Genomic DNA, 56,255 nt, shown 5'->3' on the forward strand with positions numbered 1-56,255 from the left:
CCTTGAGGCTCACCGAGTATCCGGTAGACCTGCATGCGTGAGCAGGACAATTTGTCGGCGATTTGGCTGACCGGCACTTTCGCTGCTGCGAGTTCTAGAACTCTAGCCCTGCTGACTCGCCGCTTCCCGCCTTGATAGATGCCCTTTGATTTTGCGCGCTCGATGCCTTCGCGCTGCCGTTCCTTGATGAACCGGCGTTCCATCTGAGCGACCATGCCCAGGACGGTCAGAACCAGATGCCCCATCTCGCCTCGCGTCGAAACGTGTGGGTCGAGTACGGTAAAGAATGCGCCTCGCTGTTCGCACTCATGGATAACGTTTAACACGTCGCGCGTATCGCGGCCGAGCCGATCTAAACGGGTCACCACCAGCTCATCGTTCGGCCGAAGAAAGTCAATGATCGTGGCGAGCTCTGCGCGCCCTTCACGCTTTGATCCGGAAGCCTTCTCGGAGCGGATGATCGAGCATCCCTCGGCAGTGAGCTTCGTCACCTGAAGTTCGAGATCCTGATCGAGCGTGCTTACCCGTGCGTAGCCTATGCGTGCCATGTGTCACCTCAAGCTTTACGCCTGAGGCTACCAAGTCACAAATAGTCGTCGTCAACCCGGATGTTACGGCCCGAGTGTTGCGTGGTGTACATCACATCCGGGTATACCGTAATGTGTTGACGCTTCAAATATCCACCCATTCAAGACATTAGAAGAGGACCTCGTGTTTACCGAAAGCGGCCGTCCAGCCGTGTCTGTTAGGGGCGTCATGCTGCAGTTCCCCCCAAAGCAATTTGCTAGGCGCAATTTTTGAAGCTTCGCACCTCGGGAGGAAGCGTTCCTCGTGGGAGGTGATGAGCCATCGGTCATCAAATAATGCAACAGGCAGAACTACCTCCTGTGGATCGGAGCCAACTGCTCGAAAAATAGGGGCCGGAGAGCAGGGCCCGAGCGCTTCCAAAGAGTGCGAAATCGAGAGCATTCGCTAAAACTGCGACTTCGATGGATGCCAACTGTCTATGTTGGCTGCTAGAGCTATCTGCGTGCGACATTGCCTCGTGCCTTCTCGATTGGGGCGCAGATCTTGGACAATCCGCGGGTGCGGTATCGCCCGTATTTGCCACCGACGAGTTCGCCATCAACGATCATGCACTTGCCGCCGAGGATAACGGTCGTCGGCCAGCCCGTGACTTCCATGCCCTCATAGGGGCTGTAGTCGGCTCCGTCGTGCAGCTCCTTGTGGCGGATGGTACGCGTTTCGTTTGGGTTCCAGATGGCAATGTCGGCGTCCTTGCCCACTGCGATCGAACCCTTGTTTTCCAGTCCATAGATTTGTGCATGGTTGGTTGCAGTGAGCGCAACGAAGCGGGGCAGGTCGATCCGGCCCTTTATGACACCTTCCGAAAAAAAGATCGGTAGCCGCGTCTCGACACCCGGTATGCCGTTTGGGATGTGGCGGAAGCTGGACCGCCCCTTCATATTCAGCTTTCCCTGCGAGTCGTCGTAGCGGAACGGGCAGTGGTCGGACGAAAACAGGTCAAAGAGCCCGGTTTCGATGCCACGCCAGCAATTGGCCTGCTCTGCCGCGTCGCGGGGCGGCGGCGAACACACGAACTTTGCGCCCTCCCAATCCATGCCGTCCAAATCGTCCGCGGTGAGGGTCAGATATTGGGGGCAGGTCTCGCCGATCACCTTGCGGCCGCGGGCGCGTGCCGCGTGGATCTCTTCAATGGCGGCACCATTGGACACGTGGACGATGACGACGGGCACGTCGACCACCTCGGCCAGCGACAGGGCTCGGTGGGTCGCCTCCCGCTCCACGACGACGGGGCGCGTAGTCGCATGGGCCTTCGGCGCGACGTTTCCGGTCGCTTCGTGCAGGCCGATCAGATAGCGGATCGCGTCCTCGTTCTCGCAATGGACCATGACGAGCGCCCCGGTTCGGCGCGCGACATCCATGGTTTCGAGGATCTGCGCATCGTTCAGCCGAAGGCCCTCATAGGTCATGAAGACCTTGAAGGAGGAGTAGCCGTCAGCCACAAGGGCGGGTAGTTCCTGTCCGAGCACGGCCGGCGATGGGTCGGAGATGATCAGGTGGAACGAGACGTCAGTGTAGCAATTGCCTTCGGCCAAAGCGTGGTAGTGCGTCAGCGCATCGCGCAGGGACCGACCCTTCTCCTGCAGGCAGAAAGGCATGACCGTCGTGTTGCCGCCGAAGAGCGCGGACAGCGTTCCGCTCTCGAAGCCGTCCGCCATGACGATACCGTCGCCGGAAGGTTGTGCCAGATGGACATGGCTGTCGATGCCGCCCGGCAGGACCAGGCGGTCCGTGGCATCGATAATTTCTGCGGCCTCCGTAAGTCCTTCGCCCACCTGGACGATGCGGCCGTCGCGGATGGCCACGTCCGCCTTGAATACGTCGGATGCGGTGGCGACCGTTCCGTTGACAATGACCAGATCGAACATGGAAATTTCCGCCGAGACTATAGGAGCACGTCGCCGCCATTGGGCGACAGAGACTGACCGATGAAGAAGGACCCGGCCTCCGACGCGAGCAGCAGCGCGGTCGGTGCTATCTCGTCCACGCGACCGAAACGCCCGATGGGAAGTTGCGCCTTCTTCATCGCTCGCCATTCGTCGCTCAGCCCCATAAGGATGTGGGTTTCGACAGGGCCAGGGGCGATGGCGTTGACCGTGACGCCCTTGGGCGCCGCCTCATAAGCGAGCGAGCGTGTCAGGCCGACAATCCCGGCCTTTGCCGCGCAATAATGGGTCAAGCCCGGCGCACCCTTGTAGGCGAGCTGCGAGGCGAAATTGATGATCCGGCCCCAGCCGCGCGCCGCCATTGCCGGATAGTATTTCTGCGTGACCATGAAGGTGCCGCGAAGGTTGACGCCCATCACCCTATCGTAGTCGTCGAGGGTAATGTCCTCGAAGGCGACGTCGCCGCCGATGCCTGCACAGTTGACGAGGATGTCGACATGGCCGAGGGCCTCGCCGCTCCATGCGGCAAGGGCCTCGACGTCGGACGGGCTGGATACGTCGCACGTCGTGTGATGGACGGGCGTCCCCTGTTTGACCAGGCGCGCCGCAAGCGCCGTCGCATTCGCGTCGTCGCCATATTGGCAATAGCCAACCTTCGCGCCCTGCGCTGCGAAGAGTTCGACGATCGCGCCACCGATGCCGCGGCTTCCGCCGGTCACGAGGGCCGTGCGGCCGGTCAGATCGAATTGCTGCATGCTGTTCTCCGTTGTCATGGTGTCAGCTACGCCCGAGCCAGTCCGCATAGGCGCTAATTCCGGCCTCCAGCGTCCGCGACGGAACGAAATCGAGGTCCTCGGCAATGGTGGTGATGTCGAAGCGATGCTGATAGTCGTCGAGCGGGTCGGGGCCGTCGGCCACCGTGATCCGGGCATGCTCAAGCATGCTTGAGACAAGAGCGGCGATCGCGTCGATCGTCAGGAAGCTGCCGCCGGTCGCGTTATAGACGCTGCGCGGGCAGGACGGTGCATCATGGGCTGCAAGCAGCGCGTCCACGGCATCGTCCACATGGATGAACTGCCTGGGAAAGCCGCCGCCATAGGGCAGGCGCGTCGAACGGCCTGCCTGTGCATCCTCGATCATCGTGCGGATGACGCAGTCGGTCGTGCGGCCGGGGCCATAGACCCAGGACAGCCGGACCGCCACGCCATCAAGCCCGTGCTGTCGGCGGTACCCTGCCAGCAGTTGCTCGCCGGCCACCTTCGTAGCGCCGTAGACGCTGGACGGTCGCAGCGGCGCATCCTCCGAAACGGTCGGAGAGCCCGGCTCCGGATCGGGCGTCGGGCCGTAGGCGCTGGTCGAGGAGCAGAAGACGAAGCGCCGCATGCCCCTGATGCGGGCCAGTTCCAGCATGTTCGCAGTTCCGACGACGTTTGCCTGTACGATGCCGTATGGGTTGTCGATCAGCACCATGGGGCCTGAAACAGCACCGCAGTGGACGATGGATGTCGCGTTGGCCTTCGCGGCGATGGCATGCAGGCGGTGTATGTCCGCGACATCGGCGATATCGACCGGCCGTTGCCCCGGCTTTCGCGACAGGTCTATGCCGACCGCCGCGCGCCCATCGTTCAGCAGCCGCGAAAGTAGGCGCTGGCCGATCAGGCCCGACGCGCCGGTGACGAGTATGGTTCCTTCGCTCACGATAGGGCTGCCTCGCCTGGTACTGCCACGCCATGAGCTGCAGCCTCCTGCTCGACGGCGAGCTCCGCCGAGAGCAGCTTTCGGGTATAGGGATCCTGCGGCCGGCGGAACACGTCGTCGATCGAGCCCGTCTCCACGATGCGTCCCCGGTTCATGACCGCGACATCGTGCGCGAGGGAGCGAACCGAATTGAGGTCGTGGGTGATGAAAAGCGCCGACAGGCCGATGCGCGACTGCAGGTCCCGGACGAGATCGATGATCTGCGCGCGGACGCGGATGTCGAGCGCCGTGGTGGGCTCGTCGAATATGACGAAGTCCGGCTCCGTTACTAAAGCGCGCGCCATACCGACGCGCTTCTGCTCGCCGGCGGTCAACTCGTGCGGGAACAGGTCCGCGTAGCGACTCGGCAGGTTCACCAGTTCCAGCACGCGGTGCACCCGTTTCACTCTTTCGGCAGAAGGGACGCGCTCCAGCATGCGGAGTGGCTCGTCGACGAGGTGCCGCACGCGCCAGCGCGGGTTCAGGGCCACGTAGGGCTCCTGAAACACCATCTGCACCCGCCTGCGCAGCTTGCGGAAGGAGGCCTCCGGCAGTTGCGTGACATCCTCGCCATCGAAGACGATCTGCCCTGACGTACTTTCCAGAAGCCGCACGAGGCACTGGCCGATCGTCGTCTTACCCGATCCGCTTTCCCCCACGAGGGCAAGTGTCTGGCCCCGGCCGATGTCGAAGGAGACATCGTCCACCGCCCGAACCGTTTCGCCGGGCCGGCTGCCTGGAAAGAGCTTCACCAGCTTGCGGACGGCGAGCAGGGGCGCCTGTTCGCTCCCGGTCCGCCGCATGGCCGGTACCGGACGTGCCTTGGCGGCCTCCATCAGCTCGCGGCTGTAGGTCGTTCTCGGACCTGCCAAGAAGCCGGTCGTATCGCCCATCTCCTCGATCCGGCCACGGCGCATGATCGCCACGCGGTCGCAATAATGCGCGATGATGCCGAGGTCGTGGGTGATGAGCACTACTGAAACGCCGAGCGTGCGGGCACGGTCGACCAGCATGTCCAGCACTTGGACCGAAACCGTTGCGTCGAGACCGAGCGTCGCATCGTCGGCAAGGATAATCTTGGGTTCGGTGATCAGCGCCATGGCGATGACGACCCGCTGCGCCATGCCGCCGGACAGCTCGTGCGGATAGGCCCGTGCCCGCTGCTCCGGATCAACGATCCCGACGCTCGCCAGCAATTCGACCGCGCGCCGCCAGGCTTCACGTACCGGCATGCGCCGATGGCTGCGCAGGACACGCACGACCTGCTTCCCGACCATTTCGACGGGGTCCAGCAAGGCTTTCGCATTGGTGCCGATCAGAGCGATGTCGCCTCCGCGCATGGCGCGGCGCTCGCGGTCCCCGAACTGGCTGATCGGCTTGCCTCGCAGGAAGACCTCGCCGCTGGTACGGCGAACGCCCGGAGGCAGGAGATCGATCATGGCGCGCGCCAGGATCGACTTGCCGGCACCCGTTTCCCCGACGACGCCGAGGATTTCGTTGGGCCGCAGCTCGAAGTCCAGGTCTTGCAGGATCGGCGTCTCGCCCCGGTCCGACATACCGGCGACGCAGAGCCCCTCGATCTTCAGGAGCGCCGGTTCCGTCCGTGCGGTTGCCGGGTTCATTGGACGTCTCCTACAGGCCGGTCTAGGGGGTGCGGCGCGGCATCGCTTCCGTTGCGGGTGGCCTTGGTGGGATCGAGCAGGTCGCGCACGACATCGCCCAGGAGAGCAAAGCACAGGACGGCGATGACGATGGCGAGGCCCGGAAACAGGGATACCCACCACACGCCGAGGATCATCTGCTGCGCCCCGGAGGAGACCATCAGGCCCCATTCGGGAACGGGCATGCGCACGCCGGCGCCGATGAAGGACAGGCCGGCCGTCAACAGGATCGCCATGCCGATCGAAATCGAGACCTGCACCATCGCCGGCATCAGGGCATTGGGCAGGAGATGCCGGAACATGATGTCGAGATCGGTGGCGCCGCTGCACCGTGCCGCGGCAACGAAGGGCCTTTCGCGCAGCGACAGGACCTCGGCCCGGATCAGGCGGGCGAAGATGGGGATGAACAGGATGGCCAGTACGATCGCGACATTCCAGATCTCCTGTCCCATGACGGACACGAGCGCCATGCCGAGCACGAAGATCGGGAAGGCCTGCACGAAGTCGAACAGGCGCATGGCAAGGTTCGAGGGAAGGCCCCGGTAATAGCCGATCAGCAGGCCGAGCGGGACGCCGACGACAAAGGCCAGGAGAACGGAAGAGACGCTGATCAGGAGGTTGATCCGCGTCGCGTAGATAATCCGCGACAGGATGTCCATGCCGTTGATGTCGGTGCCGAACCAATGCTCGGCAGACGGCGGCAGCAGCGAGGCGAGGGGGTCCGCCTGGACTGGATCGTACGGGCTGAGAGCCGGAGCGAAGATGATCGCCACGATCTGCAGGAGCAGGAGCGACAGGCCGACGATTGCCGCCGGTCGCCGGAGCGGAACGGGAACGATGTTCATACCTTGATCCTCGGATCGGCGAGTTCGTAGAGGATGTCGACGACGAGATAGACGAGCAGGATGAAGGCCGCAGCGACGAGGATGAAGCCCTGCAGGGCAGGGTAGTCGCTGCTCATGACCGCCTGCACGGCGTACTGGCCGAGCCCGCCCCAGGAGAAGATGGTCTCCACCAGGACGGCAGCGCCCAGAAGGAAGCCGACGAGGAAGCCGACGATGGTGATGATGGGTGGCAGACTGTTGCGCAGGGCCGCCCGCACGATCACCCGTTCGGGTACGCCGCAGGCGCGCGCATGCCGGACGAAGTCGCTGCGCCATACGCCGGCGAAGATGCTCTGCGTCATCTTCATCAGGGCCCCGGCATTGACCATTGCGATGGTGACGACCGGCAGTATCAGCCGGCCGGCTGCCGAGCGGAGGGCCTCCATGTCGCCGGCCAGGACGGCGTCGATCGTGTAGAAGCCGGTTACGTAGGGCGGCGGGCTCAGAAGTGCGTCGATGCGCCCGAAGGGCGGAGCGGCCCAGCCCAGCATGGTGAAGAACACATAGACGAGGATAAGGCCGATCCAGAAGTCGGGAATGGCCCCTGCCGCAAGTCCATAGACGCGCGACGCGATGTCGACCGGGCCGCCGGCCCGCACGACGGATATGATGGCGACGGTCACGCCAATGATGACGGTCAGGATCATCGCGTAGAAGATCAATTCGAGCGTTGCGGGCGCCCGTTCCATAAGGTCCACCGTCACCGGATTCGACGTGAAGATGGAAATGCCGAGATCGCCGTTGAGGACATTGCCGCAATAGGTGACGAACTGCGTCCAGATGCTGTCGTTCAGCCCGAGCCTGTCGCGCAACTGCGCCACCGCCTCGGGCGTCGCCATGTTGCCGAGCAGCAGCACGGCCGGATCGCCGGGCAGGAGCCGGATCAGGAAGAAAGTGACGAACAGGACACCGAACATCTGGGGTATCACCAGCGCCAGCCGCGCCAGGATGATCTGGAGGCTGCGCGGCAAGGACTGCCACCCTTTGCGGGCTGCGATTAACATGAGGATCTCCGCGGTCTGAGCGTCTGCGGGTTGCGAAGGAACCCGGCCGGGAACGGGCGTCCCGGCCAGGTTCGGTACTGGATCGGGATGCGGTCTACTTGCTGAAGTCGTACCAGCTGTTGCTGTTGGGCGTGTACCAGGTGAAGCCCTTGACCTTGCTGCTGACGGCAAGCTGGTAGCCCGGATTGAACAGGAAGACCCACGGCGCCTCGTCGACGACGATGTCCTGAACCTTCCTCATGTCGGCTTCGCGGGAGGTTTCGTCGGTCGAGGTGAGCGCGTTGTTGATCAAGCTATCGACTTCCGCGTTCTTGTACTTGGAGAAGTTGACCATCGACTGGCTGTTGATGAACAGGTTGGCGACGTATGCTGCATCGGGAACGATCGCCATGTCGCGGATGAAGAACATGGGCATGGTTCCCTTGGAGTATCGCTCCACGAGGCTCGAGGCCGGCAGCTTCACCAGTTCCAGCTCGACGCCGGCCCGCGCGAAGGCGGTCTTCAGGACGACGGCGATCTGCTCTTCCAGCGGCTCGCCGGTGCGATAGCCCAGCTCGGTCTTGAAGCCTTCCGGATAGCCCGCCTTTGCCAGAAGTTCCTTGGCCTTTTCGACATTGTCGTCATAGGCGAAGGCAGCCTCGCTGTAGGCAGGGTAGATCTCGGATACGGGGCTCTTGGTGGGGCGCGCCGTATTCATGTACACGCTCTGCTCGATCTCAGGCCGCGGCACCAGGTAGTTCAGCGCCTGGCGCACCTCGACCTTGTCGAAGGGCGGCGTAGAATTGTTCATCTCCAGCCGATGCGTATAGTTTCCGAACACCTTCCAGACCTTCACCGTCGGCAACTTCTCGACCAGCGAGATTTCGCGTGGCGTCAGCCACTCGGCCACGTCGATCGATCCGGCCTGCAGGGCGGCGACACGGTTGGACGACGTCGGCATTTCGCGGAAGATGATCTTCTTCAGCTTCGCCTCGCCCCGGTAGTAGTTGGGGTTGGATTCGTAGATCACCTCCTGCCCGGGAGAGAATTTGGCGATGTGATAGGGGGCGAAGGATGCAGAGTCGGTTGCCAGGAACCGCGCGGCCCAGGGATCCTCGGGCGTGATGTGCTTCTTGGCCTCGACCGCGTCGATGATCCCGAGATCGTTGTTGATCCAGAGCCGCGCCAGGAGAAGCGAGGGGTTGGGGATCGTTACCTTGACCGTGTAGTCGTCAACCTTCTGAAAGGAGTCAAAGCTCTCGATCTTCAGGATCTGCGTCATGTACCAGTGGAACGTCGCCTTCATGTTCCAGCCGCGCTCGAACGTCCACATGACGTCGTCCGCGGTCATCTCGTTGCCGGCGGCACTCTTCACGCCGCGGCGCAGATGGAAGGTGATCGACTTGTTGTCCGGCGACAGATCGTATGATTCGGCCAGCGCCCCCTCGATCTTGGAAAAATCCTCGACCTCAGCGCCGCTTTCGTCGGTCTTCATGCCGTAGACCAGCAGCCGCTCGAATATGTTGCGGCGTGCCTCGTGGCCCGCTTCTGTCGGAGGATATTCCTGGTCGAGCGACTCGGGCGTCCGGGGACCGGCGACGATAAGCGTCTCGGTGGCGGTTTGCGCCACGGCGCCAGAGGTTGCCGCCATAAAGCACAGCGCCAGGGCGGATAAAGTGGATGACCATGTGTTCATGCGCATCGACAGTCACTCCTTGATGGGATTGATGGGGAAAGTCTGCGCCGGTCCAGACGTGGGATGCGGTCCGTGTGCGCGCTGGGCAGCCTCCAGCCGCACGGCGATCGGAGGGATCTGAAAGAATTCGCAATCTGCCTCGGACCCATCCTTGAAGATGTGCATGGCGAAACGGCCATCGGCACCGAGCGTGGTCAATGGTGCGTGCCAGACATCGGGGCGGTACTGGATCACCGATCCGGGCGGAACGACGAAGGCGACGAGGCCGTCGAGGTGCGGCTTTCCGTCCGGCGCCGTGGGCGCCGTGGCGACGAGATACGCGTTGGCATCGAGGGGAAAGAAGGCCTGCGTCGAATGACGGTGGCGCTCGAGCAACTGCATGACATGACCACCCGCATGGGCCGGTTGGCAGGCCACGAGCTTCTCCAGGACGCCGTGGGCCTCGGGCCGCCCGTTCCATGGTGCCAGCGCACCCGTATCGTCGATGAGGACGTCTCCGAAGGGCGCGAAGGCGCGTGCGCTGATCGGGGATGCGACGATCTCATGCATCGCCGGAATTCTCGCGTTCCAGCCACGCCTTCGCGATGTCCTCGCGCGTTGCGAACCAGACATCGTCGTATTGCTCGGCAAAATCGAAGAATCGCTTCAGCGAGCGAATGCGTCCCGGCCGGCCGATCATGCGCGGATGCAGGCCGATCGACATCATGCGCGGGCCGTTCGCGGCCTCCGCGTAGAGCACCTCGAAGGTCTCTTTCATGTATTGGAAAAAGTCGTCGGCCTGCGCAAGCCCCGGTGAACTCCAGAAGCGGATATCGTTGACGTCGCAGGTGTAGGGCACGACAAGGCGGCGTTGGCCGGCGGCCTCCACAAAGTAGGGAACATCGTCGTTGTAGGCGTCCGAATCGTAGAGGAAGCCGCCTTCCTCGGCGATCAGCCTGCGGGTGCGGATACTGGGTCCATAGCGGCAATACCAGCCCACAGGCCGCCGTCCGCACGTCTTCTCGAAGGATCGGACCGCTAGCGCGATGTGCTCGCGCTCTTCCTCTTCGGTCAGCCGGAAAACCTCTTCCCAGCGGTAGCCGTGGCTGCAGATCTCGTGGCCATCGGCAACCGCAACCCGTGCCACGTCCGGGTTCTGCTCGAAGGCGACCGCGCAGGCGAAGAAAGTGGCGGGCACGCTAGATACCCGAAGCGCGTCGAGGATGCGCCAGATGCCGACGCGCGAGCCGTACTCGTACATCGACTCCATCGCCAGGTTCCGGATTTCCTTCGGAAAGGGGTAGCTCCCCCATTCCGTCATCGATTCCTGGTCGGGATCCCCCATGGCGAAGGAACGCTCGGAGCCTTCCTCGTAGTTCACGACGACATTGATCGCGAGCCGCGACCCGTTTGGCCACAGTCCGCCCGGACGAGCAGATCCATAGCCGACGAGATCCCTGAAAGGGGCGGATATCTGCATTTCGAAAACCTACCTCAACATTGCCAGCATGATTGCGTGCAATGTTGAGTAAGCAAAAGGTGTGCCAACCGCAGCGGCGGATCAGCTAGATTGCGAAGAGGTCGACTCTAGTCTCTCAGGAACTCGTAGATATCGGCCTCGAGGCGCCGGGTTTCGCTCAAGTCGAGGCTCGCGAGGATATGTTCGAAATGGTGCACCATTTCCTGAACCGCTTGTTGCGGTCGGTTCTCAGCAATATGATTCACGATGTGTTCATGCTCATGAGTTAGGCAGAGCACGCCACCTTTTCGTTCATATACAGACTGGATCAGCACCCCACGACGTATGAGCACTCCAAGCATCTTGTTGAAAACGGGATTGCCGGCGATAGATGCGATCAGGTGATGGAAGTTGCTGGCGATGCGATTGACGCCGGCATCGTGCTTGTCGAACGCTTCGCGCTCAAAGCGAAGATGCGCGCGCAGGCGATTGATGTCAGCAGAAGTGGCGCGTTCGCATGCCAGCTTAACGGTAACGAGCTCTAGTTCCCGACGTGCTTCGTATACGTGGCGCGCTTCCTGCACCGTGGGGCGGCTGATGAATGCGCCGCGGTTTAGTTCGAAAATCACGACATCTTCGTCCCGCAGACGCTCCAGAACACGCCTAACACGCGAGCGGGGCACATCGTAGGCTTCCGCAAGTTTGACTTCGTTGACATGTTCGCCCGCGCGCAGGTGCTTGTCGATGATGGCATCGATGAGCCGCTCATAGATCAGGTCCTCGGTCGGATGCTTGCCCCTGAGTTTCGGCTCCGTCTGCTCGTCAGCCATTCTTCATCCAATGCACCGGTCGACAGGTAGGGGTAACATCTCAAGAGACATAGAGGAGTGTATCGCGGATCGCTAGATTGTGCGCCGCTTTCAGGCCTATCGTGTGACGTCACCAACACGCAAGGATCAATTGATCCTGCCTCGTTTGAGTGGACACCCATGCTAGCTTTTCGGAGCTGGAGAGGAGTGTCTGATGAGTGCTCAACGCCGGGTGTTTCCGGAATCATTCAAGCGGGAGGCGGTTGACCGGGTCGCCAACAGTGGCCTGAGCGTCGGGTCGGTGGCCCTGGAGCTCGGGTTGCACGAGACGGTGCTGCGCCGATGAATGACGCAGTTCGGGGTGCAGGCGACGGGGACGTCGCGGCGACCCACAACGCAGGCGTCGTCCCCGTCGCCGGCGGATCTGGCCGCAGAGGTGGCCCGGATACGACGGGAGAATGGGCAGCTTTCGGATGGAGAGAGATATCCTAAAAAGAGCCGCGCTCATCTTCGGAGCGGCCTCCCGATGAAGTTCGGGTTCGTCGAAGGCATCGTCAGGTCTGGCCGGTTCGCGTGATGTGCACGGTCCTGGGGCTGTCGACCAGCGGATACTACGCCTGGCGCGGTCGCCCCGAGAGCGCGAGGTCTGTCGCCAATCGCGAACTGACCGAGGACATCCGCCTGATCCATGCCGAGAGCAGCGGCTGCTACGGCTCGCCCCGCGTCCACGCCACCCTGCGGCGGCATGGGCGTCGGGTCAGTCGATCCCGCGTGGAGCGGCTGATGCGCCGCGCCGGCCTGGGGGCTTGGCGGCCCTGCCGCGTCGCGCCCGAACGACGAACAGCCGCCACGGCTATCCGATCGCACCCAACACGCTCGCCTGCAACTTCGAGGCGGCGGCTCCCAATCAGGTCTGGCTCGCCGACCTGACGCTCGAGTTCGCGGATACGGTGCTCCATCTCGCGGACCTGCCGGTTGCTGGTCACGTCATCGTCACCGGCAACCGCAACGCTCCCGCCTTCCAGCATCAGTCGGCGCCAGCGGTACAGAAGGTTGGGCGCAACCCCGTTGCGCCGGGCAACAACCGAAATGCTGTCACGGCCATCGAGCGTCTCCTCGACAATCCTGAGCTTTTCAGCGGCACCCCGGTGACGACGACGACCGCCGTCGGTGATGATCTCTGACACGGACATAAGCCTATGCTCAGGGGATACCCCCAAGCCTCCTTCTTAGGCTCAAATCCGTCCGGTCAAAATGGGGGCCAGTTCAGTCACAATCATCGATCCGCATTACGATGTCCCGGTTGGAGGGCTCGATAGGATCAGCTTGCCAGCCCTGATGTCGTCCCTACGACGGCGCTTTCGCGAGGCCGACGATGTGCTTGGCGGCGATCCTGCTTACGGCTTCATCGAGGTGGCGCTAGAAGTAGACGTTGACGGCTATGTCGTCTGGTCGCCGCACTTCCACATCGTCATCGCCTCTTACGCACCAGCGGCGCAGATCCGGGAGGCACTAGAACCGCGTCGGCCGGTTCCGATCGCGCTGATGCGGGGCCGGCTGAAGCGCAAGCCGATCGTGGTCAAGCCCGTGGACAATCTAGCGAACGCACTAGCCTATTCCAGCAAGCGCATTCCAGAAGCCAACGTGGCGACGATCGATAGGGCGGGGAAGGGTGTGCGTGCACGCCGTCGGCTCACCGAAGCGGAACAGCTTGAATATGACCGGTGGCTTTGCGGGCAGCGACCGGCCGATCGCATCTTCAAGCGCGGCATGAAAGAAGTGCACGGAAAGCTCGTGCCGTTACGCTAATCTCGGTGAACATATCAAACTGACCTCTGGCAGGACTTGGTGCCTTGGCAGGGGTCGTCGGCGTCGCTGAGCCGGGGTTAGGCGGGGTACAGGGCTACTTCGTGACATCGGGCTGTCGGGGTGTTGGTATACACATACAGGTAATGCGTACCAGCAGTTATCTCCGTTGCATTCGCGCCGGTTGGCCGTTTCTCTGTGGGGGGCGGATTTGCGACGCAAATCAATTCCCAACCGTCTACTTGGCAAGTGATGATCGAAGCGTCGGTCGTCAGGTGGTGTCGGGCTAGGGGGCTGATCGTCCGGAAGTGCCAGCCTGCGACTGCCTACAAGTGGTTCAGACCATCGGGTCATGGAACAGGCCGACTACCCGGCGAATGCCGCTCATCAGAATCCGTAGGCTATCCACCTGACTGCCAGATGCTGCAAGCGGTATTGGTCCGCCGTAGTTCGCTTACCACACTTTGCTGTCTCGGCAGACGACGCCGGTACCCGGAGAATCAGGTGATCATGTCGAGGGAGGCGTCCCGGACGCAGACGGCCAAGTGCATTCGCTGGCTCAATCCAATTGTCGGGTCGTTGAACTCGTTCAACCGTTTCGAAAGGGTCGTTAGCTTACCGTCCGTCGGCGTTCCCGTCATCTCGAACCTGATCGTCATCCTGCATCCTCGGTTTGTTTGTCGAAGCGGTTTGCGCGCGACTGGATTCGGTCGGCGGCGGCCCTCACCGCCAATGCGTCGCAATCTCCCGCAAGCCTCTATCTGGCGCTGATCCAGCGCGAGCTTCTGAAACAGGGAGGCGATCTCTCCCCCGGCGTCCACATCCGCATGACACTCCAAGCGGCCGCCCGCCTGAACGGGCGAAGCGCATCGCGGACCGGGCCGGGATGCGCCAGGGAGCATTCCGGAAAAGCGGCCTGCCATGATCGGATACGTGTTCTAAGCAAAAGCCCCGGCAGGACCTGCCGGGGAGTATGAAAAGCGGCCGTCACCGCGGTAGAGGCCGGTTCTGGCGCGCCCCCGGCGAAGCCGGGAGCGGCCGACGCGATCCTAGCGCAACTGCGCCTGGAAGGCCGAGATGCCCTGCCGCAGTATTGGGTCGCTATGATAGTAGATGAAGCGTGCGCCCTTCTGCAGCCAGTGATTCAGGCGATCCGCCTTGGTGAGAGTACCCCCCACCTTGCCCGCCGCGCTGATCTTCCCAAGCGCGCGTTCCACCATTTCGTCGACATCGGCCGGCGGCTCCAGCCCATAGGGCGTGAAGGAGGTATACCCCATCGATTGTGCCAGATCGTTCGGGCCCACGAAAAACACATCCACGCCATCGACCTTTAGCATGGCGTCGAGTTCGTTCTCGACCGTGTCTGCGCTCTCGATCATGCAGATGACGAGGCGGTCCTCATGATCCCGGGGATAGGCGTAGCGCACGGTGTCGACGATCTGCCGCGCTTCCTCGGCGTTGGCCACCATCGGCACCATCAGACCATCGCCCCCGACATTGAGATAGCGGATCAGGGTAGAGCGCTGATGGGAGTCCGGACGAACGATGATCGCGCCTCCGGCGCCGCGCACGATCTGGCCTGCTACGCGCACATCCTCGTAGCTCCAGGCCCCGTGCTCACAATCGATGAAGATCGTGTCCGCTCCCAACTCGACGAGACGGCCTGCCAGGGTCGGCGAGGTTTGATGTGGATTGATCATCCCGATGGCTTCACCGGCAAGAAGTCTTTTCCGAAGTTTGGCGCCCTGCATTGTCTGTCCTTTTGAAATTCGCCTTCGCAGAATCGAGGCTCTGATCAGTGATTGATTTTCCCGAGAAAATTTCGGGTTCTTTCGCTGTCCGGATCGGTAAAGAACTTCTCCGGCGGGTTTATTTCCACTATTTTTCCTCCATCCATGAATACAACCCGATCCGCGACTTCTCGCGCAAAGTCCATTTCATGAGTTACAACGACCATCGTCATGCGCTCGCGCGCCAGCTCGATCATGACGTCGAGAACCTCGCGCACCATTTCCGGGTCGAGGGCAGAGGTCGGCTCGTCGAACAGCATGACCCGTGGCGACATGCAGAGCGCGCGGGCAATGGCGACACGCTGCTGCTGGCCACCGGAGAGCTGCCCGGGATACTTGTGCGCCTGTTCGGGGATACGGACCCGCTCAAGAAACGCCATGGCGCGTTCCTCCGCCGTGCGCCTGCTCACGCCACGGACCGTCCGCGGCGCGACGGTGCAGTTGTCGAGCACGCTCAGATGCGGAAAGAGGTTGAAATGCTGGAACACCATCCCGACGTCGCTTCTGACGCGGTCGATGCGCTTCATTCCCGGCACGACTTCCGTACCACCGACGACGATCCTGCCGCTCTGGTGCGGTTCAAGCTGATTGATCGTGCGGATCATGGTCGACTTGCCGGAGCCGGACGGACCACAGACCGCGATCCGTTCCCCTTCCGCGACCGTCAGATCGATGTCGAAGAGAACCTGTACGGCGCCATACCATTTGTTCACGCCCTGCAGGACGACTGCCGGCTCATCGCTGCGGATCATTCACGTCATTCTCCGTTGACGGGGAGGTCCGGGCGCGACCCAGATGCGACTGTACGAAGCGACGGGCGCTCGGATGCTGCGGAGCGTCGAAGAACGCGCCGGGCCGCGCCTTCTCGATGATCTGCCCGGCCTCCATCAGCCAGATCCAGTCCGCAACCTCCCGGGCAAAGTTCATCTCATGCGTGACGCAGATCATCGTCATGCCGTCGGCGCTCAGATCCTTGATGACCTTGAGCACTTCGCCGACCATCTCCGGATCCAGAGCCGATGTTGGCTCGTCGAAAAGCATGACCTTCGGCTCCATCGACAGGGCCCGGGCAATGGCGACGCGCTGCTGCTCCCCGCCGGAGAGATCGGCAGGCATGTAAGTCGCCCTGTGCCCCAGGCCCACACGCTCCAGGAGAGCGCGGGACTTGCGATAGGCGTCACTCTTCGGCACGCTCATCAGCCGGCGCAGCCCGATCGCGACGTTGTCAAGCGCACTGAGATGCGGAAACAGGTTGAAGGACTGAAAAACGAAACCGATGCCCCGCCGCAAGGCGTTGATGTCGGTCCTTCGCGCATGGACATCGACAGCACCAACCGTGATGCGCCCTTCGCGGATGGGCTCCAACGCGCTGATCGTGCGGATCAGGGTGGATTTTCCGGAGCCGGACAGACCACACAGAACGATGACCTCGCTTGTGTGCACCGCGCCGGACACGTTCTTCAGAACCTCCAGAGAGCCGAAGTTCTTGGAGACATTTTCGATACGGATGATGGGATCGACCGCGCTCATGGGTTCACCCGTGCTCTTCTGCGGTTGATGCGCCGTTCCAGAAAGGCCGCAAGCTGGGCCAGGCTTGAACACAGCACGAAGTACGTTGCCGCAAGGATCGTGAACACTTCGATCGAACGGGTGATCAGAAGCCCGTTGATGGCGCCGGCAACGTAGGTAATCTCGTTTACGGCAAGCACATACCCGAGGGACGTTTCCTTGATGATCGCGGTCAACTGGTTGAGAATGCCGGGTACCGCATTGAACAAGGCTTGCGGAAGGATGATGCGCAGCATCATCGACCAGTAGCGCATACCCAGTGCGTTGGCCGCCTCGCCCTGCCCGCGCGGCAGAGCCTCGATCGCCGCGCGGATCACTTCCGCGAGATAGGCCGTCTGGAAGACGACGATCGATATGACGAGCGACCAGAAGCCGCTGAGCGGAAAACCGAGCAGGACCGGCAGGAAAAAATACACCCAGAACAGCAGCATCAGCAGCGGCATGCCACGGATCACGTAGACGAATCCCGCAGCCGGCCAGTTGATCCAGCGCAAAGGGCTGATCCGCGCGAGCGCCATGAGAACGGCCAGCGGAAAGGTCAGGGCAAGGCTTAGCAACGCAATGACGATCGTCATTGCCAGGCCGCCAAGAGGCCCTTTCGGATAGTCTCCGATCAGGAAATAAAGCCAGTAATTCTGAATGATCTCAAGCATCACTTCGTCCGCAACTTGAATTTTTTGGCGGACCACGCACCCAGCGCCATCAGGGCGAAGGAGCCGATCAGGTACAGTACGGTCACGACCGCGAAGCTTTCGAAGACACGAAACGTCTGCGTTTCGATCTGCCGCGCCTGATAGGTCAGTTCGGCGACACCGATAGCTGCCGCCAGCGACGTGCCCTTGAACAGCAGCAATGTCTGATTGATGAGCGGCGGCAGGGCGACGCGCCAGGTCTGCGGCAGGATGACCCAGCGCATCGACTGCATGAAGGTAAAGCCCATCGAACGGGCCGCTTCCATCTGTGTGCGCGGAATGGCCCGGATGCCGCTTCTCATGTCTTCCGACATGTAGGCCGCCGAGTACAGGAACAACGCGATGACCGCGAAGATGAACTCGGGGTTGTTCCTGTTGATGAGCATGTTGACGTCGCGGGGCAGGAAGCTCGCTGCGCCGATGTACCAGACGAGGATCTGGACGAGCAGCGGTACATTCCGGTGATAGGCGACATAGGTCGAAGTCACCCAGGCAAGCGGCTTGATCCCGCTTGCACGAAGTGTCGTGAGGACCGTTGCAAGAAGAACCGCAATGATCCAGGCCGTCGCGAAAAGGGCAAGGGTGTATTTGACGCCAGTAATCAGAAATCCCAGATACGGCGCAGTGAACAGCGGCGCGAAATTCAGCTCATAGCCCATAGGAAATACCGCTCACTCGGCAATGTCACTTCCCACCACGAAGGTGCGCTTCAGGTCGAACGGGGAGTCTGTCCCGAGCCAGCGGTCGAACAGCTTCTGCGCCGCGCCGGCCTCTTCATATTCCGCCAGGAAGGCATTCAGCTCGGCGAGAAAGGCGGGGTTTCCCTTGCGAATGGCAAAACCGCTGCGTTGAACGGTGATCGGGGGATCGAGCATGACGGTATTGTCGTTCTCGCCCAGCCGAAGCTGCAACGCGCGCGCCTGTGTGGTCCGCTGCACCGTTGCATCCACCCGGCCCTGCGCAACGGCCATGAACGTCGTGGTCGCGTCATCGAAGGAGACGACCGTCGCGGTGGGATAGGCTTTCTGGACCAACGGCTCCAGGAATGACCCCTTGATGACGGAAACCCGCCGGCCCGCGATATCGTCCAGGGTCTCCAGCCCCGAATCCTCGATGGCGATCGCCTGAAAACTGTCGGCGACATAGGTGCCACTGAAGTCGACCTGCTCGGCACGCTCCGGACTGTAGCTGATCAGGGCAACGAGAACATCGAGCCGCCCCTGCAGCAGTTCGGGCATCCGCGCCTGCGAGGAAACCACCTTGATATCGGCCTCGACACCCAGATGGGCGGCCATGTCCCGGCACAGATCGACCTCGTAGCCGATAACTTCGCGCGTGGCGGCGTCGAGATAGCCGAACGGCTCAAGATTGTTCAGGACACCGCAGGTGACCTTGCCGCGCTCGCGAATGTCGTCGAGCATCTCGGCCTGTGACGCGACCGGCGCCACGACCGCCACGAAGCCGGCCACGGCGAGCGAAACTGAAATACTATTCATAAAACCTCCCGCACTCCCCACCGACGACGCTCCTCCAGCGCGCCGAGGGGATGCTTTTGCTTGTGATCAGAAGCGCAACGACACTTCCCCGTTTATAAGGCGCGCCTTGCCACTGATGATGTGGCCCTCGAACGCATCCGACGCCTTCTTCTCATCCCCCTCAAGAAGTCCATCCAGCACACGCTGATGCTCTTCCCAGGAGCTGGCGAAGGCAGAAGCCGAGTAAAAACTACGGCTCAAAAACAATTTCAGCTCGTCCTCGACCATGGAATTGTATGTTTCCAGCCTTTTATTACGAGCACCCTGAAAGACGATCTCGTGAAAGCGGCTATTGATCGTATTATAAAGCAGCGCGTCATCATGATTGACGGCCAATTGCAACTGGCGCTGCAAGTCCTGCATCTCGTCCAGTTGAGCGCGATTGATCCGCTTTGCGGCCAACCGCGCTGCCGTCCGCGCTAGCCCGGCCCGCAGGTCATAGAGCTCAAGCGCATCTTCCATCGAAAGCTTGCACAACTTGGCCCCACGATTGGGAACGATGCGAACGATTCCGACCTGCTCCAGCGCGCGAAGCGCCTCTCGCGCGATGTTCCGCCCCACATTCAGGCGCCTCGCAAGGCGCGCCTCCAGAAGACGCTCGCCCGGCACAAGCTCCCCCCTGTCGAGCATGGCGACAACCTCGCCGCGCACACGCTCGATCTGCTCGCCGACACTGTCCGCACCACGCGGACCATCCGACTGGTCAAACGGGGAATCTGCACGCATGAGGACCTCCAACGCACAAATCTGTATTCAGACCTCTGCAAAGTGTCAACACTTAAGCGAAACATGCTACATATCATGCAGGGATTTACGCCCCTTCACGCCGCGGCACAGGATATCGGCACTGCCACGCCGATCCCTGAGCGCCCTGAAGCTATAGAAGATTTCTATAGGTCTGGGAGTTTTCTGTATTTGTTCGGGCCATTTGCCCGCCGTAGAACATGCTTTGACATGCAGGGAGGAGCTGTCATGAAAATACTGTCCACCGCCTTTGCCGGCGTGACGATTGCTTTTGTTCCCATTTTTGGACTGACCCCGGGCGCGGTGGCTCAAACGACAATGGAAGACCTTGAGGCGGCCGCCACCGCCGAGGGGAAACTCATGATTTACACTTCAAATCATGATGCCGACATGCAGGCCCGGGTGGCGGCCTTCGAAGCGCGCTACCCTGGCATCCGCGTCGAATATGTTCGCCAGCCGTCGAGCCAGATCTTCACCCGCTTCATCAGCGAGCAGAACGCGGGAGTCACCCTTGCCGACCTGCTGGCGACAGGCTCCACATCGCTCTATCAGGAAGAGCCTGCCTTGTTCCGCGCGCTGACGGAAGCGGACCTGCCGGTTCTTGCCGACACCGATCTTCTGGTCGAAGCCGAGAACGACAACTACAAAGTGTTCGTCAACGACCTTCAGAAAGTCACCTACAGCACCAGCGCAGTGAGCCAAGAGGATCTGGCGGCCCATCTGGCCGAATGGGGGAATTTGTCGGACCCTTTCTGGAAGGGCAACATCGCCCTTGTCGACCCGCGCAATTCCAACAATCAGATGTCCTTCCTGCTCTACATGCAGGACATTTACGGGGACGAATGGTTCGAAGACTTCATGGCCAACGGGCCGGAGCTGGTCGGAACGGCCTCGTCCGCATCGCAGCAGGTAGCGGCCGGCGCCTTCAACGTGCTCGTTCCGACCATCCCGGCCCAATCGGCCGCGATCCGCGCGCAAGGGGCGCCCGTCGGACTCTACTCTCCCGCCGGGTTGAACCACGTGACCGCATCGGGCGCGGCCGTTCCGGTCGACGCCCCGAACCCGAATGCGGGGATGTTGTTCCTCAACTGGATGCTCACTGAAGAGGCTCAGGCAATCGGCTGCGCGACGGGCGGTCTTCCGAACATCGCCACTCAATCCGCCGAATGCCCCGATCACCTGCCCGAAGAATACAGCCTCGCCCGCGACGTGATCCCGGCCGAGGATGCCGCAGCAGTGCTGCGCCTGATCGGCCTTCAGCCTTAGTTCATCGTCCGCCGGGAGGTTCCCCCTCCCGGCGATCTGACAAAGGCAACCCGATCACGAGGTGAACATGAACACGTCCCCGTCCGCGCCCGCGCGCATCGAGATCGTCGATCTCGTCAAGACCTACCAGCGCGAAGGCGGAGCAAACCTCACTCCCGTCAACCGGATCAACCTGACCGTCGCGCCGGATGAACTCGTCGTCCTCCTCGGGCCGTCCGGCTGCGGAAAGACCACGCTCCTGCGCTGCGTGGCGGGCCTTGAGCGTCCCGACGCGGGTGAGATCATCATCAACGGCCGCACCGTCTTCTCGTCACGCAAGGGCATCTATGTGCCCGCCAACCGTCGCGAGATGTCCTTCGTCTTTCAAACCTATGCGCTCTGGCCGCACATGACGGTCGGGGAGAATGTCGCCTACCCGCTCCTGTCCCGGAACGTGCCGAAACAGCAGATCGCGGACAAGGTCTCCGCAGTCCTGGACATGGTCGGTGTCGGCGGGCTCGGGAAACAGTACCCGAACCAGATCAGCGGAGGTCAGCAGCAGCGTGTCGCGCTGGCGCGTGCGCTGGTGTCAGACAGTTCTGTCGTTCTGTTCGATGAGCCTTTGTCGAATGTCGACGCCCAGGTAAGGGCGCAGTTGCGATACGAATTGCAGGCCATGCAGAGACGGCTGGGCTTTTCGGGCCTATATGTCACGCATGACCAGTCCGAGGCCATGGAACTGAGCCATCGGGTCGCCGTTCTCGATGCCGGCGTCATGTCGGCGCTCGGCACGCCGGAGGAAATCTACGACACGCCGCCAAACGAGTATGTCGCGCGGTTCGTCGGCACGGCGAATGTGTGGAGCGGCACCGTTTCCCAGGCGGAGGAGCACACGATCGGCGTTGCCGTGAACGGGCAGGTCCTGAGCATCGACCGCTCCGTATCCGGCCGTCCCGGCACTCGACTGAACGATCCTGTATCGGTCGTCGCGCGGCCCGAGCACCTGACGTTGCGCCCCGGCCCCCCGGCAGATGGGGAAAGCAACGCCCTCGGCGGAACGCTGGAGGCGCGTCTCTTCTCGGGCGCCTATACGGAATACGTCGTTCGGCTCGGTGCCGACCGAAAGGCTGTCGTCTGGGCGCAGGACAGCTCCCGGCTTGGCGGTCTCTCCATCGGCGATCCGGTTCACCTGACCGCGCCGGCCACGCGCCTGCGCCTGATCGACGCCGCCGGGGCTGACCGATGACCGACCGTTTCGCTTTGCCGGAGCAGCCGCGCCCCAGCCTTTATCCGCTTCTGACGATGGCCTGCGCCACCGTCATCATCGCGCTGCTGGCATTCCCGCTCGGTCGCATGGTCTGGAACCTCGTGATTGGCGGCGATGGCGGCATCGCACAGGCCGCGCAGGTCTTTACGCAGCCCTGGTTCTGGCCCGTTCTGTTCAACACTCTCGTCATTGTCGGTCTCAGCACGCTGTTCGCGCTGATCATCGGCGCGACGCTCGCCTGGGTGAATGTGCGAACCGATGCCGGTATCGGCGTCGCCGGCACATTGGTGCCGATCATTCCGCTCCTGATCCCCAATGTCGCGATGGCCATCGGGTGGGTCTTCATTGCGGCGCCGCGCGTGGGCTTCCTGAACGGGGTCCTGTCCCTACTGCCGGAATGGATGTCGTTCCAGGTCAACATCTACACCTGGTCGGGGTTGATATTCGTTTATACGATCAACGCCGTTCCCTATGTCTATCTCATCGTGTCCGCCGCGTTGCGCAACCTCGACCCGGCGTTGGAAGAAGCCGCGCAGGTCAATGGCGCCGGTTTGTTCCGGACCCTGCGCACGGTGTCGATTCCGGCAATTCGTCCGGCCCTGATTTCCTCGGCCCTTCTCGTCACGATCACGAGCCTCGGCCTCTATTCGATCCCCGGTGTCATTGCCACGACAGCGCGTGTCGACGTGATGACGACGCGCATCGTCTTTCTGCTCAATCGCGACTTTCCCCCTCGCCTTGCCGAGGCTCAGGCTCTCGGCGTCGTCATGCTGCTCGTCGTCCTCGCCTTGTGGATATTCGAGATGCGCGCGCGCCGCTCGGGGCAGTTTGCAACGCTGGGCGGGCGCGCCTCCAGCAGTTCCAGGATAGAGATGGGCCTTTGGAAATGGCCGGCGCGCTGCCTGACCATTGCCTATCTTGCCGCAACATCGGCTCTCCCCGTCATCGCCCTGCTCGTCGTTTCGCTACAGACCTACTGGTCTCCCTCGATCGACGTCACAACCTTCAATCTGGCCAATTTCAACCAGGCCCTATTCCTCCATCGCCTGACCGGAACGGCGCTGACCAACAGTCTCTATCTGTCCGCCGTCGGTGCCCTCGTCGCCATGGGGATCGCGGTGATCGTCGCGATCTACGCCGTCAATCGATCCAGCGCGTTCAGCGCGTTCGTCGACGGTGCAGTGAAGTCGTCCGCCGCCATTCCGAACCTTATCCTGGCGGTGGGCTTTCTCGTCGCCTTCAGCGGCGCTCCCTTCTTCCTGTCGGGCACCACCACGATCCTGCTCCTGGCCTTCATCGTGATGTACATCGCCCCGGGCTCGATCGCAGCGACCGCCGCCATCAATCAGGTCGGCAAGGATCTCCGCGAAGCCTCTCTGACAAGCGGCGCCGACGATGGACGGACGGTCCGGAAGATTATCGTTCCGCTCGCCTTCCCCGGCTTCGTCGCCGGTACCGCCATCGTCTTCGTGCACATGATGGGCGATCTCTCCGCCGCCGCACTTCTGGCTGGCCCCAACAATCCCGTGGTCGGCTTCGCGATCATGTCGATTTGGGAAGCCGGAACCTTCGGCGTCCTGGCTGCCCTCTCTGTCTGCCTGTGCGTCGTCAACATGGGCACCGTGGCCCTCATGTTCGGCCTCGGCCACCTCATCCGCCGGCGCTGACCGTTCAATCCACACCAATTGGAGCTTCAACAATGACCATCATACGCCGCAGTTTCACCCGCCCGGACCCGGAGATCGTCGCCGCCGTCGGCAAATACTCGACCGCGACCATTCATGAGGCGCAGGGTCGCCTCGGCGCCGTGGACAGCGCCATCAAGCCGATCAAGCCGGACGTCCATGTGTTCGGAACCGCGATAACCGCCCAGTGTCACATCGGCGACAACCTGATGATCTTCGAGGCGATCAACTGCGCCCAACCCGGCGATATTCTCGTTCTCAGCGCCGGAAACAATCCCCAGCAGGGCGGGTTCGGTGACGTGCTGGCATCCGCCTGCATGGGGCGCGGGATCAAGGCGCTGATCATCGATGCGGGGGTCAGGGACGGACGCGGCCTGCGCAAATCCGGATTCCCTGTCTTCTGCCTCGGCCTCAGCATCAAGGGAACCTCCAAGGAAACACTGGGATCGGTCAATCAGCCCGTGGTGATCGGAGGCGAACTCATCTCCCCCGGCGATATCGTCGTGGCTGACGATGACGGCGTGGTCGTGGTGCGCAAGGACCCCGTCGAACTCGCCGCCGCGTGCCAGCGGCGCGAGGATGCGGAAGCCGCCATGATCGAGTCGCATATGCGGGGCGTCCTCACCTTCGACGAGCGATACGAGTCCATCCGGAACAAGGGAGCGACATACGTCGACTGACGCATCCCCGTTGATACGCTCCGGTTGATTTTGAGCTCCGGCACGGTTCCCTATGCGTGGGCCGACACTCACATTGCAGCGGGAGCCATGCTGGACCTCAGACGACTGAAATACTTTGCGGCGATTGCGCAGCATGGCTCGATGGCCGCGGCTGCCAGGGCGCTGAACGTAGCCCAACCGGCACTCAGCCATCACACGGCCGAGCTGGAGCGTACCATCGGCTTTCCCTTGTTCGAGCGGCTTCCGCGCGGCGTCAAGCTGACAGAGGGCGGACGCCTGCTTCTCGACCACGCGCTCATCATACTGGCGCAGGTCGCGGAGGCCGAGCAGGCGGTCCGGGCGCATCGCAAGCCAGCCAAGGCCCATGCCATGGTCAGGCTAGGCCTGCTCCCGTCCTGGTCCGCGATCTACGGCGATGAGATCCGGCGCGTGGTCGGCTCGCTCTACCCGGACCTGTCAGTGCTTATTTTCGATCTGCGGCATGACGAAGCCATACGCATGATCACAACGGAGGAGGTCGATCTGGCGGTGGTCCTGGAAGCGGGCGAGGACGCCGAACTGATGGAGGCGCTGGCGTGCGAGCAGATGTACGCCGTCAGTTCATCCGTACTGCCACCGACAATGAGTCTGGCCCAGCTCAGTGCCCATCATCTCGTGCTGACGACGCGGATGCATCCGGACCATCGTACGCTGCACGAGCACGCCCACAAGACCGGTGTCCCGTTGCGGATCATACTGGAGGTGGACGGGCAGAAGACCCTCGTGAAGGCCCTGGTACAGGGTCTCGGGGTGGGGGTTATGAGCAAGAACGGCGCGCGAGCGGAGATAGAAGCCGGGATTCTGCACGCATCGGCGGTCACCGAGCCTCGGCTCACCCGTTCGATCTTCCTGCAAAGATCGGCACGTACACGCCTGGAATTTGCCCGGGAGTTTCATCGCCTCATCAGGTCGGTCGCACGGAACGGCCCCGGCACGATAAGGCAAGCCAACACTGGAGAAACACGTTGCTCAGAAATCCAAACGCAATCCGGGAAAAGCTGAACGCCGGAAACTGCGTGACAGGCACCGCCATCTATTCCTATTCCCCCAACATGGTCGAAGCCGCCGCTTTCAGCGGAATAGACTTCGTGCGGATCGACAGCGAACATGCGTGGCGGCGCGATGAATCGATGGAGCACATGATCCGCGCGGCCCTTCTTGCGGGTGTCACACCGATTGTCAGGATCGATCGGGACGATGCTTACCTTCCGCGCAAGGCTTTTGAAATCGGCGCCGGCGGGATCGTCGTGCCCAACGTCTGCACGGCCGACGATGCCAGCCGGATCGTCGAGGATGCCCGCTTTCCCCCTCTGGGTCGACGCGGCCTCGGCAGCCTCTGCCTGTCCGGGGAATGGGGGAACCGCAAGACGCGCGAATGGGTGGAGTGGAGCAATGGGGAACCTTTGGTCGGCATCATGATCGAGCATGTCGACGCTCTTGAGAATCTCGACGCCATAATGGCCGTTCCGGGCATCGATTTCGTTCTCTTCGGTCCGGGAGATTTCGGTGTTTCGTTGCGGAGCTGGGACGCCGACTATATAGATTCGGAGACCCGGAAGGCTTTGGCGCAAACCGTTGCGTCCGCAAGGTCCAACGGCAAGCATGTGATGTTCGGCGTCGGCATGGACGATGCAGCCGTGGAACATCATGTGTCGAGCGGCATCGACATGCTCGAATTTTCGCATGATGTCGTCATCTTTCGCCAGGCGCTGGAAGCAAAGGTAAGACGGTTCGCTGAAGCCCGGCGCTGAAATCCCGGCGACGCCCACGGGGGCGGGCATGGCGCTCTTGCCTGTTCCCGCCGTCTCGGGAGCGGCCGAAAACAGAGGGGAACCGATGACCGACACCGCACCCGATGCCGCGTCCCTGCCAGAGGAACTGCTGGCCCTGCGCGCCAGTATCGACAACATCGACGCAGCCATCATCCATATGCTGGCGGAGCGGTTTCGCTGCACGCAACGGGTCGGCCTGTTGAAGGCGGAGCATCGCCTGCCGCCGGCGGACCCGGCGCGCGAAGGCCGCCAGGTTGCCCGCCTCCGGTCCCTCGCGGCGGCCGCCCAGCTGGACCCCGAGTTTGCGGAAAAGTTTCTGGCTTTCGTCGTGCATGAGGTGATCCACCATCACGAGAGGATCTCCCGCGAAGGCCGGCAGGCGTAGCGTTTCTGCACGCTGGTTTTAGACTATGCCTGGCAGCTGCAGCAGCCGCAAGATTTCCACGCTGTCGTCGATGTATGGCTCGATAGCCGCTGACGATTGGTCGATGCCAGTGGGCTTGCACCCATTGAAGGTCTTGTTCGTATCGCCGTTGGCAGGGATGCCACAGACATCTCTTTTATGACGGTGTTCGGAAGCGCCGTCCTGCAACCTGCAGATCGGCTCGACACCGAACACGCCACGGTGTCCGTCGATAAAGGAAATCATCGGTTCAGTGGGCGGTCGAGCTCTTGTTAGAAGCGCGCTTGTGAGTGCCTCATCATGGCATCAAACGGCTTGTTTCTAGATCGCGTCCGGTGAAACGCGTCAATAGCTAGAATCCTGCCGGTTCATACACTCAAGACTGTGGTGCTTTGGGGCAGGTGATAGCCGTATTGCGGATATTGCGGTGCTTTTCACGCTGGAAACGTCGCCGGTTTTGAAGATTTACGCCTGCGCAGCTTGGTGTACAGGTCGCGCGCACTTACGATAGCCGCGATAGCGCCGAACCCGGAGCCGACAAACTGTGCACGTACCCATAAGGTTCCAACCTCGATGCCAAAGATCCACTCGATGATCCCGGCCGGGATAAACAGATGTACCCCGAAAAGAACGCCGAGAAGGGCAGCAAAGGATGCAACGAGGATGGCTTTGACGAGCGCCCATCCGTGCGGCATCAGGTGTGGTCCCTGGTCGCTCCTGACGTGCCCCCTTCCTGATCCCTCGTTTTGAGTGAGAGTCCGTTTCATCAAGGAGACGGACGTGAAGAAAAGCAGGTTCAACGATGCGCAGATCATCGGTGTGCTGCGCGAGCAGGAGGCCGGGCGCCCGACGGCGGAGGTTTGCCGGCGTCACGGGATCAGCGAGCAGACCTTCTATCGGTGGAAGGCCAAGTACAGCGGAATGACGGTGTCGGACGCCACGAAGCTGAAGGCGCTGGAAGATGAGAACCGGCGGCTCAAGAAGCTGCTGGCGGAATCGATGCTGGACGTGTCGGCGCTGAAGGATCTTCTGGGAAAAAACTGATCGGGCCTGCAGCGCGTAGAGCGGCCGTGCTTCGTCTGATGGCGGGCGCGGCTTCTCCCAGAAGCGCGCCTGCGGGCTGGTTCAGATCGATCCTAAGACGGTGCGTCGCGAGCCTGAACAGGGCGACGTGGAGGTGCGCGAGCGCCTGCGCAGCCTGGCGGCCGAACGCCGCCGGTTCGGTTACCGGCGCCTGGGCATCCTGTTGGAACGGGAGGGCGTCAGCATGAACAAGAAGCGGCTGTTCCGGCTCTATCGGGAGGAAGGCCTGGCGGTGCGACGGCGGCGAGGCCGGAAGCGGGCCACCGGAACCCGTGCGCCCATGGCCCTGCCGGACGGACCCAATCAGCGCTGGTCGCTGGACTTCGTGGCCGACAGTCTGTCGTGGGGACGGCGCTTCCGTATCCTGTGCATCGTGGACGACTTCACGCGCAAGGCCCTGGCTCTGGTGGTCGACACCTCGATCGGCGGCCAGCGCATGGCGCGAGAGCTGGATCGGTTGATCGCCCGACGCGGACGCCCGGCCATGATCGTCAGCGACAACGGGACGGAGATGACCAGCCGGGCCATCCTCGAATGGACCAACCGCACCGGCGTGGCCTGGCATTACATCGCGCCGGGCAAGCCGCAGCAGAACGGCTTCGTCGAAAGCTTCAACGGCCGGCTCCGCGACGAGTGCCTGAACGAGGAGGTCTTCGCCACCCTGGCCGAGGCCCACGCCGTCATCGAACGCTGGCGCATCGACTACAACACTATCAGGCCGCACTCGGCTCACGGGGGACTGACCCCGGAGGCGGTGCGCCTGACCCCGCGGCCGTCCGGCTGCGCAACTTGACCAGCTCCGCCGCACGGCCGCTCCCGCCGGCGACGCAGATCAGCTATCAACCCCCTGGGCTCTCACAATGATCGAGGGACGAGTGGGGGGCACGTCAACCGACATACCGTTGTTCGTGCGCACGTCCTCTTTGCGAAGCTGAGCCAATTCGCCAACCCGCGCCCCGGTGTAAGCGCATAGCCAAGGGACCCATCGTTTGGCTGCGGTGGTCTTCGGCTTCTCGCGAGAGGTTCCCACGTAGGCAGAACTTGCGGCCAAGAGTGCTGCGGCCTCTTCGGGGGTGAAGCCCTTTGAGCGCGTTCGATTTGGCTTGGCGCGTATGACCTTAATGCCGTCCGCAGGGTTGGCTGTCAGTACGCGGTTTGCTACCGCTGTCCCGAAGACCGACTTAAGCCCCGCGATGTCGCTATCCTTCACGGTCTTTGGGCTAATGCCGGAGGCCAGCCTTTCGGCTTTGAACCGGACCACATCTTCTGCCGTCACCCGCTGTGCATCATTATGCCCGACAAATTTGGCGAACCGCTTGAAGATGGCAGCGTAGCTTTCGTGGGTCTTGTCCGTGCGGCCGGCGGGCTTCGCCTCAGCCCACCAGTCGTCTACGAGGCCAACCAGGGAATGCCTTGCCGCCTTGACTTCGCGTGCAGCGCCGGACGCCTCAAATCGTTGGAAACGATCCTGCACGGGTGAGGGTGGATTTTCGCAACGCTGGCGTCCGCCGTCCGAAGTGACACCCGTACTGTCGTAGCTGAATCGCTTATCCTCACTATCACGCGCTCAGGGCCGACCGGGGCGGCGAGCTTGAGGCCACGCGCACGGTGCAGAATCGCCTTAGGGATACGTTGGGCAAAATAGACTTGGGAGGAGCCGGAACGCTTCACGGGAGAGACCAGACGGAAAGCCAATGTATGCCACCTTTGTAGCACAGGCTTTCAATCGCAATCGACTGATATCGCTTAAGTCTCGGGCTTCCCTGAACAATCAGGGGAATTGGTGCCCAGGAAAGGACTCGAACCTTCACGCCTCGCGGCACACGGACCTGAACCGTGCGCGTCTACCAATTCCGCCACCTGGGCACTGGCGGTGTCATTAGAGAGCGGCCGGGCGCGTGTCAACGCCTCCTGACGGCCTGCGGCGGAAAAACAGCGTGGCAATCCCGCTCGCCTGCACCCAAGCCCTTTGCGGGTCGGGGAAATCCCGCTAAATGACCTCGCAAGGCCGATGCCGCACCGCAGCGCGCAGGGCCAGCGCCATCGATATCGGAAGGGCCCGCATATGCGAATCGACAACAACAAGCTCGTCACCGTCTTCGGCGGATCAGGCTTCCTGGGTCGCTATGTCGTGCATGCCCTCGCGTCGCGCGGGCATCGCATCCGCGTCGCCACCCGCAGGCCCGACCTGGCCTATCACCTGCAGACGGCCGGCCGCCTCGGCCAGATCCAGCCGATCCAGGCCAATGTGCGCTATGAGTGGTCGGTGCAACGCGCCGTCGAGGATGCCGACCACGTCGTCAACCTCGTCGGTATCCTGACGGAGGCCGGGCGCCAACGCTACACCGCAATCCAGGCCGAGGGCGCGCGCACGGTGGCGCAGGCCGCCGCGGCGCGCGGCATAGGCTTGACGCAGATGTCGGCCATCGGCGCCGACGAGAATTCCGAAAGCCGCTACGCCCGCACCAAGGCGCTGGGCGAGCGCTATGTCTTCGAGGCGGTGCCCGACGCCACCGTCCTGCGCCCGTCCATCGTCTTCGGCGCGGAAGACCAGTTCTTCAACCGCTTCGCCGACATGGCGCGCTTTTCACCCTTCCTGCCGCTGATCGGCGGCGGCAAGACGATGTTCCAGCCGGTCTATGTCAACGATGTCGCGGAAGCGGTGGCGAAGACGGTCGACGGCGCGGTCCCGGGTGGCCGCGTCTACGAGCTGGGCGGGCCGGAAATCCTGAGCTTCCGCGCACTGATGGAAGAGATGCTCCTGGTGATCGACCGCAAGCGCCGCTTCCTCGACATCCCGTTCGGCGCGGCCGAGCGGCTGGCCGGCCTGATGAAGTATCTGCCGGGCGCGCCGCTGACCCACGATCAGGTGCAGCAGTTGCGGCAGGACAACGTCGTGTCGCAGGCGGCGAAGGCGGAGGGACGCACCTTCGAAGCCTTCGGTATCCAGCCGCGGACGCTGGAAGCTGTCCTTCCGACCTATCTCGTGCGGTTCCGCCCGCAGGGCCAGTTCACCAAGGGCAGCCCCACCTCGGACCAGACCATCGATCCGGAGATCGCACCCCGGCCGTGACCGCCCGGGGCGCAGTCGCGGCGCCTGATCGCCCTCAGGCGAAGGCGTAGAGGGCGATCAGGCCGGCGGTGCCGAAGATGATGCGCCACCAGGCGAACGGCGCGAAGCCGTGCCTTGACACGAAATCCAGCAGGAACTTCACCACGAAGAGCGCCGACAGGAAGGCGGCCACGAAGCCGATGACGATCAGAGTCATGTCGTCGGTCGACAGGATGTCGCGATTCTTGATGAGATCGTAAGTGAAGGCGCCGGCCATGGTGGGCATGGCAAGAAAGAACGAGAATTCGGCGGCCGAGCGCTTGTCCGTTCCCATCAGCAGCGCCCCGGCGATGGTGGCGCCGGAACGGGACGTTCCGGGGATCATCGCCAGGCACTGGAAGAAGCCGATGGCCAGGCAGACCGACGGCGGAAACTCCATCGCGTCCTTGTAGCGGATCCTGCGAGGCATCCTGTCGATATAGAGAAGGACGATGCCGCCGACGATCAGCGCGATGCAGATGATGGCAGGCGAATCGAACAGGACGCCCTTGATGAAGCCATGCGCCAATGCGCCGATAATGGCAGCCGGCAGGAAGGCGACGAGGATGCCGAGCACGAAACGGCGGCTGCGCGCCTCGGTCGGCAGCGTCCGGGCCAGATGCCAGAGCTTGCCGAAATAGACCGACAGGACGGCCAGGACCGCGCCGAGCTGGATCAGCACCTCGAAACTGTGCCCCGTCGAGCGCCAGCCTATGGCCTGCCCGATCAGCAACAGGTGCGCCGTCGACGAAACGGGTATGAACTCCGTCAGACCTTCGATCAGGCCAAGCAGCGTGGCGTCGAAAATATCGTTGAACTGCAAGCGCCGTCCCCTCTTGTCTATCCAGCCCTGTCATTGCGCACTGCACCATGCGGATCAAGCCGCCCGTATTGTGGCACCAGTTTCAAGCAAGGCGGCCGCCTAAGCACCCTTGCGGACAAATCATTGATTCGGCTATCTCCGCACATCGCCCGAATGGCCGAAGGTTAAGACAAGACGACTCATGCTCAGGCTCCATCATCACCCCATGTCCGCTGCGTGCAGGTTCCTGCGTCTGGTGATGACGGAATACGGTGAGCGCTTCGAGCTCGTCGACGAACGCCCCTGGGAGCGCCGCAAGGAGCTGCTGGCGCTGAACCTCGCCGGCACGGTGCCCGTGCTGGTGGAGGACAACGGACCGCCGATCGTAGGCGGCATGGTGGCGGCCGAATACCTGGACGAGACGCGCGGCGTATTCCAGCGCGACAGGCGGCTTCTGGCCGAAAAGCCGTTCGAACGCGCGGAAATCCGACGGCTGACGGAATGGTTTCTGGGCAAGATGGAAGCCGAAGTGACGCGCTACCTTGTCCGCGAACGGGTCTTCAAACGCGAAATGTCGGCGGCCGAGGGCGGCGGCGCCCCCGATTCGTCCGCCATGCGGGCGGCACGTGCCAATCTGAAGAACCACGTGCGCTACATCGGCTGGCTTTCCGAAAGCCGCAACTGGCTGGCCGGATCCCATTTGTCCTATGCCGACCTGTCGGCCGCGGCCGCCATCTCGGTGCTGGACTATCTCGGCGAAGTTCGCTGGGAAGAAGACCCCGTGGCGAAGGACTGGTACATGCGAATCAAGTCGCGTCCATCCTTCCGCCCCTTCCTGCAGGAGCGGATCCGCGGGATACCGCCGGCCGCACATTACGGCGAACTCGATTTCTGAACGCAAAGCCGGGGCCAGCCTGTATAAAAGCCGTATGGATGCGATGTCGCCCCCTGCGGAAGACCGGTTCCGGTCCTTTCTCGAAACAGAGGCACGCCGCCTCGGCTTCGACGCCGTGGGCATCGCGTCCGCGCGGACCGACGACGTTGTCGTGGAGCGCTTCGACACCTTCGTTGAAGAGGGCCGATACGGCACCATGGGCTGGATCGCGGAGACGGCGGCGCGCCGCCGCGGCGTAACGTCCATGTGGGCCGAGGCCCGCAGCGTCATCGTGCTCGGAATGAACTACGGCCCCGGCTTCGACCCGCTGGAAGCGCTGGAGAACAAGGCGCAGGGCGTCATTTCCGTCTATGCGCGCAACCGCGACTATCATGACGTCATCAAGGGCCGGCTGAAGGAACTGGCCGGCCGCCTGATGGGGCGCATCCGGCAGATGCGGCCGGACGAGAACCATTCGGTCAAGGTCTTCGTCGATACGGCGCCGCTGCTGGAAAAACCGTTGGGGCAGGCGGCAGGGCTTGGCTGGCAGGGCAAGCATACCAACCTCGTCAGCCGGGAGCATGGCTCGTGGCTCTTTCTCGGATCCATCGCGACAACGCTTTCGCTGACGCCGGATACGGCCGCGTCGGATGCTTGCGGGTCGTGCCGGGCCTGCCAGGATATCTGCCCGACGGACGCGTTCCCCGCACCCTACCAGCTCGATGCCCGCCGCTGCATTTCCTACCTGACGATCGAGACGAAGGCGCTCGTTCCCCGGGCGCTGCGGCCGGCCATGGGCAACCGCATCTATGGCTGCGACGACTGCCTTGCCGTCTGCCCATGGAACAAGTTTGCCAGCACCGCGCGCGAGGCCCGGCTGCAGGCGCGCGACGATCTCAAGGCGCCATCGCTGGAAAGCCTGATGCGCCTGACCGACGTGGATTTCCGGGTTTTTTTCAGCGGATCCCCGGTCAAGCGCATCGGCCGCGACAAGTTCGTGTCCAACTGCCTGATCGCAGCCGGAAACTCGGGGCTGGACGCGCTTCTGCCGGAGGTGACGCGCCTTCTGAGCGATGAAGCAGCCCTTGTCCGGGCCATGGCGGTATGGGCATTCGGTCGGCTTTCTCCCGCCGGGGCCTTGGCGGCGCGGGATGCCGCCCTTGTTTACGAGAATGACGATCTGGTCAGGGGAGAGTGGCATGCGCTGGTCGAAACGAGCCGATGAATTGAAGGAAGTCGTCGAGGAAAAGGGTGCCGCCGTCGCCGACGCGGCGCGCAATGCGGCCCATGGGGATTTCGAGCGGGCGCGCGCCGCGCTTCGCGATGGCGGCATCGGCCTGCCGGACGGCTTCCGCGAAACGCGGCATCTGGGCGCCGGCAGCATCGGCGCCCTGGCCGTCGGTGCCTTCGCGGTGGGGGCGTTCGCCATCGGGGCCTTCGCCATCGGGCGGTTGTCCGTGGGCAAGGCGCGCATCGGCAAGGCCGAGATCGACCATCTGACGATCGGCACGCTCGAGGTGGAGCACATCGTCCCGCCCCCTCTGTCCAGCCTGACGCCGGGCTGGCTGCGCCGTCGATGACGGGCGGTCCGGGCGCGGCCGAGTTAGCCGCCAACGACGATTCGCGTTCGCAACCGCATCGATTGTTCGTCTTCGGCCATGGCTATTCGGCCGGCCGCTTTGCGGCGCGCCTGCCGGCAAGCGGCATTTCGGGCGTCACGACGCGTTCTCCCGACAAGGCGGCGGGCCTTGCCGCGCATGGTTTGAAGCCGTTCATCTTCGATAGCGCGGCGCCCGGGCCGGGTATCGACGCCGCGTTGTTCCGGACAACCCATCTCGTAATGTCCATCGCACCGGATGGCGAGGCGGCAGGGGATGGCGTCCTGCACTGGTATCGCGACGAAATCGCCCATGGCGCGCCGGACCTCTCCTGGATCGCCTATCTGTCGACCGTCGGCGTCTACGGGGACCATGCCGGCGAATGGGTCGACGAGACGACCGTACCGGCCCCGGTTTCGCTTCGCTCCCGCCAGCGACTTGCGGCGGAAGAGGGGTGGCGGCGCCTGGCCGACGAGATGGGCGTGCCGCTTGCCATCGTGCGGCTGTCCGGAATCTACGGCCCCGGCCGCAATGCCTTCGTCAACCTGAAGGCCGGCAAGGCACGCCGCCTCGTCAAGCCGGGTCAGGTCTTCAACCGGATTCATGTCGACGACATCGCCTCGGCGCTGGGCTTCCTGATGAACCGGCGCGCGGACGGCATATTCAACGTAACCGACAACGAGCCGGCGCCACCGCAGGATGTCGTTACGCTTGCCGCCGAACTGGCAGGCGTGGACGCTCCGCCGGAACAGGATTTTGCAACCGCAGAGCTTGGCCCGATGGCGCGCAGCTTCTACGGCGAGAACAAGCGCGTCTCCAACAGGAGGCTTCGCGACATGGGCTTTGCCTTCGAGTTTCCGACCTATCGCGAGGGCCTGTTAAGCCTGCGCGCCGAGGCTTCCTGACACTTTAAGACCTCTCCGTCGAAATTTCGCCTTATCTGTCATGGCTTTAGAGGCCATCGAACGGCGGGGGCCACGAGGGGACAATCATCACGAGGCGATGACGGTCGATTCTCGGCGCCTGTCCGTATGAAACAGGACAGGACACGGGGATATTGAAGAAGCTGCACCTGGGGGCCATGATCTTGGCTGGAATGACCCTCGGCATGCCCGCAACCGGAGCTTATGCCGCAAATGGAAAGACATCCTGCGGGAGCGCATCCTGGTACGCGCTGAAATCCCGTACGGCATCGGGCGAAATGATGAACCCGGCCGCCATGACGGCGGCGCACAAGACCTTGCCGATCGGCACGAAGGTCAAGGTAACGAACCTCAACAATTCCAGATCCGTGGTCGTGCGGATCAACGATCGGGGCCCCTTCGTGCGGGGCCGGTTGATCGACCTTTCAAAAGGGGCTGCACAGAAGCTGGGCTTTGTCGGTGCCGGCCACGCGCGTGTCCAGATCGAGCCGGCCGACGGCTCCGGCACGCGGGATTGCGCCTGAAAGCGATGGGCGGGCGTGTGTCCGTGGACACATCGCCCGCCAATGGGAAAAGACTTTAAGTTAGGCTTTTACTGAAATGATACTTGCGGGCAAGGCGCCGTTGCAGGCGCCGCGCCCGTCATCCTCAGATGGACGGACCAGCCGTTTCCGGCAGCAGATCGCGGATTTTAAACGCGACTTCCGTCCGGTTCGTCGCCTTCAGCTTCTTCATGATGTTGCGCACATGAACCTTGACCGTGCTTTCGCGCAGGTTCAGCTCATAGGCGATGATCTTGTTGGCCTTGCCACGGCGCAGCGCATCCACGACCGCCATCTGGCGGGCGGTGAACATGCCGTTCAGCGGGCGCTCCGGAGCGTGGCCGGATTCCAGCATGGACTGCATGGCCAGGATGCTGGACGCGGGCACGAAGGCGCCGCCGGCGAGCGTCAGTTCGATGGCCTCGACCGCGACGCCGATGGTGACGGTGGTCGGGATGAAGCCCTTGGCGCCGCATTCCAGCGCCTTGACGATCTGCGGCATCTCTTCCGTATCGGCGATCACGATGACCGGCACCGGCGCTGCCTCGGATACGACGCGGCTGACATCGGCGGCAATGCCGAAATCGGTGATCTTGCGGTTGCCGAGATGCAGCAGGATGACCGCCGTCTCCGGGTGACGGGCACGGGCCTGGCGCCAGCCGTCGACATTGGAGAACGTTGCGATCTGCAGGTCGGCGCTCTGGGCGCCGAGGCTGCTGGCAAGGCATTCGCGCTCGAGCTGCCGGCTGTCGATAATGACGACATGCGTGCGCTCGGAGTCATGGTCCTCCTCGTCGTTGCGCGCATTCGCGGCAACGGCATTCTGGACGGAGCGATAATTGTGCTGGTTGGCGAGAATACCGGGCTGCGGCATGATCCGGCCCGTGCCGTGTACCTTGTCGAGCATGTGAAACCTCCATCAAAATGGTTGGCCCTTCTACAAAATGAGACGGTCGGGCCGGTGATCTTCAAACAGTTGTACGGCGTCGCCAAAACTCGGTCGGACACCAATGTCTCTCGGTACGAAAAAACAAAATCTTTGGTCATCTTTCTGAGCGGGCTCATCATCTTCCGACGAAGCGTCCCCTCCGATGGGTGTATGGCTATCGCCAACCAGAGGTTGCGTAATTAACAAATGTTAAATGCGCCGCGGAAATCGATACTGTGCGTTGCGAGAAAGACTCACAAGGATGCGCCGTCACCTATTGCCGGTCGAACGGTTTCATGGCGAACAGCCGCAAAATATACCCCTTAGGTTGAATGGATGTTCAGCCGTCCGTGCGGTTTGGGCGAGGGGCGACCACCGCTTTCGGCGGCATGGTCCCACCTTCAGGGGGGCAAGCTACCTCGATATGGACCACGCCTGACGAAATCGGGGGATTCCGCGCCGTTTGTCACGGCTCGTCCCCCGGAAGGGGTGTATTGGCCTACGTCCGCGAAAATATCATTGCCGCGCCGGGCGGCTGAGGAAAGGGGAGCCTGGAACGGCGAAGCGCCATGGAATGTGGGCGGCCTTGCTGATGCCGACGCGCGGGCCACGCCAGACGAGGGAAGGTCCGGCAGGCGGCTGCAACTCGAACGGCGGGGCGCAGAGATCGCGGCCATCATGGCTGGCGTCTATCCCCAGGGCTTGCGCCAGCCGGCCGGGGCCGGAGCAGAGCAGCGCAGGCGCCGCGGTGCCGCGCCGTTCGGCCATCCGGTCCTGACCCGCAAGCGGCTCCAGGGCCCGGATAAGAACCGCGCTTCCGGGGCGGTGCGCATCGCAGACGAAGTTGAGGCACCAGTGGATGCCGTAGGACCGGTAGACGTAGGCATGCGCCGTCGGCCCGAACATCGCGTCGTTGCGTGGAGTTCTGCCGCGATGGCTGTGCGATGCCGGGTCGTCGCTGTCATAGGCCTCGGTTTCCACGATCCGGCCCCCCACGCCGTCGACGAACAGGCCCCATCCGATCAGCCGTTCCGCGACGCTGGCGGCATCGGCTGCAAAGAAGGCACGAAGATCGGCCCTGTCCGACATGTCGCGTAAGCTCCGAATGGTCTATGTGCTTGGCGTCATGTGAAGACTTTTGGGGGAGCCATCAATGCCGTTTGCCAGGATCGTCGTCATCAATGGGCCCAACCTGAACCTGCTGGGGCTCCGCGAGCCCGGCATATATGGTGCGAAGACGCTTGCCGATATCGAGGCCGAGCTTCGTGCCGGGGCCGGCGGGCGGGTCGAGCTGCAGTTCCGCCAGTCCAACAGCGAGGGCGAACTGGTAGGCTTCGTACAGGAGGCCGGCCTCGATGGCGCCGGGATCATCCTGAATGCCGGCGCCTACACGCATACGTCGGTGGCGCTTGCGGACGCCGTCAAGGCCTCTCGTGCGCGGATGGTGGAGGTGCATCTTTCCAATGTGCATGCGCGGGAAAGTTTCCGCCACCATTCCTACCTGTCGCCCGTCGCCGTCGGCGTGATCGCCGGTTTCGGGGACCGCTCCTATCACCTGGCGCTCGAGGCGCTCCTGTCGCTACCGGATCAGGGTTGATTCGACGGCGCCGCGCGCCGCGACGGGCTTGAGGCTTCCATGCGTCTCTTCGGGAAAGTCCGCATAGGACACCGCAAGATGGGGCAGTTTCGTCAACCGCTCGGCAACCGCGCGCCCGCCCGGCCCCGCACGGAGGTCAGCGGTGCGGCGCGCGTCGACGGCGGACTGGCCGGGCCTCTGCCCGCGCCGCCCCGACGTGGTGATGGACACTGTCGTCGTTCCTTGCCGGGCAGGGCCGGTCCAGGCCAGCGTTCGCTGCCATAACTCCCCGCCATTCCACCAGATCGACGGATCGGCGACGGCGAAGTCCGTGAAGGGGCCTTCGCCGTCATAAAGCTGATGCAGGCAGAAGGCGCCCCCCAGCGAATGACCGAACAGCGTCATGCGCGTCGGGTCGATGGGGTACAGGTGCGAAAGGCGCGGCGCGACGGTCTTTTGCAACAATGCCACGTAGGCGTCGCGCCCGCCGGTGCGTGGCACGGGTGATCCGGCGGCCCGTGGGATCGCGTCGTCAGGCGCTTTGGTGGTCAGGTCGTAATAGCGACGGGCCACGATGACGTCTCTTTCGATCTTCCCGTAGCCAAGCCCCGCCACGACGATGGGTCGGTTCAGGCTCCTTGCATGGGAGATGGCCGGATCGAAGGTCGTGTCGCCATCGAGTAGCAACAGCAATGGGTAGCCGCCGGCCGGGCGGGGCCCGACCGCCGCATGGAGGAGGCGGTGGGACGTGCCATCGACCGGCGAGGGGAAATCTTCGGCTTCATGGATCATGGGGGGCGCTCCGCGGGCTGTCCGTCCGCCCGCGCAGCCGACCACCCCGGCGATCACCATGGACAAGACGTCGCGTCTCAGCATTTCCGGCCCCAGATCATGCGTACGATAAACAGGATCAACGCAGTCATATTAATATGGGATGATTTCGCAACCGGAATGTGGCTTCATCGGTAGCCGAAACGGCAGGTAAGGGCGCGCGGGATGATCAAGGACATCGTTGTTCACCTGGATGGGACCGACAAGGACGAGCGGCGGCTCCAGCATGCCGATGCGCTCGGCGCGCTTTTCGATGCGCGGGTTGCCGCCCTGTTCACCAACCTGATCGAGATCGGCTATATCGCTGCCGATCCCGTGGGCGCATCGGTGGAGATCGTCGCCGATGCGATCGAGGAGGCCCGCTCCGCCGGCGACGCGACAGAGGCGCGTTTGCGCAAGCGCCTGGAGGCCATGTCCCGCCCGGTCACGTTCCAGCGGTGCGACGGAACGGATGGCGAGCTGCGCGAACACGCGGCCCGCCTTGCCCGCATGAGCGATCTTTTCGTGGCGGGACGTCCCCTTGGCGTGGAGGATGCCGGATGGCCCAGCCTGTTCCAGTCGGCCCTCTTCGCGGGCGGACGGGCCGTCTACATGGTCCCCCCGGATGCCCCGGCAGGGCCTGCCAGAACCATCGTCATCGGGTGGCGCGACAGCCGCGAGACCACGCGGGCGCTGGCCGAGGCCATGCCCTTCCTTCGTGCCGCCGACAAGGTGATCCTGGCATCGGTGGGCCGGGGCGGTGACGACAACGGCGCTGAGGAGATCGCCGGCCACCTCGGGCGGCACGGGATCGACTGCGTCTTCAAGTCGCTGCCGCCCGGCGACAAGGTGTCGGAAACGCTCCTGGCCGAATGCGCGGCCGAGGGGGCGGACCTTCTGGTCATCGGTGCGTACGGCCATTCCCGGTTCTGGGAATGGGTGCTCGGAGGCACCACGCGCAACATCCTGACCGTGTCGGCCGTTCCGGTTCTCCTGGCCCACTGAACGATCGTTCGGCAGGCTCTTGCGGAACATTTCAACTTAAGGTGGAATAGCCGTTCGACGGCGCTACTGCGCTGCAACGAATGGAGAGACTCCCTACATGACACGGATGAAGACGCTTCTCGCCGCGACGGCAATGGCGCTCGCTCTGGGTTCCGCCGCGCAGGCCAAGACCCTCGTCTACTGCTCCGAAGGGTCGCCGGAAGGCTTCGATCCCGCGCTCTACACCTCCGGTACGACCTTCGATGCTTCCGGCCATCCGATCTACAACCGCCTGGCCGAGTTCAAGAAGGGCACCACCGAGACCGAGCCGGGCCTGGCGGAAAGCTGGGATATCTCGGAAGACGGGCTCGAATACACGTTCAAGCTGCGCCCGGGCGTCAAGTTCCACTCCAACGCCAACTTCACGCCGACGCGCGATTTCAATGCCGACGACGTGATCTTCTCGTTCGACCGGCAGGGCAATACGGAGAACCCGTACCACCAGTATGTGGGCGGCGCTTCGTGGGAGTATTACAACTCCATGTCGATGCCGGACTTCGTCAAGTCGATCGAGAAGGTCGACGACCTGACGGTCAAGTTCACGCTGACGCAGCCCTACGCCCCCTTCATCGCCAATGTGGCGATGCCCTTCGCCTCGATCCTGTCGAAGGAGTATGCCGATCAGCTCGCCGAGGCGGGCAACGAGGCGCAGCTCAACCAGGCGCCCATCGGTACCGGCCCGTTCCAGTTCGTCGCCTACCAGCCCGACGCGGTCATTCGCTACCAGGCATTTGCCGATTACTGGAACGGCAAGCAGCCCATCGACGATCTGGTCTTCGCCATCACCACGGATGCGTCCGTGCGGCAGCAGCGCCTTCTGGCGGGCGAATGCCACGTCATGGCCTTTCCCAATCCGTCCGACATCGAGAGCCTGAAGGGCAATGCGGACCTGAAAGTGCTGGAGCAGGAAGGGCTGAACATCGGCTACTTCGCCTACAACACCCAGCAGGCGCCGTTCGACAAGCCGGAAGTGCGCCGCGCGCTGAACAAGGCGATCAACAAGCAGGCGATCATCGACGCCGTCTACCAGGGCGCCGGCGAGGTGGCCAAGAACCCGATTCCGCCGACGATGTGGTCTTACGACGAAGCCACCGTGGACGATCCGTACGATCCGGAAGCGGCCAAGGCCGAGTTGGAAGCGGCCGGCGTTTCCAACCTGTCGATGAAGATCTGGGCCATGCCCGTGTCGCGTCCCTACAACCCCAATGCGCGCCGCATGGCCGAGCTGATCCAGTCCGACCTTTCGGCGATCGGCGTCAATTCGGAGATCGTCTCCTATGAGTGGGGCGAGTATCTGCAGCGCACCGCGGAGGTTGACCGCGACGGCGCCATCCTGATGGGCTGGACGGGCGACAACGGCGATCCGGACAACTTCCTGGCCGTCCTTCTGGGCTGCGACGCCGTGGGCGGCGCCAACCGTGCGCAATGGTGTAACGAAGAGTTCAACGCCATCGTGCAGGAAGCAAAGACCAAGCCGTCGCAGGAAGAGCGGGCCGAGCTTTATGTGAAGGCTCAGGAAATCTTCAAGCGCGAAGCGCCCTGGGCAACGATCGCGCATTCCGTCGTCTACGTGCCGACCCGCAGCAACGTGACGAACTTCATCCAGAGCCCGCTCGGTGACATGACCTTTGACGGGGTCGACATTACGGAGTAAAGGGCCGCCACGAACGGTCTTGAAGGGGGGCGATGGCGTATCGCCCCCCTTTGCCATTCCAGCTTATTGTCCATGACGTCGCCCGTTGGGCGCCATGGCGCCGTCCGGCCATCTCCACGAAGAGCAACCTTCGCAAGATAGAGCGACATGTTCCGATTTTTCCTCTCGCGCATCGGCGTCCTGATCCCGACCTTTGTCGGCGTCGCCATCGTCGCCTTCTCCTTCATCCGGCTGTTGCCGGGTGATCCGGTTCTGCTGATGGCGGGCGAAAGGGGCATGTCTCCGGAGCGCCACGCACAGCTTTCGGCGCAACTGGGCTTCGACCAGCCCTTGCCGATCCAGTTCTGGCATTATCTCGTCGGGCTCTTCCAGGGCGATTTCGGACAATCCATCGTCACGCGCCGCCCCGTCCTGGACGAGTTTCTCAGCCTTTTCCCCGCCACGATCGAGCTGGCGACGGTCGCCATCCTGCTGGCGGTGCTGATCGGCGTTCCGGCCGGCGTGCTGGCGGCGATCAAGCGCGGTTCGTGGTTCGACCAGACCATCATGGGAACCGCGCTCGTCGGCTATTCCATGCCGATCTTCTGGTGGGGCCTGCTGCTCATCATCCTGTTCTCCGGCACGCTGGGCTGGACTCCGGTGTCCGGTCGCATCTCGCTGCTCTACTTCTTTCCGCCGGTCACCGGCTTCATGCTGATCGACAGCCTGCTCTCCGGCCAGGCCGGAGCTTTCAAGTCGGCCGTCAGCCACCTGATCCTTCCCGGCATCGTGCTTGCCACCATTCCGCTGGCCGTCATCGCGCGCCAGACGCGCTCGGCCATGCTGGAGGTGCTGAGCGAGGATTACGTCCGCACGGCGCGCGCCAAGGGCCTGTCTTCCTTCCGCGTCGTCGGCGTACACGCGCTGCGCAACGCGCTGATCCCCGTCGTCACGACGATCGGGCTGCAGGTGGGCGTCCTCCTGGCGGGCGCCATCCTGACGGAAACGATCTTCTCCTGGCCGGGCATCGGCAAATGGATGGTCGATTCCGTCTTCCGCCGCGATTATCCGGTCGTCCAGGGTGGGCTGCTGCTGATCGCCATCGTCATCATGGTCGTGAACCTCGTCGTCGATCTGACCTACGGTCTGATCAACCCACGGGTTCGGGCGCGCTGAGGAGGATGCAGCGATGAGCCATATCCAGGCACAGGAATCCGCATCGCAAGTCGGCAGCATGGTCCCGACGCCGACCCCAGAGGGCAGCGTGCGCGGCCAGATGCTGCGCGAGTTCTGGTATTATTTCTCCGAGAACAAGGGCGCGGTCCTCGGCCTCGTCGTCTTCTCCATTGTGGTCGTCGTGGCGCTGTTCGCGCCCATCCTCGCCCCGCACAACCCCGCCGCGCAAAACCGCGACGCGCTGCTGTTGCCGCCCGTCTTCATGGAAGGCGGGCGCTGGGCCTACGCGCTCGGCACCGATGCCGTGGGCCGCGATATCCTGTCGCGCCTGATCTACGGCGCGCGTTATTCGCTGTTCATCGGCGTCTTCGTGGTGACGATCTCGGTGTCCACCGGCATCGTGATCGGCATGATCGCCGGCTATATGCGCGGTTTCGTGGATACCGTCATCATGCGGTTGATGGACATCATCCTGGCCTTCCCGTCGCTGCTGCTGGCCCTGGTGCTGGTGGCGGTTCTGGGGCCCGGCCTCACCAATGCGATGATCGCCATCGCGCTCGTGCTGCAACCGCACTTCGTGCGGCTGACGCGCGCCTCGGTGATGGCCGAGAAGGAGCGGGAATACGTGACCGCGGCGCGTGTGGCCGGGGCGGGGCCGCTGCGGCTGATGTTCCGCACCATCCTGCCCAACTGCCTCGGGCCGCTGATCGTGCAGGCGACGCTGTCCTTCTCCAACGCCATCCTGGACGCGGCGGCGCTGGGCTTCCTTGGCATGGGCGCGCAACCGCCGACGCCGGAATGGGGCACGATGCTGGCCGAGGCGCAGGAATTCGTACTGCGGGCGTGGTGGGTGGTGACCTTCCCGGGCCTTGCCATCCTCGTCACCGTCCTGGCGATCAATTTGATCGGCGACGGCCTGCGCGATGCCATCGACCCGAAGATGCGGAAGGGCTGAACCATGAGCCTGCTTGAAGTTCGCAACCTCACCGTCGAGTTCGAGACCGTGCACGGGCCTTTCCGCGCCGTGGACGGGGTGGATCTGTCCGTGGACCGGGGCGAGGTGCTGGCCATCGTCGGCGAGTCCGGCTCCGGCAAGTCGGTCGGCATGCTGGCCGTGATGGGCATCCTGCCCAAGTCGGCGAGGGTGACCGCCGATGTCATGGCCTTCGACGGGCAGCACTTGCGCAGGCTCGGCGGCGCGCAGCGCCGGCAGATCGTGGGGCGCGACATCGCCATGATCTTCCAGGAGCCGGGCGCTAGCCTGAACCCCTGCTTCACGGTGGGAACGCAGATCACGGAGGTGCTGCGGGTCCACATGAACATGGGCCGGTCCGAGCGGCGCCGCCGTGCGATCGAGCTTTTGGAGGCGGTGGGCATCCGTGACGCGGAAGAGCGGCTCGGAAGCTATCCGCACCAGATGTCGGGCGGGCAGGCGCAACGCGTCATGATCGCCATGGCGATCGCCTGCAACCCCAAGCTGCTGATCGCGGACGAGCCGACGACGGCATTGGACGTGACGATCCAGAAGCAGATCCTGGATCTGTTGATGAACCTCCAGGCCCGGCATGGCATGGGGCTGATCATGATCACGCACGACATGGGCGTCGTGGCCGAAACGGCCGACCGTGTGATCGTGCAGTACAAGGGCCGCAAGATGGAGGAAGCCGACGTGCTGACGCTCTTCGAATCCCCGTCCAATCCCTATACGCGGGCGCTGCTGTCGGCCCTGCCGGAGAACGCGACGGGCGACCGCCTGCCCACCGTGGCCGACTTCATGGCGGCGGAGGCCGGTCGATGAGCGATATCGTGCTTGAAGCCCGCGACATCGTCCGCGACTATCACGTGTCGCGCGGCCTGTTCGGCCGCACGCGCACGGTGCATGCGGTGCGCGGCATCAGCCTTCGGCTGGAGCGCGGCAAGACGCTGGCCGTGGTGGGAGAATCCGGTTCGGGCAAGTCGACGCTGGCGCGCATTCTGACGCTGATCGACGCGCCCACCAGCGGAGAGTTGTTCATCGGCGGGCAGAAGATGGACATCGTGCGCAGTGGCGTCACGCGCGACATGCGCCGCCAGGTGCAGATGGTGTTCCAGAATCCGTATGGTTCTCTCAACCCGCGCCAGAAGGTCGGCGATGTCCTGTGCGAACCGCTGCTGCTCAACACCGACAAGCGGGCATCGGAGCGCCGCGAACTCGCCATGCAGATGCTGGTGAAGGTCGGCCTCCAGCCCGAGCACTACAATCGCTATCCGCACATGTTCTCGGGTGGCCAGCGCCAGCGCATCGCCATCGCGCGGGCGTTGATGCTGTCGCCGAAGATCCTGGTGCTGGACGAGCCGGTCTCGGCGCTCGACCTGTCGGTGCAGGCGCAGATCCTGAACCTTCTGTCCGACCTGCAGGACGAGTTCGACCTCACCTACGTCTTCGTCTCCCACGACCTGTCGGTGGTGCGGTACATCGCCGACGAAGTCATGGTGATGTACTTGGGGGAGGTCGTGGAGCACGGCACGCGCGACGCCGTCTTCGCCGCTCCGCAGCACGACTATACGCAGAAGCTCTTTGCCGCGACGCCCCGCGCGGATGTCGACAGCATCCGCCGGCGCATCGCTGCCCGGCGCGCGGCCTGAGCGCGTTATCGGCCGCATCCGCGAGCGGTTGCGGCCGATGCTGACGGCTTATCGGCCTCAGTTCATTCGATATGCGAAAGCAGCGTCAGCCGCAATTCCGGTACGCCCGTCCGCAAGCCCGAAGCTGCTCGTGCCGTATATCCGCGACCCGTCCGTAAAACTCGTTGTCATGGAACTTGTCGGGGTCAAGCTCATCCACTGGATTGTCAACTTCGCCAGTTTGAAGAGCTCGTGATTGTCTACTGAACCGCCATTCGTGTCGAAGACAGTGCATAAACCATCCATGTCGGCAAAGCTGCCATCAGCATCGTTTGCAATGTCGTCCGGCAAATCCAATTGGAAAAGGCCAACTCCCGGGCTTGGTCGATAACCCCGTCTGGCGAGAAAATACCGTTCCGCCCAATGTCAATCGTCAGGAAAGCATCGAGTGGACCTACCCAAGCTGCCTGGGCTCTGTAGGCATCGGAGGGTGTGATCGTGATCACCAGTCCGGGTCCACGCCTGTAGGGCGTCGGCCTTGGCGGCATGTGACAGGGATACAGTGTCTATAAGTATAAGCCTAAGGATCGAATCAGTCATCTAACGAGCGCCGTACGTTATGCTGATACGTGGTATATTGGCGGAACGTTAAGAAGTATGCAGTCATTATAATACCATCTATACAAAAATCCTGTTCTAGAATTTTTGCAAGTTGTATACCAAGACTATGTGGCAAAATCCCATCCTCGATTTCACACTTAAGGTAATGGGCATATAGAGCGGGATGCTTTTCACGAAGATCAGCTTCATATCTCTGGACTACGCGGAAGCGCTCGCGCTGCTCTTCTGTCCAAGTTTCGGGGTGCTCAAAGTCCACCTTATACCCTCCCGGGCGAGTTGTTTGCGTAATTTATACAACGTCAACTGTCAGGTGCTTTGATGTCGGCAATGAAGGGGTGAGTAAATAAACGTGAAGTTGAAATAATGGTGGGTATGGCTTCGGAAGGTGCACACATCGGCGTCCCAGCGATGCCCGACGTAGCGTGCCGTCACGAGGTGGAAAGACAAGCGACTCCGGCTCCTCGCCTCGCGCTCCGGCCGGCTTGGGCGTTAGTTGGACGAGAACTCCAAGAAGGGCGCAGTCGGGGCCTGTAGACCGGCGCATGCCCGTGTTATGTCGGGGTCTTGATGACCCTTGATGCCGTCACGCGGTAAGGATGCCCATGGGGCCGGTGAAGCCAACCGCAAGGAGGCTGTGGCACCACGTCCCGTAGCAGTCAGTTGACAGGAACCGCCAGCGACAGAATTTGCCCTGGGCCGTGCAAGGCTTCGCGCCATGGCATCTTGCAACGGATTTTGAATAATCTACAGTTGTATTTATCTGAACGCCGTCACCAGGTCAGCGAAAGCGCATGCAATCCATTCGCCGCTTCTTTCCGCGCCAGTACCTGGTGCCGACGGCCCTGTTGGTCGTCACGTCGTTTGGAGCGTTGTTCTCGCTGCTTTATTACCTGACGAGCGTGCAGGACAGGCTGGATACGGAGCGCGACCGGCAGACGATCTCCAGCGCCATGCAGAGCCTCGTCGAATTCGCCGTACACGACCTGCAGGACTATGCCGTCTGGGACGACGCATTCCGTGCCCTGGTCCTGTCGTTCGATCCTGCCTGGGCGGATGACAATATCGGCGTCTATCTCGGCCAGCGGCAGGGCTACACCCATCTGTTCATCATCGAGAACGGAACCTCGACGATCTACTCCTACGACGACGGCAGCCCGACGGCGCAGCCCATGGACGCCTTCGCGACGGTGGGCGAAGCCCTGCGCGCCGGCGTGGAGGCTGCCGGCACGGCCGAATATGCCGGTAATACCGCAGTCGGGGCCTTCACGTCCCAGGGTGAAAACCTGTTCGTCTATGCGGCAGCGGACCTTACGCCGCTGTCCCCGGGACTGGCTGGCCCGGATGGGCTTCGGCGTACGATGGTGATCGCGCGTCCCATCGACGGCGCCCTCGTCGATGGTCTATCCAGCCGGTACCGCACCGGCGCCCTGCGCTTGCTGACCGATAGCGGTACGGTGGCCGGCGAGGAAACCGTGATCCTGAAAAGCGTGACCGACGAGCCCGTCGGTGGCGTCGTCTGGGCGCCCGACAATCCCGGCACCGCTCTCATGCACCAGATACTGCCGGGGCTGATGCTGATAGCGCTGATCTCGTTCTTCGCCGCCGGCGTGATCCTGAACCGCGCGCGCCTGTCGAACGAGGCGCTGTATTCCAGCCGGGCCAATATCCGCTTTCTGGCCTATCACGATGCCCTGACGGGTCTTGCCAATCGCAGCCGCTTCCTGGCCCAGCTTCGCCACGGCGACCGCCGCCCCGACCAGTATCTCCTCTACATGGACCTCGACGGCTTCAAGGAAGCCAACGACGTCTACGGCCATGCCACCGGCGACGACCTGCTCGTCGAGGCGGGCCGCCGCATCCAGCGGTCCACGCCGCCCGGCTCTACCGTGGCGCGCACCGGCGGCGACGAATTCGCCGTGCTGCTGCCGGGCGGCGCGCCGGACGAGCCGCAACGCACGGCCGACAGGGTCCTTGCCGCCTTCGAGCCGCCGTTTCACGTCAGCAGCTACAGCGTCAATATCGGTGTCACCATCGGCGTGGCGCGCCGGGAGGCTCGGCTGGAGGCGGAGGAAGTCATGCGGCGCGCGGATGTCGCCATGTATGCGGCGAAGTCGCGAGGCAAGCGTGGCTGGCTCGCCTACGAGCCGCAGCAGGACGAGGCGAACCTGATGCGCCATGCCATGGAGGGCGCCTTGCGCGAGGCCATGGCGCGAGACGAGATCGAGGTGGCCTTCCAGCCGATCGTCAACGCTTCCACCGGGCGCATCGAGATGGTGGAGGCGCTCGCGCGCTGGGAGCATCCGGAGACGGGCGCGGTCGCCCCCGACCATTTCATCCGTGTCGCCGAGCAGAGCGGCCTCATCAACGAACTCGGCCTGCGCGTGATAGCCAAGGCGTGCCACCGGGCGCGGGACTGGGATATCGGCCTGTCGGTGAACCTGTCGCCGGTGCAGTTCTGGGATCGCAACCTCGTCGGCTCGATCATCGACGTCCTCGATGAGGCGCGCTTTCCCACAGGGCGGCTGGATTTCGAGATCACCGAGAAGCACCTCCTGCGGCGGCCCGAGGAGGCGGAGCGGATCCTGGGCGAGTTCCGCGCGCGGGGTATCCGCATCTCGCTCGACGATTTCGGCACCGGCTTCAGCAGCATCGGCTATCTCCAGCGCCTGTCGCTGGACAGGATCAAGATGGACCGCTCCTTCGTCGCCTCGGCGGAGCTGGGCGGAAAGCCCTACCGCCTCGCCGCGGCGATCGTGGAACTGGGCCGGGCGCTGGACCTGCCGGTCACGGCCGAAGGGGTGGAAAACGAAAACCAGGCCGAACTGATGCGGCGCATCGGCTGCGCAAGCCTGCAAGGCTGGCTCTTCGGGCATGCGCTGTCGGCGCAGGAGGTGGAGACACGGCTTGGCATGGCCCGCACGGACACGGTTACAGCGGGCGCGAAGGCCGGCTTGTAACGCACAGGATCGCCGCGACGGTACCGTGTCACAGGCGATAGGCGCGCCGCGCGTTTTCGCCGAAGACCTTATCGATGGCCGACCGTCCGAGGGTGGAAAGGGCGCAGGCTTCGGCGAACTCTGTCCAATCGGCGTACTGTCCGGCAAGCTCTATCACCGGCCAATCGCTGCCGAAGATGACCCGGTCCGGCCCGAATGCCTGCAGGACAACCTTCGCCACGCGGCCGACGCCGTCCATATCGGGCGGCGAGCCCGCCTCGGTGACGATGCCCGAGAGCTTGCAACAGACCTGCGGCATCGCCGCCAGACCCTCCATGGCGCGCTGCCAATGGGAAAGGTCGCCGCCGGCTATATCGGGTTTGGCGCAATGATCGATCACGATGGGCAGGTCCGGATGCCGCTGCGCGAAGCGCGTCAGTGGCGCAAGATGCTCCGGCTTGACGAGGGCGTCGAAGACGAGGCCCGCCGCCAGCATCGCGGCGACTGAAGGGTCGAGGGCGGGATCGTCGATCCACTCTGCGTCGGGAAGGTCCTGAAGCATGGGGCGAAGGCCCTTCAGCTTCGGATGCCGGGCGATTTCGGCAATGGTGATTGCTGCGTCCGGCGCCTTCATGTCGGCCCAGCCAACGACCCCAAGAACGAACGGTTCGCGGTCCGCCATCTCCAGCAGCCAGCGCGTGTCGGCAAGACTGGGCAGCGATTGGACGAGCACCGTCCCGTCGATGCCCGCCGATGCCAGAAGCGGCTTCAGGTCCGCCGGCATGACATCGCGATGGATGGCGGTCAGGTCGGGCGGCGGCCATTGCCCGCTACGGTCGGCGATGGCCCAGAAATGCTGGTGTGCGTCGATCCGCATGGTCACTGCCCCGGAACGGGCGCGTCGGGCGCGATCAGGCCTCGCTGCAGGAGGGCGGACCAGAATTCCGCCGGGATCTCCGTTTCGAGCCATCGCGCGCTGGTCTCGATCTGGTCGGGCCGGTGTGCGCCGGTATTGACGGCAACGACCGCCCGGTGCGCCAGCGGAAACTGGATCGCCGCCGCGGGCAGGGGAATGTCGAACTCCCGCGCGATGTCGGACAGCGCCTTCGCCCGGCGCACGACGCCTTCCGGAGCATCCTCGTAATTGAACTTGCCATTGCCGACGAGCAGGCCGGAATTGAAGGGGGCCGCAGCCACGATGGCGTGGCCCGTCCGGGCTGCGCGATCCAGCATTGCCAGGCTGTCCTGCTCCAGCAGGGTATAGCGCCCCGCCAACATGGTGCAGTCGAGGTCGATTTCATTCATCGCAGCATCAACGACCGCCACTTCGTTGACGCCCAGCCCGACCCCTCGGACAAGGCCGCCGCTGCGCAATTCGTCCAGCGCGCGGAAGCCGCCGCCGTCGGTCAGTTGGCGCCAGTGATGATCGGCGCGCTCGCCATGCGTCATCTGTCCGATATCGTGGACGAAGAGCAGGTCGATCCGCGTCAGCCCCAGGCGCTGCAGGCTGTCCTCGAAGGAGCGCATGATGGCGTCGTAGCCGTAGGAGTAATCCGGGCGAAAGGGCATGGGCACGGCATAGCCGTCCTCGAAGGCACCGACCGTCGCGTCGGGCCGCATCAACCTGCCGACCTTGGTCGACAGAACGAAGGCGTCCCGGTCGCGCTGGGCGAGCGCCGCGCCCACCCGGCGCTCCGACCGGGTGAAGCCGTAGAAGGGCGCGGTATCGAAATAGCGGATGCCCGCGTTCCAGGCGGCATCGATGATGGCGCCGGCGACGCCGTCTTCCATCGGACGGTAGAGCCCGCCGATCTGCGCGCCGCCGAGGCCCAGCACGGTCAGTTCCAGCCCGGTGCGGGGCAGGGCGCGGCGGTCCGAAACCTTCATGCGTCGTATTCCTGAAATTTGCTGCCGGGAAAGGCTCTGCCGGGCGGAACTGCCCGGCAGAGCGCCATTGGCTTAGTAGAGGACGTTCTGCGCCTCGGGCGTGTCGATGTTCTCCTTGGTGACGAGAACGACGCCGGTGTCCTGGTTCTTCTCGACCTTGGCACGGTCGATCACGTTGACCACCGTTTCGATGCCCTTCTCACCCATCTGGAAGCTGCCCTGCACGGCGATGGCCGCCAGCGTGCCGTCCCTGACGAAGTTCTGCAGGTCCTCGTTGCCGTCGAAGCCGATGCCGACCACCTGTCCGGCGCGCCCGGACTGGGCAAGGGCACGGCCCATGCCGATGGCGGTCGGCTCGTTGGCGCCGAAGATGCCCTTCAGGTCCGGGTTGGAGGCGAGGACGTCGGTGGTCTGGTTCAGCGCCGTTGCCATCTGGGAGTTGGAGTAGAAGGGGCCGACGATCTCGATCTCGGAATTGGCCTTCAGGTAGTCGACGAAGCCACCCACGCGGCCGATTTCCGAACCCGCGCCTGCCACATAGGACATGACGGCGACCTTGCCTTCCTTGCCGATGCGCTCGATCATCGCCTGGGCGGCCAGCTCACCGGCGGCCTTGTTGTCGGTGGCCAGGAACGACTGGTAATAATCCGACGCGTCGTCCGATATGGCGGAATCGATCAGCACCACGGGGATGCGCGCTTCCCATGCCTTGCGGATCGAGGGCACCAGCGCCTCCGGATCGGAGGGCGCCAGCACGATGCCTGCGACACCGCGGTTCACGGCGTTGTCCACCATGTTCACCTGGTCGGCGATGGCCGATTCCGAGGCCGGGCCCTGGAAGGTCATGCTGTAGCCCTGGACGTCCTGCATGGCGGCGTCCGCGCCCTTCTGGACGTTCTGCCAGAAGGTGGCGTTGGCCGTCTTGACGATGACGGCAATCTCTTTTTCCTGTGCCATGGCAGAGCCGGCGGCCAGGGTGAAGACCGATGCGAGTGCCGCGAGTGCCAGTCTTTTCATGCTTGTTCTCCTCCTCTGATATTCGATGTCCGGTCAGCGCCGGTTGCGGATCTGGTCGAGCCAGACCGTCAACAGGATGACGAGGCCGATGATGATCTGCTGCGTGAAGGCCGACACGCCGTTCATGTTGAGGCCGTTGCGCAGGATGCCGATGACGAAGGCGCCGATGATGGTGCCCGAGATGGTGCCGACGCCGCCCATCAGCGAGGTGCCGCCGATGACGGCGCTGGCGATGGCGTCCAGCTCGTACATGACGCCCTCGTTGGGCTGCGCCGTGACCAGGCGGGACATCAGCACGCAGCCCGTCAGCCCGGCCATGGTGCCCGACAGGACATAGGTGAACAGCGTGACCGCCTTGACGTTTACGCCGGAAAGCCGCGCCGCCTCGACGTTGGAACCCACGGCATAGATGTGCCGCCCGAGCGTCGTGCGGGTCAGCATGATGGAGATGGCGATGGCCAGGACGATCATCAGGATGACCGGGTAAGGTATCCCCGGAAAGACGACTGTCGGAAATCCGTCGTCGCCGATATTGACGATGCGGAACAGGGCGCCGTTGCCCAGTTCGCCGAAGGATTGGCCGAGGCCCGAGACCGGACGCGCGCCGGTGATCTGAAGTGCCAGGCCGCGCGCTATGAGCATCATGCCGAGCGTGGCGATGAAGGGGGGCAGGCGAAGCTGCGTGACGGCGATGCCGTTGACGAGGCCGCACAGGGCCCCCACCGCGACGCCGCCAAGCATGCCGACGGGCACGGGAATGCCGGCCTTGACCAGCAGTGCGGCGACGACGCCGGCCAGCGCCAGCACCGAGCCGACCGAAAGGTCGATGCCCCCGGTGATGATGACGCAGGTGGCCCCGAAGCCGAGAATGGCGATGGACGTGACCTGCAGGGCGATCGTCATGCCGTTGCTGACGGTCATGAAGGCGCTGCTGGTGATGGAGAAGGCGATCGTCAGCAGGAGCAGGCTGCCGAGAGCCGCGAATTTCTGGAGAAGGTCTTTTCTGCGTTCGCTCGTCATTCGGCTTTCCCGGCACCCTGTTGCGCCACGGGCCGGCTGTAGCCCGAGGCATAGTGCATGATGTCTTCCTGGTTGGTTCTCGCCGTATCGAGGGTCGCCATGACGCGCCCCTCGTGGAACACGGCGATGCGGTCCGTCACGCCAAGGATTTCCGGCAGCTCCGAAGAGATGAGCACGATGCCGAACCCATCCGCGGCCAGGGCGTCCATCAACTCGTAGATCGCGTATTTGGCCCCGACGTCGATGCCGCGGGTCGGCTCGTCGAAGAACAGGATGCGCGAGCCGCGATACAGCCATTTGGCGATCACGATCTTCTGCTGGTTGCCGCCCGACAGGAGCCGCGTCACCTGGCGTGCCGAAGGGGTGCGGATCGACAGGCGGGCGATGTAGTCCCGCGCGACCTCCTGCTCCTGCCCGAACCGGATGAAGCCGGCGGTCCCGGATACCTTGTCCATGCTGGGCAAAGTGATGTTGTCGGCAACCGTCATCTTGAGCGCCAGGCCGTCGCCCTTCCGGTCTTCCGAAAGGTAGGCGATCCCCTCGCGGATCGCGTCGCGCGGGCTGGCGATGGACAGGGTGCGGTCCCCGAGCCGGATGGTGCCGGCGTCGAGCGGGTCGGCGCCGAAGATCGCGCGGGCGACTTCGGTGCGGCCGGCGCCCATCAGGCCGGCGAAGCCCAGGATCTCGCCGCGCCGCAGATCGAAGGAGACGTCCGCAAAGACGCCCTTGCGCGTCAACCCCTGGGCGCCGAACAGGATTTCGGCCGTGGGTGTCGAGGTGCGCGGCGGAAACTTCTCTTCCAGGGAGCGGCCGACCATGTCGGCGACGATCTCGGCCACGCTGGTATCGGCGAAATCGCGAGTGGAGACATGGGTGCCGTCGCGCAGCACGGTGACGCGGTCGACGATCTCGGCCATTTCATCCAGCCGGTGCGAAATGTAGACGATCCCCACTCCGGCGCTCTTGAGATCCTTGATGATCCGGAAGAGGACGCTGGTCTCCGATTCGGTCAGCGACGATGTCGGCTCGTCCATGATGAGCACGCGCGCGTTCAGCGACAGGGCTTTCGCGATCTCGACCATCTGCGATTGGGCGATGGACAGGCTGCGGACTTCGGCGGTGGGCGCGATGGCGACCTTGAGCCGCTCGAGAAGGGCCTTGGCATCGCGGTTCAGCCGCGCGCGGTCGATGAAGGGGCCGCGCTTCGGTTCGCGCGCCAGAAAGATGTTCTCCGCGACGCTGAGATGCGGAACGAGATTGAGCTCCTGATGGATGATGGCGATGCCGGCGGCTTCGGACTGGCGCGTACCGGTGAAGCGGGTTTCCGCTCCGTCCAGCAGGATGCGGCCTTCGTCGGCCTGGTACAGACCGCCGATGACTTTCATCAGGGTGGACTTGCCGGCGCCGTTCTCGCCGCAGACGGCGTGCACCTCCCCCGGCCGCAGGTCGAAGGAGACGCCGCCGAGGGCGCGTACCCCCGGAAACGTCTTCACGATCCCGTCGAGGGCCAGAAGGGGTGGAGCGTCAGCGCGTACGGATGCTGGTGCATGGGTCATGCGGACGGCCTGCCTCCCTGCTAGCCCGCTTCAGCCGGCCCCTCCCGAGGGCCGGTGCGCAAGACTTATCGTCCAACAGGAAAGTGGTCAATCCAATTTACACGCAGTACGTTTATGGGCGCCTGACATCCTCCCGACGGTCAATTTTGGTCAGGCCAAAATCAGGCGTCCTCCGTCTGCTTTCGGCTCATGCCGTCCAGCACGGTCAGGGCCTCGGCTACATCGCCGACAAGGAAGGAGCGGTCGCTGTTGGTGGTGTTCCAGGCGGAGATGAGGCCGCTGGTCTTGCCGTAGCTGTTGTCGAGCACGCAATGGGGCCGGTCGATCAGCACGCACATGATATGGCCATGCATGCGGTCGGTGATCACCTGGCGCGCCGAGCCGAGCAGATCTATGCCGCGCTGGAAGCGCTGGCGCGCGCGCTCGCGGTAGGCCAGTTCGGTCATGCGCGCCCGTCCGCCGACCTGCCCCGAAAGAAGCCCGCGCAGGATGGCGGCCCGCTTGGTGCTGCGCTGGAAGTCTGCCGGCTCTTCCGGCCAGTCGGACTGGATCGTGCCGGGCCGCTTCACGGCCTGCGACACATCGTGCGCCCCGGTGGCTTCGTGGTCGTCGCGCAGGTTCAGCAGCAGTTCGTGCGTCGGTGCGGGCGGCGCTACGGGACCGATGCAGAAGGCCATGTCGGGCACGAGCCGGCTTTCGCACTGGAAATGCGCGCGGGCGTAGTCGAGGCTGCGCTGGTCGCGGACGAGCAGCGTGAAATTGCCATGCTGCTCGATGGCACGGGCGGTGGAATCGCGATTGGCGTCGGAATTGAACTTGATGGTCTGCGGCAGCTGGACGATGGGCCGCCCCTTGTGCCGATCCAGGAGAGCTTCGCGGAAGGGCCGGAAACCGGGCCAGACGTCGCCGAAATTGCCGCCGCCATGCAGGAAGATCGGGGCGTTGCCGACAGCGGCCGCCATCTTCGCCTCGTCGAATGTCGGGATCTCCGACACGTAGCCGGCGCGCATGCCGCGTCCGTCGAAATAGGCGAGCTCGCCCATCCAGATGGCGCTGTCGCCGATATTGTAATGGTTGGGAAAATCGAGCAGCGCGAATTTCTGCGCGGGATCCACGAGGTCGGCGAGCGCCTTTTCGACAAGTCCTTTCAGACGGGCGATGATGGCTACGTTCGTTTCCGGCATCAGGCTTCTCCGGTGGTTCCAGCCGCCGCGCGGCCGCGACGCAGCGCGGACAGGGCGGTATCGATATAGGGTTTCAGGGTGTGCCGGCCGAACAGGACAAGGAACAGCCCATAGACGACGGCCCCGATGGCAACGGATGCCGCCAGGGCAACGGGCGGCCAGCCGATGGCCGCGGCGACCGGCGCCTTCGTCAGCCATACGATGGCAGCCATGGCGAGCGAGCCCGCCAGCGGCATGGCGACCGCGCGGATCGTGCCGCCGGGGTCGATGCCGGCATGCTTCTTCAACAGGTATTGCTGGTACGGCATGGTCAGCCAGGCGCGCAGCGTGTAGCCGGCGGCGACGGCGACGACGCCGTAGGGCACCAGCAGCCACGTCAGCAGCAGCGTTGCGGCTAGCTGCAGGGCGGCGACCGACATGATCGTCTGTGCCTTGTCGACGGCT

54 protein-coding genes, 1 tRNA gene and 3 pseudogenes (2 of these 58 only partly in view) are annotated in these 56,255 nt (G+C 63.5%); 24 read left to right on the forward strand and 34 right to left on the reverse strand.

Annotated features, from left to right (window positions below; translation table 11 throughout):
* The 11 genes from IGS74_RS03175 to IGS74_RS03225 all read right to left on the reverse strand — a co-directional run.
* Positions 1-548, reverse strand: partial view of a recombinase family protein gene (locus IGS74_RS03175; protein WP_192389277.1) — the 5' portion only. The gene continues 4 nt to the left of window position 1, outside the view; the window shows 548 of its 552 coding nt (coding positions 1-548); it begins with the start codon at positions 546-548; its stop codon lies off the left edge, out of view.
* Positions 549-1,022: 474 nt separating this feature from the next.
* Positions 1,023-2,459: a dihydropyrimidinase gene (gene hydA / locus IGS74_RS03180; RefSeq protein ID WP_192391321.1), complete on the reverse strand. Its 1,437-nt coding sequence runs from the start codon at positions 2,457-2,459 to the stop codon at positions 1,023-1,025.
* Positions 2,460-2,470: 11 nt separating this feature from the next.
* Positions 2,471-3,226: a 3-oxoacyl-ACP reductase family protein gene (locus IGS74_RS03185; RefSeq protein WP_192389278.1), complete on the reverse strand. Its 756-nt coding sequence runs from the start codon at positions 3,224-3,226 to the stop codon at positions 2,471-2,473.
* A gap of 22 nt (positions 3,227-3,248) precedes the next feature.
* Positions 3,249-4,169, reverse strand: a complete 921-nt coding sequence (locus IGS74_RS03190) for an NAD(P)-dependent oxidoreductase (RefSeq protein WP_192389279.1) — start codon at positions 4,167-4,169, stop codon at positions 3,249-3,251.
* Positions 4,166-5,830, reverse strand: a complete 1,665-nt coding sequence (locus tag IGS74_RS03195; protein ID WP_192389280.1) for an ABC transporter ATP-binding protein — start codon at positions 5,828-5,830, stop codon at positions 4,166-4,168. Before IGS74_RS03195 ends, IGS74_RS03190 begins: the two co-directional genes overlap by 4 nt.
* A complete protein-coding gene (locus tag IGS74_RS03200; protein ID WP_192389282.1) occupies positions 5,827-6,714 on the reverse strand; it encodes an ABC transporter permease in 888 nt (295 codons plus the stop codon). The genes IGS74_RS03195 and IGS74_RS03200 overlap by 4 nt, the downstream gene beginning before the upstream one ends.
* Positions 6,711-7,757 carry an ABC transporter permease gene (locus IGS74_RS03205; protein WP_206688208.1) on the reverse strand — a complete coding sequence of 349 codons (1,047 nt, stop codon included), beginning with the start codon at positions 7,755-7,757 and terminating at the stop codon, positions 6,711-6,713. The genes IGS74_RS03200 and IGS74_RS03205 overlap by 4 nt, the downstream gene beginning before the upstream one ends.
* A gap of 94 nt (positions 7,758-7,851) precedes the next feature.
* Positions 7,852-9,438 carry an ABC transporter substrate-binding protein gene (locus IGS74_RS03210; protein ID WP_192389283.1) on the reverse strand — a complete coding sequence of 529 codons (1,587 nt, stop codon included), beginning with the start codon at positions 9,436-9,438 and terminating at the stop codon, positions 7,852-7,854.
* Positions 9,439-9,444: 6 nt separating this feature from the next.
* Complete coding sequence (locus IGS74_RS03215; protein WP_192389284.1) at positions 9,445-9,981, reverse strand: ureidoglycolate lyase; 537 nt, start codon at positions 9,979-9,981, stop codon at positions 9,445-9,447.
* A complete protein-coding gene (locus tag IGS74_RS03220) occupies positions 9,974-10,891 on the reverse strand; it encodes an allantoinase PuuE (protein WP_210316424.1) in 918 nt (305 codons plus the stop codon). Before IGS74_RS03220 ends, IGS74_RS03215 begins: the two co-directional genes overlap by 8 nt.
* 107 nt (positions 10,892-10,998) lie before the next feature.
* Positions 10,999-11,700 carry a GntR family transcriptional regulator gene (locus tag IGS74_RS03225; RefSeq protein WP_192389285.1) on the reverse strand — a complete coding sequence of 234 codons (702 nt, stop codon included), beginning with the start codon at positions 11,698-11,700 and terminating at the stop codon, positions 10,999-11,001.
* A 193-nt stretch (positions 11,701-11,893) separates the two neighbouring features.
* On the opposite strand from IGS74_RS03225, the pseudogene IGS74_RS03230 reads away from it, so the two are divergent.
* Positions 11,894-12,611: pseudogene (locus IGS74_RS03230) on the forward strand (IS3 family transposase); the annotation flags it as partial.
* Here IGS74_RS03230 and IGS74_RS03235 read toward each other — a convergent pair.
* A pseudogene (locus tag IGS74_RS03235) lies at positions 12,600-12,899 on the reverse strand (transposase); the annotation flags it as partial. The pseudogenes IGS74_RS03230 and IGS74_RS03235 sit on opposite strands and share 12 nt — an antisense overlap.
* Positions 12,900-13,005: 106 nt before the next feature.
* On the opposite strand from IGS74_RS03235, the gene IGS74_RS03240 reads away from it, so the two are divergent.
* On the forward strand, positions 13,006-13,488 hold the full coding sequence (locus tag IGS74_RS03240) for a hypothetical protein (RefSeq protein WP_192389286.1): 483 nt from the start codon (positions 13,006-13,008) through the stop codon (positions 13,486-13,488).
* A 497-nt stretch (positions 13,489-13,985) separates the two neighbouring features.
* On the opposite strand, the gene IGS74_RS03245 is transcribed toward IGS74_RS03240, so the two are convergent.
* The 8 genes from IGS74_RS03245 to IGS74_RS03280 form a co-directional block, all read right to left on the reverse strand.
* Positions 13,986-14,144 carry a hypothetical protein gene (locus IGS74_RS03245; protein WP_192389287.1) on the reverse strand — a complete coding sequence of 53 codons (159 nt, stop codon included), beginning with the start codon at positions 14,142-14,144 and terminating at the stop codon, positions 13,986-13,988.
* A gap of 390 nt (positions 14,145-14,534) precedes the next feature.
* Entirely contained in the window at positions 14,535-15,236 is a 702-nt protein-coding gene (locus IGS74_RS03250) for an aldolase/citrate lyase family protein (protein ID WP_192389288.1), read from the reverse strand.
* A gap of 44 nt (positions 15,237-15,280) precedes the next feature.
* A complete protein-coding gene (locus IGS74_RS03255; RefSeq protein ID WP_192389289.1) occupies positions 15,281-16,027 on the reverse strand; it encodes an amino acid ABC transporter ATP-binding protein in 747 nt (248 codons plus the stop codon).
* The gene (locus tag IGS74_RS03260; RefSeq protein WP_192389290.1) at positions 16,011-16,805 is read right to left on the reverse strand and encodes an amino acid ABC transporter ATP-binding protein; all 795 of its coding nucleotides are present in this window, start codon (positions 16,803-16,805) and stop codon (positions 16,011-16,013) included. Before IGS74_RS03260 ends, IGS74_RS03255 begins: the two co-directional genes overlap by 17 nt.
* A complete protein-coding gene (locus IGS74_RS03265) occupies positions 16,802-17,497 on the reverse strand; it encodes an amino acid ABC transporter permease (RefSeq protein ID WP_192389292.1) in 696 nt (231 codons plus the stop codon). Before IGS74_RS03265 ends, IGS74_RS03260 begins: the two co-directional genes overlap by 4 nt.
* A complete protein-coding gene (locus IGS74_RS03270; protein ID WP_192389294.1) occupies positions 17,497-18,195 on the reverse strand; it encodes an amino acid ABC transporter permease in 699 nt (232 codons plus the stop codon). The genes IGS74_RS03265 and IGS74_RS03270 overlap by 1 nt, the downstream gene beginning before the upstream one ends.
* Before the next feature lie 12 nt (positions 18,196-18,207).
* Positions 18,208-19,032 carry a transporter substrate-binding domain-containing protein gene (locus IGS74_RS03275; RefSeq protein ID WP_192389296.1) on the reverse strand — a complete coding sequence of 275 codons (825 nt, stop codon included), beginning with the start codon at positions 19,030-19,032 and terminating at the stop codon, positions 18,208-18,210.
* 66 nt (positions 19,033-19,098) lie between these two features.
* On the reverse strand, positions 19,099-19,797 hold the full coding sequence (locus IGS74_RS03280; RefSeq protein ID WP_192389298.1) for a GntR family transcriptional regulator: 699 nt from the start codon (positions 19,795-19,797) through the stop codon (positions 19,099-19,101).
* Positions 19,798-20,043: 246 nt separating this feature from the next.
* On the opposite strand from IGS74_RS03280, the gene IGS74_RS03285 reads away from it, so the two are divergent.
* The 7 genes from IGS74_RS03285 to IGS74_RS03315 all read left to right on the forward strand — a co-directional run bounded on the left by IGS74_RS03285 (position 20,044) and on the right by IGS74_RS03315 (position 26,888).
* Entirely contained in the window at positions 20,044-21,081 is a 1,038-nt protein-coding gene (locus IGS74_RS03285; protein ID WP_192389306.1) for an extracellular solute-binding protein, read from the forward strand.
* A gap of 67 nt (positions 21,082-21,148) precedes the next feature.
* Positions 21,149-22,306: an ABC transporter ATP-binding protein gene (locus IGS74_RS03290; RefSeq protein WP_206688209.1), complete on the forward strand. Its 1,158-nt coding sequence runs from the start codon at positions 21,149-21,151 to the stop codon at positions 22,304-22,306.
* On the forward strand, positions 22,303-23,994 hold the full coding sequence (locus IGS74_RS03295; RefSeq protein WP_192389310.1) for an iron ABC transporter permease: 1,692 nt from the start codon (positions 22,303-22,305) through the stop codon (positions 23,992-23,994). The genes IGS74_RS03290 and IGS74_RS03295 overlap by 4 nt, the downstream gene beginning before the upstream one ends.
* A 32-nt stretch (positions 23,995-24,026) precedes the next feature.
* Entirely contained in the window at positions 24,027-24,692 is a 666-nt protein-coding gene (locus IGS74_RS03300; RefSeq protein WP_192389311.1) for a 4-carboxy-4-hydroxy-2-oxoadipate aldolase/oxaloacetate decarboxylase, read from the forward strand.
* A gap of 87 nt (positions 24,693-24,779) precedes the next feature.
* Positions 24,780-25,733: a LysR family transcriptional regulator gene (locus IGS74_RS03305; protein WP_192389313.1), complete on the forward strand. Its 954-nt coding sequence runs from the start codon at positions 24,780-24,782 to the stop codon at positions 25,731-25,733.
* A gap of 14 nt (positions 25,734-25,747) precedes the next feature.
* Entirely contained in the window at positions 25,748-26,482 is a 735-nt protein-coding gene (locus IGS74_RS03310) for an aldolase/citrate lyase family protein (RefSeq protein WP_192389315.1), read from the forward strand.
* 85 nt (positions 26,483-26,567) lie between these two features.
* Positions 26,568-26,888: a chorismate mutase gene (locus tag IGS74_RS03315; RefSeq protein ID WP_192389317.1), complete on the forward strand. Its 321-nt coding sequence runs from the start codon at positions 26,568-26,570 to the stop codon at positions 26,886-26,888.
* A 452-nt stretch (positions 26,889-27,340) separates the two neighbouring features.
* Here IGS74_RS03315 and IGS74_RS03320 read toward each other — a convergent pair whose 3' ends face one another.
* Entirely contained in the window at positions 27,341-27,601 is a 261-nt protein-coding gene (locus IGS74_RS03320; RefSeq protein WP_192389319.1) for a hypothetical protein, read from the reverse strand.
* Between the two features lie 85 nt (positions 27,602-27,686).
* On the opposite strand from IGS74_RS03320, the pseudogene IGS74_RS03325 reads away from it, so the two are divergent.
* Positions 27,687-28,782 (forward strand): annotated as a pseudogene (locus IGS74_RS03325) (IS3 family transposase).
* Between the two features lie 39 nt (positions 28,783-28,821).
* On the opposite strand, the gene IGS74_RS03330 reads toward IGS74_RS03325, so the two are convergent.
* Together IGS74_RS03330 and IGS74_RS03335 are read right to left on the reverse strand one after the other, a co-directional pair.
* The gene (locus IGS74_RS03330) at positions 28,822-29,463 is read right to left on the reverse strand and encodes a site-specific integrase (RefSeq protein WP_192389321.1); all 642 of its coding nucleotides are present in this window, start codon (positions 29,461-29,463) and stop codon (positions 28,822-28,824) included.
* A 307-nt stretch (positions 29,464-29,770) separates the two neighbouring features.
* A tRNA-Leu gene (locus IGS74_RS03335) sits at positions 29,771-29,855 on the reverse strand.
* 199 nt (positions 29,856-30,054) lie between these two features.
* Between IGS74_RS03335 and IGS74_RS03340 the strand changes: the two genes are divergently transcribed.
* The gene (locus IGS74_RS03340) at positions 30,055-31,062 is read left to right on the forward strand and encodes a complex I NDUFA9 subunit family protein (RefSeq protein WP_192389323.1); all 1,008 of its coding nucleotides are present in this window, start codon (positions 30,055-30,057) and stop codon (positions 31,060-31,062) included.
* Positions 31,063-31,096: 34 nt separating this feature from the next.
* On the opposite strand, the gene IGS74_RS03345 is transcribed toward IGS74_RS03340, so the two are convergent.
* Positions 31,097-31,903, reverse strand: coding sequence for an undecaprenyl-diphosphate phosphatase (locus tag IGS74_RS03345; RefSeq protein WP_192389325.1), 807 nt, complete (start codon positions 31,901-31,903; stop codon positions 31,097-31,099).
* A 181-nt stretch (positions 31,904-32,084) separates the two neighbouring features.
* Here IGS74_RS03345 and IGS74_RS03350 point away from each other — a divergent pair, with 181 nt between their 5' ends.
* The 5 genes from IGS74_RS03350 to IGS74_RS03370 all read left to right on the forward strand — a co-directional run bounded on the left by IGS74_RS03350 (position 32,085) and on the right by IGS74_RS03370 (position 35,801).
* Positions 32,085-32,777 carry a glutathione S-transferase family protein gene (locus IGS74_RS03350; RefSeq protein ID WP_039195172.1) on the forward strand — a complete coding sequence of 231 codons (693 nt, stop codon included), beginning with the start codon at positions 32,085-32,087 and terminating at the stop codon, positions 32,775-32,777.
* Between the two features lie 43 nt (positions 32,778-32,820).
* Positions 32,821-33,981, forward strand: coding sequence for a tRNA epoxyqueuosine(34) reductase QueG (gene queG, locus IGS74_RS03355; protein WP_192389327.1), 1,161 nt, complete (start codon positions 32,821-32,823; stop codon positions 33,979-33,981).
* On the forward strand, positions 33,956-34,336 hold the full coding sequence (locus tag IGS74_RS20185) for a hypothetical protein (protein ID WP_245283082.1): 381 nt from the start codon (positions 33,956-33,958) through the stop codon (positions 34,334-34,336). Before queG ends, IGS74_RS20185 begins: the two co-directional genes overlap by 26 nt.
* Positions 34,333-35,259 (forward strand): SDR family oxidoreductase, encoded by a 927-nt coding sequence (locus IGS74_RS03365; RefSeq protein WP_192389329.1) that lies wholly within the window; start codon positions 34,333-34,335, stop codon positions 35,257-35,259. The genes IGS74_RS20185 and IGS74_RS03365 overlap by 4 nt, the downstream gene beginning before the upstream one ends.
* Before the next feature lie 191 nt (positions 35,260-35,450).
* The gene (locus IGS74_RS03370; RefSeq protein WP_245283090.1) at positions 35,451-35,801 is read left to right on the forward strand and encodes a septal ring lytic transglycosylase RlpA family protein; all 351 of its coding nucleotides are present in this window, start codon (positions 35,451-35,453) and stop codon (positions 35,799-35,801) included.
* Between the two features lie 124 nt (positions 35,802-35,925).
* Here the strand turns inward: IGS74_RS03370 and IGS74_RS03375 are convergent, their stop codons facing one another.
* Complete coding sequence (locus IGS74_RS03375; protein ID WP_192391324.1) at positions 35,926-36,693, reverse strand: response regulator transcription factor; 768 nt, start codon at positions 36,691-36,693, stop codon at positions 35,926-35,928.
* A gap of 570 nt (positions 36,694-37,263) precedes the next feature.
* A complete protein-coding gene (locus IGS74_RS03380) occupies positions 37,264-37,836 on the reverse strand; it encodes a DNA-3-methyladenine glycosylase (RefSeq protein WP_192389331.1) in 573 nt (190 codons plus the stop codon).
* A gap of 64 nt (positions 37,837-37,900) precedes the next feature.
* Between IGS74_RS03380 and aroQ the strand changes: the two genes are divergently transcribed.
* On the forward strand, positions 37,901-38,344 hold the full coding sequence (gene aroQ, locus IGS74_RS03385; RefSeq protein ID WP_039195179.1) for a type II 3-dehydroquinate dehydratase: 444 nt from the start codon (positions 37,901-37,903) through the stop codon (positions 38,342-38,344).
* Here aroQ and IGS74_RS03390 read toward each other — a convergent pair.
* Entirely contained in the window at positions 38,327-39,115 is a 789-nt protein-coding gene (locus tag IGS74_RS03390; protein ID WP_192389333.1) for an alpha/beta hydrolase-fold protein, read from the reverse strand. The two genes, aroQ and IGS74_RS03390, sit on opposite strands and share 18 nt — an antisense overlap.
* 204 nt (positions 39,116-39,319) lie before the next feature.
* Here IGS74_RS03390 and IGS74_RS03395 point away from each other — a divergent pair, with 204 nt between their 5' ends.
* The 7 genes from IGS74_RS03395 to IGS74_RS03425 all read left to right on the forward strand — a co-directional run bounded on the left by IGS74_RS03395 (position 39,320) and on the right by IGS74_RS03425 (position 49,168).
* Entirely contained in the window at positions 39,320-40,138 is an 819-nt protein-coding gene (locus IGS74_RS03395; RefSeq protein WP_192389335.1) for a universal stress protein, read from the forward strand.
* A 97-nt stretch (positions 40,139-40,235) separates the two neighbouring features.
* A complete protein-coding gene (locus IGS74_RS03400; RefSeq protein ID WP_192389338.1) occupies positions 40,236-41,831 on the forward strand; it encodes an ABC transporter substrate-binding protein in 1,596 nt (531 codons plus the stop codon).
* A gap of 147 nt (positions 41,832-41,978) precedes the next feature.
* On the forward strand, positions 41,979-42,986 hold the full coding sequence (locus IGS74_RS03405) for an ABC transporter permease subunit (protein ID WP_039195185.1): 1,008 nt from the start codon (positions 41,979-41,981) through the stop codon (positions 42,984-42,986).
* Between the two features lie 13 nt (positions 42,987-42,999).
* Positions 43,000-43,941: an ABC transporter permease subunit gene (locus IGS74_RS03410; RefSeq protein WP_082016258.1), complete on the forward strand. Its 942-nt coding sequence runs from the start codon at positions 43,000-43,002 to the stop codon at positions 43,939-43,941.
* Between the two features lie 3 nt (positions 43,942-43,944).
* Positions 43,945-44,784 (forward strand): ABC transporter ATP-binding protein, encoded by an 840-nt coding sequence (locus IGS74_RS03415; RefSeq protein ID WP_192389340.1) that lies wholly within the window; start codon positions 43,945-43,947, stop codon positions 44,782-44,784.
* Entirely contained in the window at positions 44,781-45,611 is an 831-nt protein-coding gene (locus IGS74_RS03420) for a dipeptide ABC transporter ATP-binding protein (protein WP_039195187.1), read from the forward strand. Before IGS74_RS03415 ends, IGS74_RS03420 begins: the two co-directional genes overlap by 4 nt.
* A 1,391-nt stretch (positions 45,612-47,002) precedes the next feature.
* Complete coding sequence (locus IGS74_RS03425) at positions 47,003-49,168, forward strand: EAL domain-containing protein (protein ID WP_192389342.1); 2,166 nt, start codon at positions 47,003-47,005, stop codon at positions 49,166-49,168.
* Between the two features lie 28 nt (positions 49,169-49,196).
* On the opposite strand, the gene IGS74_RS03430 is transcribed toward IGS74_RS03425, so the two are convergent.
* The 7 genes from IGS74_RS03430 to IGS74_RS03460 form a co-directional block, all read right to left on the reverse strand.
* Positions 49,197-50,024, reverse strand: coding sequence for an amidohydrolase family protein (locus IGS74_RS03430; protein WP_192389344.1), 828 nt, complete (start codon positions 50,022-50,024; stop codon positions 49,197-49,199).
* A gap of 2 nt (positions 50,025-50,026) precedes the next feature.
* A complete protein-coding gene (locus IGS74_RS03435) occupies positions 50,027-51,034 on the reverse strand; it encodes an aldo/keto reductase (protein WP_192389346.1) in 1,008 nt (335 codons plus the stop codon).
* Positions 51,035-51,106: 72 nt separating this feature from the next.
* Positions 51,107-52,051: an ABC transporter substrate-binding protein gene (locus IGS74_RS03440; RefSeq protein WP_192389348.1), complete on the reverse strand. Its 945-nt coding sequence runs from the start codon at positions 52,049-52,051 to the stop codon at positions 51,107-51,109.
* Between the two features lie 33 nt (positions 52,052-52,084).
* Positions 52,085-53,071, reverse strand: a complete 987-nt coding sequence (locus tag IGS74_RS03445; RefSeq protein WP_192389350.1) for an ABC transporter permease — start codon at positions 53,069-53,071, stop codon at positions 52,085-52,087.
* Positions 53,068-54,627 (reverse strand): sugar ABC transporter ATP-binding protein, encoded by a 1,560-nt coding sequence (locus IGS74_RS03450; protein ID WP_192389352.1) that lies wholly within the window; start codon positions 54,625-54,627, stop codon positions 53,068-53,070. Before IGS74_RS03450 ends, IGS74_RS03445 begins: the two co-directional genes overlap by 4 nt.
* Positions 54,628-54,788: 161 nt before the next feature.
* Positions 54,789-55,811: a polysaccharide pyruvyl transferase family protein gene (locus tag IGS74_RS03455; protein ID WP_192389354.1), complete on the reverse strand. Its 1,023-nt coding sequence runs from the start codon at positions 55,809-55,811 to the stop codon at positions 54,789-54,791.
* Positions 55,811-56,255, reverse strand: partial view of a lipopolysaccharide biosynthesis protein gene (locus tag IGS74_RS03460; RefSeq protein ID WP_192389356.1) — the end only. The gene runs 1,055 nt beyond the window's last position; 445 of the gene's 1,500 nt are visible here — the last part of the coding sequence; the start codon falls outside the window, past its right edge; it ends in the stop codon at positions 55,811-55,813. The genes IGS74_RS03455 and IGS74_RS03460 overlap by 1 nt, the downstream gene beginning before the upstream one ends.

Origin of the sequence: Aureimonas sp. OT7 (assembly GCF_014844055.1) — a bacterium.
GTDB lineage: Bacteria > Pseudomonadota > Alphaproteobacteria > Rhizobiales > Rhizobiaceae > Aureimonas > Aureimonas altamirensis_A.

Excerpts from the sequence above, each read along its gene's own strand:
- IGS74_RS03430 (WP_192389344.1), bottom strand. The coding sequence starts at position 50,024 with ATGCGGATCGACGCACACCAGCATTTCTGGGCCATCGCCGACCGTAGC.
- IGS74_RS03250 (WP_192389288.1), bottom strand. The coding sequence starts at position 15,236 with ATGCAGGGCGCCAAACTTCGGAAAAGACTTCTTGCCGGTGAAGCCATC.
- IGS74_RS03280 (WP_192389298.1), bottom strand. The coding sequence starts at position 19,797 with ATGCGTGCAGATTCCCCGTTTGACCAGTCGGATGGTCCGCGTGGTGCG.
- IGS74_RS20185 (WP_245283082.1), top strand. The coding sequence starts at position 33,956 with ATGCGCTGGTCGAAACGAGCCGATGAATTGAAGGAAGTCGTCGAGGAA.
- IGS74_RS03405 (WP_039195185.1), top strand. The coding sequence starts at position 41,979 with ATGTTCCGATTTTTCCTCTCGCGCATCGGCGTCCTGATCCCGACCTTT.
- IGS74_RS03415 (WP_192389340.1), top strand. The coding sequence starts at position 43,945 with ATGAGCCTGCTTGAAGTTCGCAACCTCACCGTCGAGTTCGAGACCGTG.
- IGS74_RS03225 (WP_192389285.1), bottom strand. The coding sequence starts at position 11,700 with ATGGCTGACGAGCAGACGGAGCCGAAACTCAGGGGCAAGCATCCGACC.
- IGS74_RS03245 (WP_192389287.1), bottom strand. The coding sequence starts at position 14,144 with ATGACGATCAGGTTCGAGATGACGGGAACGCCGACGGACGGTAAGCTA.
- IGS74_RS03425 (WP_192389342.1), top strand. The coding sequence starts at position 47,003 with ATGCAATCCATTCGCCGCTTCTTTCCGCGCCAGTACCTGGTGCCGACG.
- IGS74_RS03260 (WP_192389290.1), bottom strand. The coding sequence starts at position 16,805 with ATGAGCGCGGTCGATCCCATCATCCGTATCGAAAATGTCTCCAAGAAC.
- IGS74_RS03290 (WP_206688209.1), top strand. The coding sequence starts at position 21,149 with ATGAACACGTCCCCGTCCGCGCCCGCGCGCATCGAGATCGTCGATCTC.
- IGS74_RS03450 (WP_192389352.1), bottom strand. The coding sequence starts at position 54,627 with ATGACCCATGCACCAGCATCCGTACGCGCTGACGCTCCACCCCTTCTG.
- IGS74_RS03455 (WP_192389354.1), bottom strand. The coding sequence starts at position 55,811 with ATGCCGGAAACGAACGTAGCCATCATCGCCCGTCTGAAAGGACTTGTC.
- IGS74_RS03315 (WP_192389317.1), top strand. The coding sequence starts at position 26,568 with ATGACCGACACCGCACCCGATGCCGCGTCCCTGCCAGAGGAACTGCTG.
- IGS74_RS03220 (WP_210316424.1), bottom strand. The coding sequence starts at position 10,891 with ATGCAGATATCCGCCCCTTTCAGGGATCTCGTCGGCTATGGATCTGCT.
- aroQ (WP_039195179.1), top strand. The coding sequence starts at position 37,901 with ATGCCGTTTGCCAGGATCGTCGTCATCAATGGGCCCAACCTGAACCTG.
- IGS74_RS03380 (WP_192389331.1), bottom strand. The coding sequence starts at position 37,836 with ATGTCGGACAGGGCCGATCTTCGTGCCTTCTTTGCAGCCGATGCCGCC.
- IGS74_RS03270 (WP_192389294.1), bottom strand. The coding sequence starts at position 18,195 with ATGGGCTATGAGCTGAATTTCGCGCCGCTGTTCACTGCGCCGTATCTG.
- IGS74_RS03420 (WP_039195187.1), top strand. The coding sequence starts at position 44,781 with ATGAGCGATATCGTGCTTGAAGCCCGCGACATCGTCCGCGACTATCAC.
- IGS74_RS03390 (WP_192389333.1), bottom strand. The coding sequence starts at position 39,115 with ATGATCCATGAAGCCGAAGATTTCCCCTCGCCGGTCGATGGCACGTCC.
- IGS74_RS03340 (WP_192389323.1), top strand. The coding sequence starts at position 30,055 with ATGCGAATCGACAACAACAAGCTCGTCACCGTCTTCGGCGGATCAGGC.
- IGS74_RS03350 (WP_039195172.1), top strand. The coding sequence starts at position 32,085 with ATGCTCAGGCTCCATCATCACCCCATGTCCGCTGCGTGCAGGTTCCTG.
- IGS74_RS03370 (WP_245283090.1), top strand. The coding sequence starts at position 35,451 with ATGACCCTCGGCATGCCCGCAACCGGAGCTTATGCCGCAAATGGAAAG.
- IGS74_RS03445 (WP_192389350.1), bottom strand. The coding sequence starts at position 53,071 with ATGACGAGCGAACGCAGAAAAGACCTTCTCCAGAAATTCGCGGCTCTC.
- IGS74_RS03435 (WP_192389346.1), bottom strand. The coding sequence starts at position 51,034 with ATGAAGGTTTCGGACCGCCGCGCCCTGCCCCGCACCGGGCTGGAACTG.
- IGS74_RS03195 (WP_192389280.1), bottom strand. The coding sequence starts at position 5,830 with ATGAACCCGGCAACCGCACGGACGGAACCGGCGCTCCTGAAGATCGAG.
- IGS74_RS03395 (WP_192389335.1), top strand. The coding sequence starts at position 39,320 with ATGATCAAGGACATCGTTGTTCACCTGGATGGGACCGACAAGGACGAG.
- IGS74_RS03400 (WP_192389338.1), top strand. The coding sequence starts at position 40,236 with ATGACACGGATGAAGACGCTTCTCGCCGCGACGGCAATGGCGCTCGCT.
- IGS74_RS03375 (WP_192391324.1), bottom strand. The coding sequence starts at position 36,693 with ATGCCGCAGCCCGGTATTCTCGCCAACCAGCACAATTATCGCTCCGTC.
- IGS74_RS03305 (WP_192389313.1), top strand. The coding sequence starts at position 24,780 with ATGCTGGACCTCAGACGACTGAAATACTTTGCGGCGATTGCGCAGCAT.
- IGS74_RS03255 (WP_192389289.1), bottom strand. The coding sequence starts at position 16,027 with ATGATCCGCAGCGATGAGCCGGCAGTCGTCCTGCAGGGCGTGAACAAA.
- IGS74_RS03285 (WP_192389306.1), top strand. The coding sequence starts at position 20,044 with ATGAAAATACTGTCCACCGCCTTTGCCGGCGTGACGATTGCTTTTGTT.
- IGS74_RS03210 (WP_192389283.1), bottom strand. The coding sequence starts at position 9,438 with ATGCGCATGAACACATGGTCATCCACTTTATCCGCCCTGGCGCTGTGC.
- IGS74_RS03365 (WP_192389329.1), top strand. The coding sequence starts at position 34,333 with ATGACGGGCGGTCCGGGCGCGGCCGAGTTAGCCGCCAACGACGATTCG.
- IGS74_RS03215 (WP_192389284.1), bottom strand. The coding sequence starts at position 9,981 with ATGCATGAGATCGTCGCATCCCCGATCAGCGCACGCGCCTTCGCGCCC.
- IGS74_RS03320 (WP_192389319.1), bottom strand. The coding sequence starts at position 27,601 with ATGCCGCACGGATGGGCGCTCGTCAAAGCCATCCTCGTTGCATCCTTT.
- IGS74_RS03205 (WP_206688208.1), bottom strand. The coding sequence starts at position 7,757 with ATGTTAATCGCAGCCCGCAAAGGGTGGCAGTCCTTGCCGCGCAGCCTC.
- IGS74_RS03275 (WP_192389296.1), bottom strand. The coding sequence starts at position 19,032 with ATGAATAGTATTTCAGTTTCGCTCGCCGTGGCCGGCTTCGTGGCGGTC.
- IGS74_RS03185 (WP_192389278.1), bottom strand. The coding sequence starts at position 3,226 with ATGCAGCAATTCGATCTGACCGGCCGCACGGCCCTCGTGACCGGCGGA.
- queG (WP_192389327.1), top strand. The coding sequence starts at position 32,821 with ATGTCGCCCCCTGCGGAAGACCGGTTCCGGTCCTTTCTCGAAACAGAG.
- IGS74_RS03440 (WP_192389348.1), bottom strand. The coding sequence starts at position 52,051 with ATGAAAAGACTGGCACTCGCGGCACTCGCATCGGTCTTCACCCTGGCC.
- IGS74_RS03300 (WP_192389311.1), top strand. The coding sequence starts at position 24,027 with ATGACCATCATACGCCGCAGTTTCACCCGCCCGGACCCGGAGATCGTC.
- IGS74_RS03295 (WP_192389310.1), top strand. The coding sequence starts at position 22,303 with ATGACCGACCGTTTCGCTTTGCCGGAGCAGCCGCGCCCCAGCCTTTAT.
- IGS74_RS03265 (WP_192389292.1), bottom strand. The coding sequence starts at position 17,497 with ATGCTTGAGATCATTCAGAATTACTGGCTTTATTTCCTGATCGGAGAC.
- IGS74_RS03200 (WP_192389282.1), bottom strand. The coding sequence starts at position 6,714 with ATGAACATCGTTCCCGTTCCGCTCCGGCGACCGGCGGCAATCGTCGGC.
- IGS74_RS03410 (WP_082016258.1), top strand. The coding sequence starts at position 43,000 with ATGAGCCATATCCAGGCACAGGAATCCGCATCGCAAGTCGGCAGCATG.